Annotated in this window: 56 protein-coding genes, 1 tRNA gene and 2 pseudogenes (2 of these 59 cut by a window edge); 27 read left to right on the top strand and 32 right to left on the bottom strand. The window is 55.6% G+C overall.

Annotation, left to right across the window (positions count from 1 at the left end):
* The 8 genes from SERAS12_RS10185 to SERAS12_RS10150 all read right to left on the bottom strand — a co-directional run.
* A protein-coding gene (locus tag SERAS12_RS10185) for a LacI family DNA-binding transcriptional regulator (RefSeq protein WP_013812581.1) crosses the window boundary here: on the bottom strand, positions 1-297 show its 5' end (the start). Its footprint begins 705 nt before the window's first position; the window shows 297 of its 1,002 coding nt (coding positions 1-297); the start codon lies at positions 295-297; its stop codon lies beyond the left edge, outside the window.
* Between the two features lie 220 nt (positions 298-517).
* The gene (locus tag SERAS12_RS10180; protein ID WP_013812580.1) at positions 518-1,675 is read right to left on the bottom strand and encodes an alpha-hydroxy acid oxidase; all 1,158 of its coding nucleotides are present in this window, start codon (positions 1,673-1,675) and stop codon (positions 518-520) included.
* Positions 1,675-2,817 (bottom strand): histidinol-phosphate transaminase, encoded by a 1,143-nt coding sequence (gene hisC / locus SERAS12_RS10175; protein WP_013812579.1) that lies wholly within the window; start codon positions 2,815-2,817, stop codon positions 1,675-1,677. The genes SERAS12_RS10180 and hisC overlap by 1 nt, the downstream gene beginning before the upstream one ends.
* Before the next feature lie 88 nt (positions 2,818-2,905).
* Positions 2,906-3,688, bottom strand: a complete 783-nt coding sequence (locus SERAS12_RS10170) for an ABC transporter ATP-binding protein (RefSeq protein WP_013812578.1) — start codon at positions 3,686-3,688, stop codon at positions 2,906-2,908.
* On the bottom strand, positions 3,685-4,548 hold the full coding sequence (locus tag SERAS12_RS10165) for an ABC transporter permease (RefSeq protein ID WP_013812577.1): 864 nt from the start codon (positions 4,546-4,548) through the stop codon (positions 3,685-3,687). Before SERAS12_RS10165 ends, SERAS12_RS10170 begins: the two co-directional genes overlap by 4 nt.
* 11 nt (positions 4,549-4,559) lie before the next feature.
* Positions 4,560-5,546, bottom strand: coding sequence for an ABC transporter substrate-binding protein (locus SERAS12_RS10160; protein ID WP_013812576.1), 987 nt, complete (start codon positions 5,544-5,546; stop codon positions 4,560-4,562).
* 230 nt (positions 5,547-5,776) lie between these two features.
* Positions 5,777-6,340, bottom strand: coding sequence for a HutD family protein (locus SERAS12_RS10155; protein WP_013812575.1), 564 nt, complete (start codon positions 6,338-6,340; stop codon positions 5,777-5,779).
* On the bottom strand, positions 6,340-7,710 hold the full coding sequence (locus tag SERAS12_RS10150) for a formimidoylglutamate deiminase (RefSeq protein WP_013812574.1): 1,371 nt from the start codon (positions 7,708-7,710) through the stop codon (positions 6,340-6,342). The genes SERAS12_RS10155 and SERAS12_RS10150 overlap by 1 nt, the downstream gene beginning before the upstream one ends.
* Positions 7,711-7,925: 215 nt before the next feature.
* On the opposite strand from SERAS12_RS10150, the gene hutC reads away from it, so the two are divergent.
* From hutC to SERAS12_RS10130, 4 genes are all read left to right on the top strand, one after another.
* Positions 7,926-8,642, top strand: coding sequence for a histidine utilization repressor (gene hutC, locus SERAS12_RS10145; protein WP_371105559.1), 717 nt, complete (start codon positions 7,926-7,928; stop codon positions 8,640-8,642).
* A 160-nt stretch (positions 8,643-8,802) separates the two neighbouring features.
* Complete coding sequence (hutI, locus tag SERAS12_RS10140) at positions 8,803-10,026, top strand: imidazolonepropionase (protein WP_013812572.1); 1,224 nt, start codon at positions 8,803-8,805, stop codon at positions 10,024-10,026.
* A complete protein-coding gene (gene hutG, locus SERAS12_RS10135; protein ID WP_013812571.1) occupies positions 10,023-10,823 on the top strand; it encodes an N-formylglutamate deformylase in 801 nt (266 codons plus the stop codon). Before hutI ends, hutG begins: the two co-directional genes overlap by 4 nt.
* Positions 10,824-11,147: 324 nt before the next feature.
* Positions 11,148-12,683, top strand: coding sequence for a serine hydrolase (locus tag SERAS12_RS10130; protein WP_013812570.1), 1,536 nt, complete (start codon positions 11,148-11,150; stop codon positions 12,681-12,683).
* A 9-nt stretch (positions 12,684-12,692) separates the two neighbouring features.
* Here SERAS12_RS10130 and SERAS12_RS10125 read toward each other — a convergent pair whose 3' ends face one another.
* Positions 12,693-13,223, bottom strand: a complete 531-nt coding sequence (locus SERAS12_RS10125) for a chorismate mutase (protein WP_013812569.1) — start codon at positions 13,221-13,223, stop codon at positions 12,693-12,695.
* A 127-nt stretch (positions 13,224-13,350) separates the two neighbouring features.
* Positions 13,351-13,854: an anti-virulence regulator CigR family protein gene (locus tag SERAS12_RS10120; protein ID WP_013812568.1), complete on the bottom strand. Its 504-nt coding sequence runs from the start codon at positions 13,852-13,854 to the stop codon at positions 13,351-13,353.
* 469 nt (positions 13,855-14,323) lie between these two features.
* On the opposite strand from SERAS12_RS10120, the gene SERAS12_RS10115 reads away from it, so the two are divergent.
* Positions 14,324-14,503 (top strand): hypothetical protein, encoded by a 180-nt coding sequence (locus SERAS12_RS10115; RefSeq protein ID WP_006324851.1) that lies wholly within the window; start codon positions 14,324-14,326, stop codon positions 14,501-14,503.
* Positions 14,504-14,556: 53 nt separating this feature from the next.
* Here the strand turns inward: SERAS12_RS10115 and SERAS12_RS10110 are convergent, their stop codons facing one another.
* The 5 genes from SERAS12_RS10110 to SERAS12_RS10090 form a co-directional block, all read right to left on the bottom strand.
* Positions 14,557-15,438, bottom strand: coding sequence for a nucleoside-specific channel-forming protein Tsx (locus SERAS12_RS10110; protein ID WP_041416058.1), 882 nt, complete (start codon positions 15,436-15,438; stop codon positions 14,557-14,559).
* A gap of 389 nt (positions 15,439-15,827) precedes the next feature.
* Positions 15,828-16,100, bottom strand: coding sequence for a hypothetical protein (locus SERAS12_RS10105; protein ID WP_013812566.1), 273 nt, complete (start codon positions 16,098-16,100; stop codon positions 15,828-15,830).
* Between the two features lie 72 nt (positions 16,101-16,172).
* Positions 16,173-17,066, bottom strand: a complete 894-nt coding sequence (yddG, locus tag SERAS12_RS10100; protein ID WP_013812565.1) for an aromatic amino acid DMT transporter YddG — start codon at positions 17,064-17,066, stop codon at positions 16,173-16,175.
* A 91-nt stretch (positions 17,067-17,157) separates the two neighbouring features.
* Complete coding sequence (locus SERAS12_RS10095) at positions 17,158-18,528, bottom strand: APC family permease (RefSeq protein ID WP_013812564.1); 1,371 nt, start codon at positions 18,526-18,528, stop codon at positions 17,158-17,160.
* Positions 18,529-18,830: 302 nt separating this feature from the next.
* Positions 18,831-20,249, bottom strand: coding sequence for a glutamine synthetase family protein (locus SERAS12_RS10090; RefSeq protein ID WP_013812562.1), 1,419 nt, complete (start codon positions 20,247-20,249; stop codon positions 18,831-18,833).
* 240 nt (positions 20,250-20,489) lie between these two features.
* Between SERAS12_RS10090 and puuD the strand changes: the two genes are divergently transcribed.
* Genes puuD through SERAS12_RS10070 form a run of 4 tightly spaced genes read left to right on the top strand, consistent with a single transcriptional unit; the run spans position 20,490 to position 24,609 of the window.
* Positions 20,490-21,251 (top strand): gamma-glutamyl-gamma-aminobutyrate hydrolase, encoded by a 762-nt coding sequence (gene puuD, locus SERAS12_RS10085; protein ID WP_013812561.1) that lies wholly within the window; start codon positions 20,490-20,492, stop codon positions 21,249-21,251.
* Positions 21,248-21,805, top strand: coding sequence for an HTH-type transcriptional regulator PuuR (gene puuR / locus SERAS12_RS10080; protein ID WP_006320460.1), 558 nt, complete (start codon positions 21,248-21,250; stop codon positions 21,803-21,805). The genes puuD and puuR overlap by 4 nt, the downstream gene beginning before the upstream one ends.
* A gap of 15 nt (positions 21,806-21,820) precedes the next feature.
* The gene (gene puuC / locus SERAS12_RS10075; protein WP_013812560.1) at positions 21,821-23,317 is read left to right on the top strand and encodes an aldehyde dehydrogenase PuuC; all 1,497 of its coding nucleotides are present in this window, start codon (positions 21,821-21,823) and stop codon (positions 23,315-23,317) included.
* 11 nt (positions 23,318-23,328) lie between these two features.
* Entirely contained in the window at positions 23,329-24,609 is a 1,281-nt protein-coding gene (locus SERAS12_RS10070) for an FAD-binding oxidoreductase (RefSeq protein WP_013812559.1), read from the top strand.
* A 39-nt stretch (positions 24,610-24,648) separates the two neighbouring features.
* Here SERAS12_RS10070 and SERAS12_RS10065 read toward each other — a convergent pair whose 3' ends face one another.
* Entirely contained in the window at positions 24,649-25,404 is a 756-nt protein-coding gene (locus SERAS12_RS10065) for an SDR family NAD(P)-dependent oxidoreductase (protein WP_013812558.1), read from the bottom strand.
* A gap of 675 nt (positions 25,405-26,079) precedes the next feature.
* Between SERAS12_RS10065 and SERAS12_RS10060 the strand changes: the two genes are divergently transcribed.
* Positions 26,080-27,021 (top strand): hypothetical protein, encoded by a 942-nt coding sequence (locus SERAS12_RS10060; protein WP_013812557.1) that lies wholly within the window; start codon positions 26,080-26,082, stop codon positions 27,019-27,021.
* A gap of 391 nt (positions 27,022-27,412) precedes the next feature.
* On the opposite strand, the gene SERAS12_RS10055 is transcribed toward SERAS12_RS10060, so the two are convergent.
* Together SERAS12_RS10055 and cspA are read right to left on the bottom strand one after the other, a co-directional pair.
* Positions 27,413-27,491, bottom strand: a tRNA-OTHER gene (locus SERAS12_RS10055).
* 113 nt (positions 27,492-27,604) lie between these two features.
* Positions 27,605-27,817 carry an RNA chaperone/antiterminator CspA gene (gene cspA / locus SERAS12_RS10050; RefSeq protein WP_004943356.1) on the bottom strand — a complete coding sequence of 71 codons (213 nt, stop codon included), beginning with the start codon at positions 27,815-27,817 and terminating at the stop codon, positions 27,605-27,607.
* A gap of 399 nt (positions 27,818-28,216) precedes the next feature.
* Here cspA and SERAS12_RS10045 point away from each other — a divergent pair, with 399 nt between their 5' ends.
* Positions 28,217-28,837 (top strand): LysE family transporter, encoded by a 621-nt coding sequence (locus SERAS12_RS10045; protein WP_041416561.1) that lies wholly within the window; start codon positions 28,217-28,219, stop codon positions 28,835-28,837.
* A 47-nt stretch (positions 28,838-28,884) separates the two neighbouring features.
* Positions 28,885-29,214 carry a DHCW motif cupin fold protein gene (locus SERAS12_RS10040; protein ID WP_013812555.1) on the top strand — a complete coding sequence of 110 codons (330 nt, stop codon included), beginning with the start codon at positions 28,885-28,887 and terminating at the stop codon, positions 29,212-29,214.
* Positions 29,215-29,252: 38 nt separating this feature from the next.
* Here SERAS12_RS10040 and SERAS12_RS10035 read toward each other — a convergent pair whose 3' ends face one another.
* From SERAS12_RS10035 to SERAS12_RS10010, 6 genes are all read right to left on the bottom strand, one after another.
* Positions 29,253-29,897, bottom strand: a complete 645-nt coding sequence (locus SERAS12_RS10035) for a Qnr family pentapeptide repeat protein (RefSeq protein WP_013812554.1) — start codon at positions 29,895-29,897, stop codon at positions 29,253-29,255.
* Between the two features lie 127 nt (positions 29,898-30,024).
* Positions 30,025-30,768, bottom strand: a complete 744-nt coding sequence (locus SERAS12_RS10030) for a DUF3658 domain-containing protein (RefSeq protein WP_013812553.1) — start codon at positions 30,766-30,768, stop codon at positions 30,025-30,027.
* 147 nt (positions 30,769-30,915) lie between these two features.
* Complete coding sequence (locus tag SERAS12_RS10025; RefSeq protein WP_004943339.1) at positions 30,916-31,125, bottom strand: hypothetical protein; 210 nt, start codon at positions 31,123-31,125, stop codon at positions 30,916-30,918.
* 153 nt (positions 31,126-31,278) lie between these two features.
* On the bottom strand, positions 31,279-32,451 hold the full coding sequence (locus SERAS12_RS10020; RefSeq protein WP_013812552.1) for a Gfo/Idh/MocA family protein: 1,173 nt from the start codon (positions 32,449-32,451) through the stop codon (positions 31,279-31,281).
* A 14-nt stretch (positions 32,452-32,465) separates the two neighbouring features.
* Positions 32,466-33,389, bottom strand: coding sequence for a TIM barrel protein (locus SERAS12_RS10015; protein WP_013812551.1), 924 nt, complete (start codon positions 33,387-33,389; stop codon positions 32,466-32,468).
* Between the two features lie 203 nt (positions 33,390-33,592).
* Positions 33,593-34,630 carry a LacI family DNA-binding transcriptional regulator gene (locus SERAS12_RS10010; protein WP_013812550.1) on the bottom strand — a complete coding sequence of 346 codons (1,038 nt, stop codon included), beginning with the start codon at positions 34,628-34,630 and terminating at the stop codon, positions 33,593-33,595.
* 222 nt (positions 34,631-34,852) lie between these two features.
* On the opposite strand from SERAS12_RS10010, the gene SERAS12_RS10005 reads away from it, so the two are divergent.
* From SERAS12_RS10005 to SERAS12_RS09985, 5 genes are all read left to right on the top strand, one after another.
* A complete protein-coding gene (locus SERAS12_RS10005) occupies positions 34,853-36,055 on the top strand; it encodes a CynX/NimT family MFS transporter (RefSeq protein WP_013812549.1) in 1,203 nt (400 codons plus the stop codon).
* Positions 36,056-36,323: 268 nt separating this feature from the next.
* Positions 36,324-36,785, top strand: a complete 462-nt coding sequence (locus SERAS12_RS10000; RefSeq protein WP_013812548.1) for a GNAT family N-acetyltransferase — start codon at positions 36,324-36,326, stop codon at positions 36,783-36,785.
* A gap of 577 nt (positions 36,786-37,362) precedes the next feature.
* The gene (locus tag SERAS12_RS09995) at positions 37,363-38,475 is read left to right on the top strand and encodes an AI-2E family transporter (RefSeq protein WP_013812546.1); all 1,113 of its coding nucleotides are present in this window, start codon (positions 37,363-37,365) and stop codon (positions 38,473-38,475) included.
* 136 nt (positions 38,476-38,611) lie between these two features.
* Complete coding sequence (locus SERAS12_RS09990; RefSeq protein ID WP_013812545.1) at positions 38,612-38,824, top strand: hypothetical protein; 213 nt, start codon at positions 38,612-38,614, stop codon at positions 38,822-38,824.
* 148 nt (positions 38,825-38,972) lie between these two features.
* A complete protein-coding gene (locus SERAS12_RS09985; RefSeq protein ID WP_013812544.1) occupies positions 38,973-39,152 on the top strand; it encodes a hypothetical protein in 180 nt (59 codons plus the stop codon).
* A gap of 99 nt (positions 39,153-39,251) precedes the next feature.
* Here SERAS12_RS09985 and tolA read toward each other — a convergent pair whose 3' ends face one another.
* The 3 genes and pseudogenes from tolA to SERAS12_RS26600 all read right to left on the bottom strand — a co-directional run.
* Entirely contained in the window at positions 39,252-39,800 is a 549-nt protein-coding gene (gene tolA, locus SERAS12_RS09980) for a cell envelope integrity protein TolA (RefSeq protein WP_013812543.1), read from the bottom strand.
* 153 nt (positions 39,801-39,953) lie between these two features.
* Positions 39,954-40,445: a hypothetical protein gene (locus SERAS12_RS09975; RefSeq protein WP_013812542.1), complete on the bottom strand. Its 492-nt coding sequence runs from the start codon at positions 40,443-40,445 to the stop codon at positions 39,954-39,956.
* 282 nt (positions 40,446-40,727) lie between these two features.
* Positions 40,728-40,823, bottom strand: a pseudogene (locus tag SERAS12_RS26600) (hypothetical protein); the annotation flags it as partial.
* 244 nt (positions 40,824-41,067) lie between these two features.
* Here SERAS12_RS26600 and SERAS12_RS09970 point away from each other — a divergent pair.
* A pseudogene (locus SERAS12_RS09970) lies at positions 41,068-41,328 on the top strand (SOS response-associated peptidase family protein); the annotation flags it as partial.
* A 238-nt stretch (positions 41,329-41,566) separates the two neighbouring features.
* Here SERAS12_RS09970 and SERAS12_RS09965 read toward each other — a convergent pair.
* Positions 41,567-42,295, bottom strand: coding sequence for a hypothetical protein (locus tag SERAS12_RS09965; protein ID WP_013812540.1), 729 nt, complete (start codon positions 42,293-42,295; stop codon positions 41,567-41,569).
* Between the two features lie 205 nt (positions 42,296-42,500).
* On the opposite strand from SERAS12_RS09965, the gene SERAS12_RS09960 reads away from it, so the two are divergent.
* Positions 42,501-43,205 carry an autoinducer binding domain-containing protein gene (locus SERAS12_RS09960; RefSeq protein WP_013812539.1) on the top strand — a complete coding sequence of 235 codons (705 nt, stop codon included), beginning with the start codon at positions 42,501-42,503 and terminating at the stop codon, positions 43,203-43,205.
* 1,129 nt (positions 43,206-44,334) lie between these two features.
* On the opposite strand, the gene icd is transcribed toward SERAS12_RS09960, so the two are convergent.
* Entirely contained in the window at positions 44,335-45,588 is a 1,254-nt protein-coding gene (gene icd, locus SERAS12_RS09955) for an NADP-dependent isocitrate dehydrogenase (protein ID WP_004943319.1), read from the bottom strand.
* A 132-nt stretch (positions 45,589-45,720) separates the two neighbouring features.
* Here icd and rluE point away from each other — a divergent pair, with 132 nt between their 5' ends.
* The 5 genes from rluE to purB all read left to right on the top strand — a co-directional run bounded on the left by rluE (position 45,721) and on the right by purB (position 50,075).
* Complete coding sequence (gene rluE, locus SERAS12_RS09950; protein ID WP_013812537.1) at positions 45,721-46,347, top strand: 23S rRNA pseudouridine(2457) synthase RluE; 627 nt, start codon at positions 45,721-45,723, stop codon at positions 46,345-46,347.
* Positions 46,348-46,408: 61 nt separating this feature from the next.
* Positions 46,409-46,855 carry an NUDIX hydrolase gene (locus SERAS12_RS09945; protein ID WP_013812536.1) on the top strand — a complete coding sequence of 149 codons (447 nt, stop codon included), beginning with the start codon at positions 46,409-46,411 and terminating at the stop codon, positions 46,853-46,855.
* 94 nt (positions 46,856-46,949) lie between these two features.
* The gene (gene mnmA, locus SERAS12_RS09940) at positions 46,950-48,053 is read left to right on the top strand and encodes a tRNA 2-thiouridine(34) synthase MnmA (protein WP_013812535.1); all 1,104 of its coding nucleotides are present in this window, start codon (positions 46,950-46,952) and stop codon (positions 48,051-48,053) included.
* 2 nt (positions 48,054-48,055) lie between these two features.
* Complete coding sequence (hflD, locus tag SERAS12_RS09935; RefSeq protein WP_013812534.1) at positions 48,056-48,682, top strand: high frequency lysogenization protein HflD; 627 nt, start codon at positions 48,056-48,058, stop codon at positions 48,680-48,682.
* Positions 48,683-48,704: 22 nt separating this feature from the next.
* Complete coding sequence (purB, locus tag SERAS12_RS09930; protein WP_013812533.1) at positions 48,705-50,075, top strand: adenylosuccinate lyase; 1,371 nt, start codon at positions 48,705-48,707, stop codon at positions 50,073-50,075.
* Between the two features lie 58 nt (positions 50,076-50,133).
* Here purB and SERAS12_RS09925 read toward each other — a convergent pair whose 3' ends face one another.
* The 3 genes from SERAS12_RS09925 to SERAS12_RS09915 form a co-directional block, all read right to left on the bottom strand.
* The gene (locus tag SERAS12_RS09925) at positions 50,134-50,835 is read right to left on the bottom strand and encodes a GNAT family N-acetyltransferase (RefSeq protein ID WP_013812532.1); all 702 of its coding nucleotides are present in this window, start codon (positions 50,833-50,835) and stop codon (positions 50,134-50,136) included.
* A gap of 21 nt (positions 50,836-50,856) precedes the next feature.
* Positions 50,857-51,309, bottom strand: coding sequence for a GNAT family N-acetyltransferase (locus SERAS12_RS09920; RefSeq protein WP_013812531.1), 453 nt, complete (start codon positions 51,307-51,309; stop codon positions 50,857-50,859).
* A 145-nt stretch (positions 51,310-51,454) separates the two neighbouring features.
* Positions 51,455-52,963 (bottom strand): PLP-dependent aminotransferase family protein, encoded by a 1,509-nt coding sequence (locus SERAS12_RS09915; RefSeq protein WP_013812530.1) that lies wholly within the window; start codon positions 52,961-52,963, stop codon positions 51,455-51,457.
* Between the two features lie 515 nt (positions 52,964-53,478).
* Here SERAS12_RS09915 and phoP point away from each other — a divergent pair.
* From phoP to SERAS12_RS09900, 3 genes are all read left to right on the top strand, one after another.
* Positions 53,479-54,150 carry a two-component system response regulator PhoP gene (gene phoP, locus SERAS12_RS09910; protein WP_004943295.1) on the top strand — a complete coding sequence of 224 codons (672 nt, stop codon included), beginning with the start codon at positions 53,479-53,481 and terminating at the stop codon, positions 54,148-54,150.
* A 5-nt stretch (positions 54,151-54,155) separates the two neighbouring features.
* Positions 54,156-55,613 (top strand): two-component system sensor histidine kinase PhoQ, encoded by a 1,458-nt coding sequence (gene phoQ / locus SERAS12_RS09905; protein ID WP_041416559.1) that lies wholly within the window; start codon positions 54,156-54,158, stop codon positions 55,611-55,613.
* A gap of 84 nt (positions 55,614-55,697) precedes the next feature.
* Positions 55,698-55,763, top strand: partial view of a cupin domain-containing protein gene (locus SERAS12_RS09900; protein WP_013812528.1) — the start only. It continues 1,056 nt past the right edge of the window; the window shows 66 of its 1,122 coding nt (coding positions 1-66); the start codon lies at positions 55,698-55,700; its stop codon lies beyond the right edge, outside the window.

Genomic DNA, 55,763 nt, shown 5'->3' with positions numbered 1-55,763 from the left:
GTTGACGACAAAGCTGTTCCAGCCGTGTTCGCGCGCAGTCTTTTCGATCGACAGGATCATTTCCACCGAGAACGGCGTGGTGGCGGTGCCCAGCGCCAGCACGCCGAGCGTCTGCACCCGGTTGCTGTCGCCGCGAATGCGCCGCGCCGAGAGATCGGGCACGTAATCCAGTTGGTCAATCGCCAGCTTGACGCGCTGGTAGGTGTCTGGCCGCAGTTTGCCTGGCTCGTTGATGGCGCGGGAAACTGTCATCAGCGACACCCCGGCAAGTTTTGCAACGTCTTTCAGCGAGGCCATGCGCCCTTCTCTGTGTAGGATAGAAAACCAAATAATCCCACAACTTAACGCCGGACTCTACCCCTTGCACACTCAGCTTGCCAGATCATGTGCCCGCTACATCGCTTGCGCCAACTGGATGCGATGACCGGCTGCGGCATTTTGGCCTTTCCTGCGCAGCAACCGCCGTGCACCACGCGCGCCGGGAAAGCGATTTTCGCTAAAGCCACCTCGGGTGGCCTTATCCTCGGTCATTCACCGGCCGCAGCAAGTGCGGCCCCAACTCCTGCACGCTGCAACAACCCAGTTGCGCCAACGTGCGGTCGATTTCTTCGCTGAAAATCCGCAGCGCCTGGGTCGCGCCTGCCTGCCCGGCCAGCGCCACGCCATACAACAACGGGCGGCCGAGCAACACGGCATTGGCCCCCAGCGCCAGCGCTTTCACCACGTCGGTGCCGCGCCGAAAGCCGCTGTCGATCAGGATCGTCGCCGTCGGCCCACAGGCAGCACGCACCGCCGGCAACAGGCTGATGGGGGCAACGCTGCCGTCGAGCTGGCGACCGCCGTGGTTGGACAGCACGATGCCATCCGCCCCGGCATCGAGCGCCTGACGGGCATCCTGAGGGTGCAGAATGCCCTTCACCAGCAGCTTGCCCGGCCAGCATTGCCGTACCCAATCCAGCGTTTGCCAGTTCAGCGCGGCGTCCATCTCGCGGGCGAAATAAGCGGCCCCGCTCAGGCCCCGCTGCCGGTCCGCCGGCAAATAGGGTTGCAGATTGCCGAAACCGGGCATGCCCGCCGGGCGCAAGGTATGCCACAACCAACGAGGGTGCAGCGCCACGTCGCACAGGCTGGCGAGGGAGAGTTTCATTGGCCGCCGGTAACTGCGCCGATCGCGCTCGCGGTTGCCGAAATGCACCGCATCCACCGACAGCACCAGGGTGTTGCAGCCCGCGGCCAGAGCGCGTTGCAACAGCCCGGCGGTCACCTGCCGATCGCGCAGCACATACAGCTGGAACCAGTGCTGCCCCTGGCCGTCGGCGGCAATCTCTTCCAACGAGGCGGTCGAGACCGTGCTCTGAATATAGGGAATACCGAACGCCCGGGCACTGCGCGCCAGCATCAGATCCGCCTGATAGCGCAGCATGCCGTTGTAGCCGGTGGGCGCAATCAGCAGCGGCGCCGCCAGTTCCTGCTGCCAAAGCCGAATGTTGAGCGTGCGGCGGCTGGCGTCACGCAGTACCGGCGGCACAAACTGCCATTGGCCGAACGCCACCCGGTTACCGCGCAGCGTGTGTTCGTCTTCCGCGCCGCCCGCCAGGTAACGGTAAGCGAAACGCGGCAGATAACACCGTGCCGCACGCTGTAAATCCGCCACGTTGAGTATCGCCCCGCTCATCAGCGCGCCGCCTCCGCCAGCACCTGTCGCAACGCATGGAGGAAACGCCGGTTATCTGCCGCGCTACCGATCGAAACCCGGATGAAACGCTGATAACCGGCTTCGCGCCAGGGTTTGACGATGATGCCGTGCGCCAGTAACGCTTCGGCGATCTGCACACTCGGGTAGCCGCAATCAAAGAACAGGAAGTTGGCGCTGGAGGGCGCCACCTGCAACCCCAGCGCACGCAACGCCGCCGCCATCGCCGCACGCGCTTCACTGACCCAGGCGACGCTGTCGGCCACATGTTGCCGATCGCGCAATGCCGCCAACGCCGCATTTTGCGCCGCCAGGTTAATGTTGAACGGCGTACGCACCCGGTCCAGCAGCGCCACCAACTCGGCATCGCAGGCCAGGCCGTAACCAACGCGCAGCCCGGCCAGCCCATAAGCTTTGGAGCAGGTGCGCAGCACAATCCACGGGCGGTCCTGTAACGGCAACAGCGCCAGGCTGTCCGGGTAATCCGCCTGGTTGGCGCAGTATTCGTAATACGCCTCGTCGATCACCAGTAGGCAGTCTTGCGGCACTGCGGCGATCAATTGCAAAAAGTCATCACGCCCGAGCATACAGCCGACCGGGTTAGACGGGTTGCTGAATACCACCATCTTGGCCGGCCGTTGCAATGCCAGCCGCCAGGCGGCCAGATCGAACTCCAGCGCCTGATTGACCGCCACCAGCGTCACCTCCGCCCCCATCATTCGCGGGTAGATTTCATGCAACCCAAACGACGGCAGCAGGGTCACCACCCGATCGCCCGGATTAATAAACGCCAGACACAGCATTTCCAGAATGTTTTCAGACCCGTTGCCAATCACCACCTGCTGCGGCGCAATGCCGGTCAGCGCGGCGATTTCCGCCCGCAGCGCCTGGCTGTTTGGGTCTGGGTAAATGCCGCTATGCTGAGCCAAATCGCTCAGCGCCTGTTGCACCAAAGGGCTGGGGCCAAGCGGGTTTTCGTTGCTCGCCAGACGGGCAATTTCAGTGACGCCGTAACGATTGCGCACCGCCTCGCTGGATAATCCGGCGTTATAGGCGCCCAGCGAACTCGCCTGTTGGCGCGCCAGGCGGCGCACCGCCTGTGCTGCGGAAGAAATGGCTTGCATCCTCACCTCGCGGGTTGAGTATCGGTAAAGTCAAAAAGCGCATGACCCCCTTCCAGGTCGGCAGGAAGGTCTATGGCCTGGCGGAAGCTCAGTGCAGGCTTTGCAGCGTTTCGCTGCGGATCTCTTCGGTGATCTGCGCCTTGATGGCCATAAACTCCGGCGACGTTTTCAGGGTGTAATCGCGCGGATGCGGGAAGTTGACCGGCACTTCGGTTTTGATCCGCCCCGGCCGCGCGCTGAAAATCGCCACCTTGTTGGCCATGAAAATCGCCTCATCGATGTCGTGCGTGACAAACAGCACCGTCTTGCGCGACGCCTCCCAGATATTCAGCAACAGCTCTTGCATCATCACCCGCGTCTGGTTATCCAGCGCGCCGAAAGGTTCGTCCATCAGCAGGATTTTCGGATCGTTGGCCAGCGCGCGGGCGATGGCGGTACGCTGCTGCATGCCGCCGGAAAGCTGGCGCGGGAAATGCCGTTCAAAACCGCGCAACCCGACCTTGTTGATGAAATAGTCGCTGCGCTCTTTCTGCTGTGCCGCGCCTATACCGCGCTCCTGCAGGCCAAAACGGATGTTCTGCTCCACCGTGAGCCACGGGAACAGCGTATAGCTCTGGAATACCATGCCGCGATCGGCGCCCGGCCCCTCTACCCGCTGACCATCCAGCCACACTTCCCCCTGCGTCGGGCTGTCCAGCCCGGCAATGATGCGCAGCAGCGTCGATTTGCCGCAGCCGGAAGGCCCGAGAATGGTGATGAAATCATTCTCCTGCACCTGGTAATCGACCGGCAGCAGCGCCTGCGTCTGCTCGCCATGCGGCCCGGTAAAGATCCGCGATACCTTTCTGACGTTGAGCTTGTCGGCTTTCATCGCAGAGAACTCCAGATAAACAGGCGCTTGTTAGCCGCCTTGAACAGCAGATCGGACAGCAGACCGATACAGCCGATGACGATAATGCCGAAGATAATCTGCCCGGTGTTCAACAGCGCCTGGCTGTCGACAATCATGTGGCCGATGCCGCTGGAAGAGCCAATCAGTTCGGCGACAATCACGTAGGTCCAGGCCCAGCCGAGCACCAGACGCAGCAGTTCGGCAATCTCCGGGGCCGCGCCGGGGATCAGTACCCTTCGCACCACGCTGCGGTTGGAAGCGCCCAGGGTATAGGCCGCCTCCACCAGATCGCGCCGAGCGGCGCCGACGGTCACCGCCACCATCAGCACAATCTGGAAGAACGACCCGATAAAGATCACCAGGATTTTCTGCATTTCGCCGATGCCGGCCCACAGGATCAACAGCGGCACAAACGCCGATGCCGGCAAATAGCGGCAAAACGAGACGAAGGGTTCGAGAAACGCCTCCACCAGCTTGTACGAACCCATAATGATGCCGAGCGGCACCGCAATGGCCGCCGCCAGCAGGAAACCGCTCAGCACCCGGAATACCGTCATGCCGATATCCAGCGAGAAATCGTACTCGGTGAACAACAATACGCCTTCGCGCAGCATGGTGAACGGATCGGCCAGAAACGTCGGCGACACCAGGCCGGTGAAGGTCGCCAGCCCCCACAGCGCCACAAACAGCACGAAGAAAGCCAGGCCGAGAAAACCGCGCAGCCTGCCGGTGACCGGCCGCAGCGGCACCATCATCGGGTTATGCCAGTGCGGTTTGGCGGGCGGCAGCGCCGCAGGCTCCCGTTCCAGTTCAGCCACCGAACTGAGGGGTGAATTCATTTCGGACTCCTTCATGGCTGGTTTACGTAGCTGGCGTCATACAGCGTGCCGATGTCCGGCAGTTTGCGGATTACCCGCATTTCCAGCAGCAGCGCCGCGGCCTCTTTGCTGAAATCGGCGATTTCGCCATTGAAGAACTTGCGGTTCTGCTCGCGATCCTGCCAACGCAGGTAGCCGGCTGACTGGGCAAACTGCTTGCCGCTGGACTTCACCGCCGCGCCCATGATTTCGTAAGATTTATCCGGTTGCGCCTTGATCATCTCCAGCGCGTCGAAATAACTCTCCACCAGCGCTTTCGCCGCCTGCGGGTTTTTCTTCAACCAGTCCGGCGTGCAGCCCAGCGTATCCATCACCATCGGGTAATCCAGCGTGGTGGCCAGGATTTTGCCCTGCTTGGGGTTGTCGCGGACCGTCGACAGGTAAGGCTCGTAGGTCATCGCCGCGTCGTTCTGCCCGGCATTGAAAGCCTGCGCCGCCGCCTGCGGTGACAAGGTGGCCAGCTTGACGTCTTTCAGCGTCATGTGGTTTTTGTCGAGGATCCACGCCAGCGCAAAATAGGAAGCGGTGCCGGGCGCATCGACGCCCACCGTCTTGCCCTTCAACTGCGCCACGCTGTCGATACCGTTGCGCACCGCCAGCCCGTCGGCCCCGTAGGATTTGTCCAACTGCACGATTTGCGTGATCGGCACGCCGTTGGCGTTCCAGGCGACGTAGGTTTCCACCGTGGTGGCGGCGCACTGCACCGCACCGGAAGCGATCGCCAGATGGCGGTCTTTTTGCGGGATCATTTTCAGATCGACATCCAGGCCATGCTTTTTGAAAATCCCGGCCTTGTCCGCCAGCGTTAACGGGGCGAAGCCGGTCCAGCCGGAGATGCCAATCGCCACCGGCGTATCGGCCGCCTGCGCCGCCGTTGCCGTCAAACCGCAAAATCCTGTCGCTGCTGCCAGGATCGAAAGTGTTCCCATTGCCGTTTTCACGGAAAAACCCTTGCTCATGCTGTGCTCCTGTCTTGCCGATAAAACGCCCCACCGCGGGCGCCAGAAAGGCTCTGTATAGTCTTGTCTATACAAGCGAAGTGACAGGAGCAAAGACTGTGCCAAATGCGCAAGCAGCGCGGGAGGCGGAGAAACGGGTTTCAGGAAGACGATGCCGGGTGCGGGTGAATCATGATGGCGCAAGCGGCGCACCTAATTGGAGCAAGGGCGCCGCCTGCCGGATGAGCGGATTAAACCGGGTGAATATCGGCCCACAGGGCCAGGCTCTCTTTCGCCAGCGGCGTCAACTGCCCGTCGTGACGTTCGGCCGACCACCAGCCGCCCTGACGCGCCGACAGCGTGACGCCGCCCACCAATGACCAGGTTCCATGCAACACATACAGCACACCGGCGTGGCCTGCCGGCAATGCCACGCCGGCGGTAATGCGCTGCACATTGGCCGCCCAGCGCCCGCGTCGGGTCATGATGTTGAAATCCTGGCTGGCGCCGCCCAGCAGCGTGGCGTTCAACGCCACGTCGCCGGAAAAGGCGAACGGCTCGCCAATCTGCGACAGTCGGTGATCGATGTGCCCGGCGCTGAACAAATGCACGCCGTCGCCCTCCAGCAGGGTAATCGAGCGGTCGATGCCGTCAAATGCCGAAAATGGGCCGTCCTGCGCGATGGTGGCGATGCTGGCGCGCCAGTCAAAGTCTTGCGCCCCCGCCGGCCAGCAGACGATCTCACGGGTTTCGCCGCCGCCGTTGCGCCAGGGCGTCACCGGCAGGGAATCAAAATCAAAACGGGTCAGGCTCATCACGCCTCCTGCTGGAAAGTTTTCAGTACTTGCAGGAATTCCGCACTGCTTTGCTGTTGCAACGCGTGACGCCCCTGTTCGATCACCTGACGGCCACCGACGAAAACGTCACGGATTTGCTCTTTGCCACCGGCGAACAGCCAGCGGTTGAGGATCGAGGCATCGGATGCTGCGGCCAGATAAGGATCGTCGCCATCCAGTACCAGCCAATCGGCGCGGTAGCCGCTCTGCAAACGGCCGATTGGCGCGCCGCAGGCCTGCGCACCGCCCTGCAATGCCTGCTGGTACAACACGTCCGCCACCGCCGGTTGTTGTGGCGTGGTCAAGCGGTTACGGCGCTGATCGCGCAGTCGCTGGCCGTATTCGAACCAGCGCAGTTCTTCCACTACGTTGAGCGACACGTGGCTGTCGGAACCTATGCCCCAACGCCCCTGACGGTGCAGATAGGCGTCACCGGGGAAAATGCCATCGCCCAGGTTGGCCTCGGTGGTCAGGCACAGGCCGGCCACCGCCTGGCTGCGCGCCAATTGCTCCAGCTCTGCGCGATCGAGATGGGTGGCGTGCACCAGGCACCAACGCGAGTCCACCGGCATGTGCTCATAGAGCCAGGCCACAGGGCGTTGACCGCTCCAGGCCAGGCAATCATTGACCTCTTTTTGCTGTTCGGCGATATGAATATGCACCGGCAAGGCGCTGTCCGACACCGCCAGGATTTGCTGCATCTGGCTCAGTTCCACCGCACGCAAGGAATGGAAGCACAGACCTTGATTTTGCAGCGGTTGGTCCGCCACCTGGCGGGCAATCACCTGCTGCTGTCGCAGGTAGCTGTCCGCATCCTGAATAAAACGTTTCTGCCCCGGCTGGGCGGGCTGAGCGCCAAAACCGGCGTAGCTGTACAGCACCGGCAGCAAGGTCATGCCGATCCCGGCCTGCTGCGCCGCCTGGCTGAGCCGACCGGTCATTTCGCCGCGATCGGCGTAAGGATTGCCGTCGGCGCCATGATGCAGATAGTGGAACTCGGCAACCTGGGTATATCCCCCCTTCAGCATTTCGATATACAGTTGTCGGGCGATAACTTCCACCTGCTCCGGGGTCAGTCGCTGTACCAGGCGATACATCAGATCGCGCCAGGTCCAGAAACTGTCCTGCGGGTTGCCCGCGACCTCTGCCAGCCCGGCCATCGCACGCTGAAAGGCGTGGGAATGCAGGTTCGGCATGCCCGGCACCACATCGCCGTGCAAGCGAATGCAACCTTCGGGATCTGAATCGGCAATCACCTGAGCCAGGTGACCGTGCGCATCGACGTCCAGACGGACGTTATGCGCCCACCCCTCAGGGAGCAGAGCGCGTGAGGCAAAATAAGCAGGCATGGCAGTATTCCACTGTTAATGTAACGGCTAATAACGCGCGAGGATCACGCATCCGAAAATGCACAGGCCCATCGCATTGCTATGGCGAACCGGCCCTTAGTTGTATATACATATACATACGCCGACATCAACAGTAAACTGGTGTTATTATTTTTTTATTTGACGAGGTTAACGTCGTGGTGGATCAACAGACCCTGTTACAACTGGCTGCTGCAATGAGCGATACCCCCGCCCCGATCTACCAACGGGTCAAGCAGGCGATCGTAAACCAAATCCGTGCGGGCCACTGGCTGCCGCACCAGCGCGTGCCCTCTGAAAGTGAACTGGTGGCGGAACTGGGCGTCAGCCGCATGACCATCAACCGCGCGCTGCGCGAGCTGACCAGCGAAGGTTTTCTGATCCGCATGCAAGGCGTCGGCACCTTCGTCGCCGAGGCCAAAGCGCATACCGCGCTGCTGGAAGTGCATAACATCGCCGACGAAATCGCCGCCCGCGGCCATCGCCACAGCAGCAAGATCCTGCAGCTGAAAGCGCGCCCGGCCAGCGAAGAAGAAGCGCTCGCGCTGGGTATTCAACCCGGCCAGCAGCTGTTCTATTCGCAGATCGTGCATTACGAAAACGACCTGCCGGTGCAGGTGGAAGACCGCTGCGTCAATCCGGTAGTGGCGCCCGATTACATGAAGCAGGATTTCGACCGCGTGACGCCGTATACCTACCTGACGCAAGCCGCTCCGCTGACCGCCGGCGAGCACATCGTGGAAGCGGTAGTACCCACCAGCCATGAGCGCGATCTGCTGCAACTGGAAGATCACGAACCGGGTCTGTTGATTCACCGCCGCACCTGGTCCGGCAAAAACGTCGTCACCTCGGCGCGCCTGCTGTATCCCGGCAGCCGCTATCAGCTGTTCGGCCGTTTCACCAGCGACGTTTAATTCCTCTGCGGGTGCAGCCTTTGCGCCCGCCCTCCCTCCGCGATCACATCCCGATAACAAATTTTTACCCCGCCTCTTGTGACAAACCGGTGAATGCGCTAGGTTGTTTTTAATTGTATATACAACCATGTGGGAGCCAAGGCTCCGGCGGAGGAAAGCAATGACGTCTGAGATTCACTGCGACAGCCTGTGGCACGGGGCCGACATCGTCACCATGCGCGACGGCAAGTATCACACCCTCAGCGATGGCGCGATCGCCGTGCGTGCAGGCAAAATCGTCTGGGTGGGCGAATATGCCGCGCTGCCTGCGGGGCTGATCGCCGATGAAAGGGTGAAATTCGACGGCGGCATCATCACGCCGGGCTTTGTCGACTGCCATACCCATCTGGTGTTCGGCGGCAACCGCAGCGGCGAATTCGAACAGCGCCTGAACGGCGTGAGTTATGCCGAGATCGCAGCCCAGGGCGGCGGCATCATTTCCACGGTCAAAGCCACCCGCGACGCCGACGAAGAGGCGCTGCTCGAGCAAGCTCTGTTCCGTTTACGGCCGCTATTGGCGGAAGGTGTAACCTGCGTGGAGATCAAGTCCGGTTACGGGCTGACGCCGGAAAGCGAACTGAAAATGCTGCGCGTGGCGCGCCGGCTTGGCGAAATGCTGCCGGTAGAGGTGAAAACCACCTGCCTGGCGGCCCACGCGCTGCCGCCGGAATACGCCAATCGCGCCGACGATTATATCGATCTGGTGTGCAACACCATTATTCCTCAGGCCGCCGCCACCGGGCTGGCGGATGCGGTCGACGCCTTCTGCGAGCATCTGGCGTTCTCACCGGCGCAGGTTGAGCGGGTGTTCGCCGCCGCCGAAGCCGCCAGCCTGCCGGTGAAGCTGCACGCCGAACAACTTTCCGCCCTCGGCGGCAGCGAGTTGGCGGCGCATCACCATGCGCTCTCCGCCGATCACCTGGAATATGCCACCGAGCAAGATGCCCGGGCGATGGGCGATGCCGGCACCGTTGCGGTGCTGCTGCCCGGCGCTTATTACCTGCTGCGCGAAACCCAGTGCCCGCCGGTGGATCTGTTCCGCAAGCACCGGGTGGCAATGGCGATCGCCAGCGACGCCAACCCGGGCACCTCCCCGGCGCTGTCGCTGCGCCTGATGATCAACATGGCCTGCACGCTGTTCCGCCTTACGCCGGAAGAAGCGCTGGCGGGCGTCACGGTGCACGCGGCCAAAGCGCTGGGCCTGCAGGACAGCCACGGCACGCTGGAAACCGGCAAGGTGGCGGATTTTGTGCACTGGCCGCTTTCCCGGCCGGCTGAGCTGGCTTACTGGTTGGGCGGACAACTGCCCTGTACGGTGATTTTCCGAGGAGAAGTACGTCAATGACCATTCGCGATCCCTATAATTTCCAGACCGGCAGCCTGCCGCTGCTGATCAGCATTCCCCATGCCGGCACCCGCTTGACGCCGGCGGTCGAAGCCGGTTTGACCGAAGAGGCGCGGCCACTGCCCGATACCGACTGGCATATCCCGCAGCTGTATGAGTTTGCCCGCACTATGGGTGCCAGCGTGCTGGTCGGCAACTACTCGCGTTTTGTCATCGATCTGAACCGCCCGGCGGACGATAAGCCGCTGTACGCCACCGCCACCACCGGTCTGTACCCTGACGTGCTGTTTGACGGTCGCCCGAGCTTTTTGCCGGGTAAAGCGCCGTCGGACGAAGAGCGTGCCGGCTATTTACAGCAAATCTGGCAGCCCTACCACCAGCAATTGCAGGATGAACTGACGCGACTGAAAGCCAAACACGGCTACGCATTGCTGTTCGATGCGCACTCCATCGCCTCGGTGATCCCACGATTGTTCGACGGCAAGTTGCCGGATCTCAACTTGGGCACCAACGGCGGCGAAAGCTGCGCCCAGGCGCTGAGCGATCGCCTGGTGGCCTGCTGCGAACAACAACAGCAGTTCACGCATGTGCTTAACGGCCGCTTTAAAGGCGGGTACATCACCCGTGCTTATGGTCAGCCGCAGCAACAGCAGCATGCGATTCAACTGGAGCTGGCGCAGGTGAACTACATGTCCGAACAGTATCCCTTTGCCTTCGAGCCGCAGCGTGCGGCCACTTTGCAGCGCCTGCTGAAGCAAATGATCGACAGTCTGCTGTCCTGCGGGCAACCGCGTTAACCCACCGTCTATGCCAAGCCGGGGCCGCTTGTCTTGCCCCGGCGTCACTTCCCCTCCTGATTTTGCGGCATAAATCATGCCTCCTTTCCTTCCTTGGTTTCAATTTGCGCACTGCATCGCAGTTTGAGTGAAAACCCTTGTACCTGGTCGGACAACGCACAAAACAGCGGCATAGGGATCGCGCGGTACGCCACACTCTGCCGAAAAGCCCGGCGATGGCCTGGGTATAAACTCCCGTAAACCCCTCTCCCAGCGCCCCAGGCGGCTATGGGATCCGGGTGCACGGCGCAAGGCCCAAATTGATGACCTACTCTGGAGGCTACCATGTCTGAAACCCCGTTAAACTGGCGTGCCGCACAGGCCGTTGCCGATCGGCTGTTGGCGAATTGGCGCACCGATGGCGAACCCGGCGGGGCAATGACCCTGTTCGACGCCGGGCAGATACGGGCGACCGCCAGCGCCGGCCTGGCCGATCTGGCGCAAAACACCCCCTTTACCGCCGACAGCGTGGTGCGCTACGCCTCAGTCACCAAACATATTTTCGCCGCGCTGGCGCTGAACGCCACCGGCAACGCCCTCAATCTGCGCGATCGCCTCGGCGATTTACTGCCTGAACTGCATGCTCCGCTGGCGGACGTGACCGTCGGCCAGGCGCTGGACATGACCAGCGGACTGCCCGACGTGCGTGAAACGCTGGGGCTGCTCGGCATCTCGGTGCATACCCGCAGCGATGCGCAGCCGGTGATGCAGTTCCTTCAGGGCCTGCGTGAACTCAATTATCCGGCCGGCAGCGAAGTCGCCTACACCAATACCGGATACCGGCTGGTTGAGGCGGCGCTGAAAGCCAAAGGCTACGATTTCGATCAACTGGTGCAACAGCATATTGCCCAACCGCTGCAGGTTCAGCTGCGGGCGCCCGAAAGCTGGTTTGACGTGGTGCCTGGGCTGGCACCCGGTTACTGGCGTTCCCCGCAAGGTTGGCAACTGGCCAGCGCCGGCCTGCATCTGTCCGCTTCCGGCAGCCTGACCGGCAGCGCCAATGCCCTCACTTGCTGGCTACAAACGCTGCTGGCGGATGAAGGCCCGGGCCACGGCGTGTTGGCGCAGCTCAGTGCCCCACGGCGGATCAATCAGGGCCAGCTCAGCGCTTACGGTCTGGGGCTGGCGCAAACCCCGCTCGGTACCTATAGGTTGCTGGGCCACGGCGGCTCACACGCCGGTTACAAAAGCTATTTCCTGCTGGCACCCGATCGGCAGGCTGGGGTAGCGCTGGTGGCCAACCGCGAGGATTGCGACAGCTTTGGCATGGCGCTACAGGTGATGGCCGCCCTGCTCGGTGAGGCGTTACCCCAGCGCAGCACCGCCATTCCCGATGGCATTTACGCTACGGTGGCCGAACCTTACTGGCTGGAGGTAGAGGACGGTAATGTGACCTATTTGGGGACCGGCGAGCCGCTTTATCAGGCCGACGACGGCTACGCGGTGTCGCTTTCTGCCCATATGCCAATGCGGCTGAAATGGACCGGTGAAGCGGTTGAAGGCGAAGTGGGCCACGTGGCGCGCAGCTTTCTGCCGGTAACGCCCAACGGCGACTGCCTGAAACATGTTCAGGGTTTCTGGTATCACCCGCAGTACCGCACCGCCTTCGAGATTTGCGGCAATCAAATACACATCGGCGTGGGTCCGGCGACGCAGACCGGCACCGTCAGCTCACTCGGCAACGGCCGTATGCTGGTGGAAAGCCACGACGGCCCGTGGCTAAAACGCTTTTGTTTATACTTTCGCGGCTACAGCGTGGATTTGATCGCCAACCGCAGCCGGGTGCTGACCTTTCAGCGCAGCAGCGCCGGCCGAGATTAGCGACGCCGCTCAGCCCGCCTTGTCGGCCCTGGCCGCCAGCAAGGCGGTGAACAACCGCTGCTTGTCGGCATCGCTGAGATTAGGCTGACGAATGGCGCTGACAAAAGCGCCGCGAGCCTGTTCCGTCAACGGCCCGGCCTTTAATTGCTGCGCCAGCCGTTGCAGAATGCGATTGCTCAGCTCGGCGAGTTGCGGCCGCACGCTATTCAGCGGGCGCGGTTGCCAATCGCTTTCCGGCGTCGCCAGCCAGTCTGCGCGATAGCGGTACTGAATCGCCTTGGCGGCGTCCATCTGCGCCACAATAAACGGTCGCACCGAGCGCGGCGCCAACCCTAACCTGCCCGCCTCCGCTTCTGTGCTCGCCAGCACCTTGGTTTCTTGCTCCAGATCCTCGATCGGCAAATGCTGCTGCGCTTTGTAACCGGCGACGTCTTTCATATAGGCCAGACGCTGGTTGACCAATTCGCCAAGCTGCGCCCCGTCGCCTGCCAGCGCTGAAAAACTGGCCAGACAGCAGACGAACAATAACGCTCTGAACATAACCCTTTCCTTTTTGTTTGCCCAAATATGGAAACAGAGTTCATCACAATCGCCGCCGCTCAGGCAACTCTCCCTCGGAAAGAAAAAAGCCCCGCCGAAGCGAGGCTTTGAGCCGAAGAGGCCGGTGTTAGTCAAACACGCCGTTAATCACCGAAGCCACAATGGCGGTGCTCAGCGCCACCAGCACCAGATCGTTACCGGCGATACGCCATTCGTAACCTGGATAGGACGGCAGATCGCGCAGCATTGAAGACGGCACCATTTTCTTGGCGATGCCTGGAGGCAGTGGTTTGCCGCGTGCCAGGTTTTTGGCGATGCCCGGCGGCAGAGAACGATAGCCGGTCAGACCGTAATTCAGCGCCAGCGAACGCACCCGGTCGTGAGAGATATTCACCGACACCAGATCGCGTTCGTCACCTTTGGCTTTGTAGCCGTTGTCTTTATTGCCCTTGCCATGATCACCGCTATTGCCATTGCCGTGACCATTACCGTTGCCCTGACTATTACCGTGACCGCCGCCATTACCATTGCCGTGACCATTGCCGCCCTTATCGGCGAACGCCGGCGCAGAGGACAGGCCCAACGATACGATCAACGCCAGCGCCGTGAGAGTAGTACGACGTTTGTTCATGTTATGACTTCCTGCTTGGGGTATTACATTAACTATAGCGTTAATTCCCCCCATAAAGGATGAGGAAAAATCCGAGATAAGGAACCCTGACAAGGCAGGCGGGCTGGCAAGCGTAAGGAAATTGATGAAAGATTATTCCTGCGCAAAACTATTCGAAAAAACCGAATTTGGCGACAAGATTTTTCTTGCGGCAAAATAAGTCTTCCAGTACCTTGGAAAGGTACCAAAAAGAGTTAGTCTGCTCTTTTTCGTCGCACCTCAAATCTTATTTTATCGTCCAGAATGATAAACTGAATGCTTCCCGCCTCTCCGTGCGGGATTCTTTTTCCTGCTAAATTTGACGCCTGTCGCACCAACCCGGTGCTTTATGTTGAGATTTGGTAGCCAATACTTTAAATTCAGCGTCTGAGAAACCTTAACCTCCCGCGGTGGCCAGTTGGCAACGGGTGGGCGTTCAGGAGCAAAAGACATGCAAATGACCCTCATGGAATACATCACTCAGCACTTTAATGGCGATCTTCACCGCTACGCGCAATCCGAAGGCGTGAGCCGTGAACAAATCATCCATTGGATCGATAATGAATGCCATGTAATCAAAGGACGATTATTTATGCCGGTGAGACATTTACCCGGTGAACAAGCTCAGTGATGACAAAAAAAACCCCGCAACGCGGGGTTTTCTGTTTCTGATACCACGGAAAATCAGAAGTTATAACCGGCCACGAGGTAGTAACCCCAGCCTGTAGATTTAATTGGGCCCTGCGGCGTACCGATCTCCGCGCCGTCCTGCCACTGGCCGCCGTTATGGAAGTAACGGGCCACGAACGAGTAGTGCCAGTGATCGTAGTTCAGCGCCAGAATATGGCTGGATGCGATCGAGTTGCTGGTGCGCACCTGTTTGCCTGTACCGTCGGTCCAGTTGCTGTCTTTGCCCAGATCGGAACCGAAGTCAAAGTTGGTGAAACCGATGTAGCTCAAATTACCGCCCCACAGCTGGGTCAACGGCACAAAATACTTCACCTTGAAACGGTAACCGTCCCAGCTGTTCTCATTGGCAGCCTGGTAGTTTTCCCATTGGTATTTGGCATAGATGTTCATCGACAGGCTCATCGGCAGGCCGGTATCGATGTCCGTACCCAGGCCCATGTACCAGGTATTCTGACGGCCATCGGCGTTGTGGCCCAGATCATAGATGTAGTTGTTGGCGAAGTACCATTCTTTGAACGGGCCAAAGCCCAGATTGGTGCCGGTCAGCTTGTCGATGGAGAAGCGCGGTTCGATCTCCATAAACATCGGTGAGCCCTTGTCCCAAATCCCGCGATCCGGCGTGTTGCCGACACCGAAGAATTTAGGCACGTCGACGTAGCCATAGAAATCGAACCAATCTTTTTTGGCAAAGGCTTCATACTCAAGATACACATCGTTGTTCAACTGAGGTCCGAAACGGGTGTGGTAGCTCCCCACCACGTTAACGCTCTGGTGCCACCAATCCGAAACGAATTCGCTGTCTTTGCTATCAGCCATTGATGATGCACTGTAAGACGCGGCGAGCAATACACCTGCTGCTAGAGCTATTTTTTTCATTTTTATTACCACATGCTTAAAGGGCCATTTCCTGCCCGTTAGAAAAGATGACAATGAGTCTGACGACACCTGGCGTTGCCCCGCTGACAAACTTCTCGGGCGACGCGCGCATTATAGAAATCACTGAGTGTAATAATCTGTGATCCAGTTATGCATTTCGCGAATAGGTAATCGATTGCGTTCACATTTGTCAAATTATGTTTCATGCAAATTCACGTTCGATGTGATTTTTGTCATGATCGGTGATTTATAAAGCAGTTTTTGTGCCAATTATGCACGACACCCAAAATGAGTGCGGATGGCATTTTCAGGCCAAAAAAAGCCGGCTCAAAAATGGCCGGCTGAAGAAAAGAGATGAGTGGAAAATGGGTCTGATGGCCGTGGAAAACTCAACGCACGCCCGGCACCGCTTTGGCAATATTTTCCTGGCGGAAAACCACTTCCTGCCCCGGAGCCACCTCCCACTCTTTAGGGGGAATGTCCACCTTCGGCGCAGCGGCAACCACGGAACCGAAAATCAACTTGCCTTCCCGGCGCAGAATGCCGACATCAAGCTGGTATTCATGACGCAAATTAGCGGTGGTCAGACGCACAGTATCACCGCGCATATAGTTTTCATCGTCAATCACTGGCTGCTGAATGAATTGGATATCGTCTCTCATTTTTATGTTCCTTCAGGCACAATCGATAGTTAAATTCTAGCCCACTATCCCAGGGTCGACTGAAAATTTCCGTTACTTTCCTCGGGTTGCCTGCCAGCAGATCAGCGAGCCGAGCGTGACCATCACTACGCCCTGCCAGAAACTGACCGTTAGCGAAGTATCGAGCACCAGCGCGGCGAATACCGCCGACAGCACCGGCGTAAAATAGGATACCGTCGCCAGCAGCGTCATGTTGCCGTGCAAAATACCGACGTTCCACGCCGCGTAACCGACCCCCATCGCCGCGCCGGCACACAGCAGCGTCAGGGTCACCGGCCAGGTGAACTGCATGCCGCTTTCGTCGCTGAAGGCATATTTCAGCCACAGCGCCACGGCGGTCAGCGCAATAAACAGCACCACGCCGTTGCTGCCCTGCGCAATTTTTTTGGTCAGATTGCAATACAGCGCCCAAATCACTGCGCCGCTGAAAGCCAGCGAATAACTCAGCGGGTTACTGCGCACATTCTCCAGCATCTGCGCCGGCGACCACCCGCCCTCGCCGCTCATGATCCAGCCAATACCGAACAGCGACAACAGTAAGCCAGGCAACAGCCACCATTTGGCTTTTTGCCCGTTGAACACCAGCGCCATCAGCACGGTAAAACAGGGCCAGAGATAGTTGATCATCCCCACTTCTATCGCCTGCAGCCGGGTATTGGCATAACCCAGAGACAGCGACAGGCAGATCTCATAGCTGACAAACAGCAGGCTGCCGAGGATCAGATAAAGACGGGGAAAATGGCGCAAATTCGGCAAACGCAGCACCAGCAGCAAAAACACTGCGCTGACGCTGTAGATCATCGCCGCACCGCCAATCGGCCCCAGCCCTTCGCTGACGCTGCGGATCAGACCAACAACGCTGCTCCACAGCAGGATCGCCAATAAACCGAACAGCGTGGCTTTATGCTGGGTGGGTAAAGAAAACATGAAGACGATCCAATGGGTTATTTTTTATCGGGATTTTCACTCTACTGCCGGGCGGCAGAAAAAGAAAGGCGGGAAAACCCGCCTGATGTCGTTATTGCTGCGGCTGCCGCTCAAACTGCGGCGGTGGTTGGCGAAAACGCCGGGTGAGGTACACCAGATAAGCAAAGCCCAGCGCCGCCCAGATCAGCCCCATGGTCAGCGAACTTTTTTCCAGGTTCAACCACAGCACCGCCACCGTCAACGCGCCAATCAGAGGCAGGATCAGGTAGTTGAAACGGTCCTTCCAGCTTTTGTTGCGCCCCTCGCGAATAAAGAAATGGCTGATAACCGACAGATTAACGAAGGTAAAGGCCACCAACGCGCCGAAGTTGATCAGCGCCGTGGCGGTGACCAGATCAAAAGACAGCGCGGACAGCGCCACCAGCCCGACCATCAGTACGTTCAATGCCGGCGTGCGCCATTTCGGGTGGATATAGCCGAAGAACTTTTCCGGGAACACGTTATCGCGCCCCATCACATACAGCAGCCGTGAAACGCTGGCATGCGAAGCCAGGCCGGAAGCCAGCGTGTTGATGAAGGTGGTGCACAAGAAGATGGCCTGGAACAGCTTGCCGCCCACGTACAGCGCGATTTCCGGCAACGCCGCATCCGGCTGATGAAAACGCTGAATGGAAGGGAAAAACAGCTGGATAAAGAACGACACGCTGATAAAGATCACCCCGCCGTACAGCGCGGTCAGGAAAATTGCGCGCGGGATCACCTTGGCGGCATTGGGCGTTTCTTCACACAGGGTGGTGACCGCATCAAAACCGAGGAACGAGAAGCACAGGATGGTAGCACCGGTGATAATCGGCAACAGATGCGCGTTCTCACTGATGAACGGCTGCAAACTCCATACCCTTCCTACCCCTTCGCCGTTACGCAGGCCGTGCACCACCAGGTAGATGAACACCAGAATAATCGCCACCTGGGCCAGTACGAACAACGTATTGAAATTGGCCACCAGATTGACGCTTTTCAGGTTAATGGCCGTCATGATGATCACAAATCCCACCACCCAAATCCAGGGAGGGACTTCGGGGAACAGCGCGGTCAGGTAAATCTTCGCCAACAGCGTGTTGATCATCGGCAGGAACAGGTAATCCAGCAGCGAGGACCAGCCGACCAGAAAACCGACGTGCGGGTTGATCGCTTTCTGCGCGTAGGTGTAAGCAGAGCCGGCGGTCGGAAACTGGCGTACCAGCTTACCGTAGCTGATGGCGGTAAACAGTACCCCGACCAGCGCAAACAGGTAGGAAGAAGGCACATGGCCGTCGGTGACGCCGGACACGATGCCGAAGGTATCGAACACCGTCATCGGCGTCAGATACGCCAGGCCCATCATCACCACCTGCCACAGTTTAAGGCTCTTGCGCAGCTGCGGCTTGGCCGCCGGATTACAGTCAGTGGCATTAATCGTCATAGCGCTTCCCCTCGTTGTCCTCTGCTGGTAACCGTTTAACGTCATTCAGAGAGGCCGCGGGGAAACTGCTGCTCGGGCGGCGGGAAAAGCGATAGCGGAGGCCTGCGGATGGCCCGTATTCACTGCGGCACGGACACGCGTCCGCGCTGACTGACGGAAGGGTAATGGCTGTCATGATTATTTCCTCGCCGGCGTCCTGTACGCCCAGATGGAAGAAATGCTGTACCGCTGCGCGCAGCTTCGCAGGCCACAGGATAGCCGGCGGAATGCGCCAGACGCGCGCGGTAAGTTCGGGAGCGGGGTCAGGCGTTTTTCAGCATCCACTCGATTTCGGTTTCGGTGATCAGGCGCTCGAACTGCACCATCTCATCCGTTTTACAGGCCAGGTAAACATGGCTGAACCTTTCGCCGAGCAGCGCATTCAGCACCGGTTGATGCTCGAATTCGTACAGCGCATCGCTCTGGCGGATCGGGAACGCCAGTCCTTCCTGCTCCAATCCGTTGCCGGTCACCGGCTCTTGCAGCGGCAACGGCGTTTCCAGCCCGTAAACAATACCCGCCAGAATGGTCGCCATCACCAGATAAGGGTTGGCATCGGCACCAGCCACGCGGTACTCCACGCGGTGATTGTCGCGATCGCCGCAGGGGATGCGCAGCGCCACGGTACGGTTGTTGTGGCCCCAGGAAGCCTGGGTCGGCACGTACATGCCCGGCTGAAAGCGGCGATAGGCATTAACGTTGGGTGCCAGCAGCGCAATAGAAGAAGGCATCAGGGCGATCATCCCCGCCAGCGCCTGCTTCAGCAGTGCGGAATCTTCGCCGTCGTCATCGGCTAATACGTTGTTGCCCTGTTTGTCGAGCATGCTGATATGCACGTGCATGCCGCTGCCGGCGTGTTCTTCATAGGGCTTGGCCATAAAGGTGGCGTGCATGTTGTGATTTTCCGCCACCATGCGGATCAGGCGCTTCAGCGCCAACGCGTGGTCACAGGCTTGCAGAACGTTATCGGTATGATGCAGGTTTACCTCAAACTGGCCGGGTGAGGCTTCCGCCACCGCGCCGTCCGCCGGGATGCCTTGCAAACGCGCCAGCTCGTCGATGTCGCTCAACACGTCGGCGAAGTGATTAAGGTTGTCGACGGAATACACCTGACTCTGGGTATTGCGCTCCTGAGTGCCCGGCGCACACGGCGGCTGAAGATAGCCCTCTGAGTCGCGTTGGCGATCGATGAGATAGAACTCCAACTCTACCGCTACTACGGGGGAAAGCCCGCGTTGACGCAAACGCTGCCACACTCGGTTCAGCACATTACGCGGTTCAACGTCAAAGGGAGTACCCTCTTCATCCAGCATGGTGAGCAGTACCTGGCCGATATATTGCGGATCCGCCGCCGAAGGCGTCAGCGTGCCCGGCACCGGGACACAGATATGATCCGGCTCACCCAGTTCCTGCCCCAGCCCGGCTTCTTCTACTACGTTACCGAGAATATCCATCGCAAACACCGACGCCGGAAAGTAACAGCCTTTCTCCAGCTTGCTCAGGCCACTGACAGGTATGCGTTTGCCGCGAAAACTGCCGTTGAGATCGGTCAGCAGAACATCAACGTGCTGAGTCAATGGATAACGTTCCAGGTACTTCTTCACTTCACGCTGGAACGCGCTACTTCGCCTTTCTTCGTTGTGCTGAACAAAGTTTTCCACTTCTACTATGTTGGTCTGCATGATTCACCCGCCATTCTATGTTTTTGTCAGTGGTTCTCACACTTATTGCTGTCGATGTTTTTTGACCATCGCGTTCAATATAATGCCCACCAATGAAACATAGTTGCAACAAAATTGTTTTGCAAGTGTTAATTTGAGTTTGAATATTGCCCATTCGACTGCTAGATTTATAAAATATTGAACGAAAATGGCACTAAAGAAGTTTATCGTTCATAATTTCGAACAACCCAAGGGGATAGCATGGGCAATATATTTAACAGACCAATGGTCGGCGTAGTGATGTGCAGGTATAGGTTAAACGAGCATCTCACCCAGACCTTGCAAGAAAAGTACCTGAATGCAGTAATCACCGCCGGAGGGTTGCCGATCGCCCTGCCGCACGCGTTGGCGGAGCCCACACTGCTGGAAGAATTGCTGCCGCACCTCGATGGCATTTTGCTGCCCGGCAGCCCCAGTAACGTGCAGCCGCACCTTTATGGTGAAAACGGCGATGAGCCTGACGCCGATCCTGGGCGAGATGAATTGAGCCTGGCGCTGATCCGCCATGCGCTCGACAGGCACATTCCCCTTTTCGCCATTTGCCGCGGCATGCAGGAAATGGTGGTTGCCACCCAAGGCACGCTGCATCGTCGTTTGTTTGAACTGCCCGAACTGCTCGAACACCGTGAAGATCACGATCTGCCGCTGGATCAACAATACGCCCCCGCCCACGAAGTCATCGTTCAGGATGGCGGGCTGCTGTCGCAACTGATACCGGATTGCAACAGATTCTGGGTCAACTCACTGCACGGGCAAGGGTCAAAAACCCTCGGCCCCAACGTCCGCATCGAGGCCCATGCCGCCGATGGGCTGGTGGAGGCGATCAGCCTGCGTGACCAGCCCTTCGCGCTGGGCGTGCAATGGCACCCGGAATGGAACAGTGAGGAGTACGCCCTGTCGCGCCTGTTGTTTGAAGGCTTCATTACCGCTTGCCGGCACTACCAAAAGGAAAAACGCCTATGAGCGATGTCAGCTTGGCACCGGGGAAACGTCTGTCGCAGATCCGTCAGCAACTAGGGTTGTCACAGCGCCGCGCCGCCGAACTGTCTGGATTAACCCACAGCGCCATCAGCACTATCGAACAGGACAAAGTCAGCCCGGCCATCAGCACGCTGCAAAAACTGCTGACGGTGTATGGATTGTCGCTATCGGCATTTTTCGCCGAGCCGGAAAAACCGGATGAAACGCGGATTGTCATCGATCATGAAGACCTGATCGAGATTGGCAGCCAGGGGGTGTCGATGAAGCTGATCCACAACGGCGACCCCAACCGTACGCTGGCGATGATGATCGAAACCTACGAGCCGGGCACCACTACCGGCGAACGCATCAAACATCAGGGGGAAGAGATCGGCACCCTGCTGGAAGGCGAAGTGCTGCTGCAGGTCAACGGGCAGAACTATCACCTGTTGGCCGGCCAGAGCTACGCCATCAACACCGGCATTCCCCACAGTTTCAGCAACACGTCGGCGCGGATTTGCCGGATTATCAGCGCCCATACCCCGACGACATTCTGATCAACGGAGCAAGGCATGGACTTCCATCACCTGCAGTATTGGCAACACCGGGCGCAAGCCCTGAATATTGAGAACCGACTCTTTATTAATGGCCGTTATCAAGAGGCCGCTGAAGGCGAAACCTTTACCCTGGAGGATCCTGCCGCGCAGCGCGAATTGACGCAGGTGGCGCGGGGGAGCAGCGCCGATATCGATCTGGCTGTCAGCGCGGCGCGCGAGGTGTTTGAGCGCGGCGACTGGTCACGGGCCGCACCGGCGCAACGCAAGGCGACCTTGCTGCAACTGGCGGCATTGATGGAGCAGCACCAAGAGGAACTGGCATTGCTGGAAACGCTGGATACCGGCAAGCCGATCCTCCACAGCCTGCGCGACGACGTGCCTGGCGCTATCCGCTGTCTGCGCTGGTACGCCGAAGCTGTCGACAAGGTCTACGGCGAAATCGCCCCCACCGGCGGCGATGCACTGGCGCTGATCGAACGCGAGCCGATCGGCGTGGTTGGCGCTATCGTACCCTGGAACTTCCCGCTGCTGCTGGCCTGCTGGAAACTCGGCCCGGCGCTGGCCACCGGCAACAGCGTGATCCTCAAACCTTCGGAAAAATCCCCGCTGAGCGCGATCTATCTGGGCAAGCTGGCGCAACAGGCCGGGTTACCGGACGGCGTGCTGAACATCATCCCCGGTTACGGCCACGATGCGGGCAAGGCGCTGGCGCTGCATAACGACGTCGACGCCCTTACCTTCACCGGTTCCACCCAGGTCGCCAAACAACTGATGATCTACGCCGGGCAATCCAATATGAAACGGGTATGGCTGGAAGCCGGCGGCAAAAGCGCCAATATCATTTTTGCCGACTGCCCGGATCTGGATAAAGCGGCACAGGCCGCGGCGGCGGGTATCTTCTACAATCAGGGGCAAGTGTGTATCGCCGGCACCCGGCTGCTGGTGGAAGAGAGCATTCAACAGGAATTCTTGCAAGCCCTGCGCAAGCATGCGGCAGCCTTTATACCGGGCGATCCGCTCGATCCGACCACGGTGATGGGCACGCTGATCGATCAGGCTCACTGTGAAAAAGTGGCCGATTATATCGAGCAAGGGTTGAGCCAAGGCGCAGCGCTGTTTCTTGATGGCCGCGAGCACCCGCGTAGCGGCCATGCCGGTTATCTCGGCCCAACCATTCTCATCCAGGTGGATAACGCCATGAGCGTGGCGCGCGATGAGATTTTCGGCCCGGTACTGGCGGTGACGTCCTTTAACGGCGAACAGCAGGCATTGCAATTAGCCAACGACAGCGAATACGGCCTGGGAGCCGCCGTCTGGACGCGCGACCTGTCCCGCGCCCACCGCATGGCTCGACAGTTAAAAGCCGGTTCGGTTTTCGTCAATAACTACAACGACGGAGACATGACCGTGCCGTTCGGCGGCTACAAGCAAAGCGGCAATGGCCGCGACAAATCGCTGCACGCGCTGGATAAATTCACCGAACTGAAAACCACCTGGATTTCGCTGGAATAAGGGCCCCTATCATGACTGAACACGTAAAAAGCTATTATGCGGCTTCGGCCAACAGCCATCAGCCCTACCCGCAACTGAATGAATCTATTGAATGCGATGTTTGTATCGTCGGCGGTGGCTACACCGGTCTGTCTTCTGCGCTGTTCCTGGTAGAGGCGGGCTACAACGTGGTGGTGCTGGAATCCGCCCGTATCGGCTTCGGCGCCAGCGGCCGTAACGGCGGCCAGTTGGTGAATTCCTATAGCCGCGACATTGACGTCATCGAAGAACGCTATGGCGCAGAAAGCGCCCGGATGCTCGGCAGCATGATATTCGAAGGCGCAGAGATCATTCGCAGCCGTATCAAGCGATACGCCATCGAATGCGACTATCGCCCCGGCGGCATCTTCGCCGCGCTGAACAACCGGCAATATCATGCGCTGATCGAGCAGAAACAACATTGGGAGCGCTACGGCAATACCCAACTGGAGTTGCTGGACGCAGAGCGGATCCGTGAAGAAGTGAACAGCGAACGTTACGTCGGCGCGCTGCTGGATCACAGCGGCGGCCATATTCATCCGCTGAATCTGGCGCTCGGTGAAGCCGAGGCGATTCGCCTGCAGGGCGGGCGCATCTTCGAGCAGTCGGCGGTGACCCATATTCGCCACGGCGAGCCGGCGCTGGTCAACACCGCCGGTGGCCAGGTGAAGGCTCGCTATGTGATTGTGGCCGGTAATGCTTATCTGGGCGACAAGCTGGAACCCCGGTTGGCGAAACGCAGCATGCCGTGCGGCACGCAGGTGGTAGCCACCGAACCGCTGGCGCCGGAAGTGGCGCAGTCGCTGATCCCGCAGAATTACTGCGTGGAAGACTGCAACTACCTGCTGGATTATTACCGCATTACCGGCGATAACCGCCTGCTGTACGGCGGCGGCGTGGTGTATGGCGCACGCGATCCGGACGATATCGATAATCTGATCCGGCCAAAACTGTTGAAAACCTTCCCGCAGCTGAAAGGCGTTCGCATCGACTACCGCTGGACCGGCAACTTCCTTCTCACGCTGTCGCGCATGCCGCAATTCGGCCGGCTGGAGAATAATGTGTATTACATGCAGGGCTACAGCGGTCACGGCGTGACCTGTACCCATCTGGCGGGCAAGCTGATTGCCGAGCTGATGCGCGGCGATGCGGAGCGTTTCGATGCCTTTGCCAAGCTGCCGCACCTGCCGTTCTTCGGTGGCCGCAACCTGCAAATTCCGTTCACCGCAATTGGCGCCGCTTACTATACGCTGCGAGATCGGATGGGGGTGTGATGCAAGGGGCCCAGCATGCTGGGCCCTTTATGCCAAGGATCAAACGATCTTCGGTTGACCGTCTGATGCGGTCGCGCCGCCGTCAACCGGGATGTTGGCGCCGTTGATAAAGCTGGCGTCGTCGCTGGCCAGAAACGCCATCACCGCCGCCACTTCTTCCGGCTCTGCCGCACGCCCCAACGCAATGCGCTCGTTGAACTTGTCGCGGATCTCCTGCGGCCAGCCATTGGTCATATTGGTTTTCACCAGGCTCGGGCACACCGAGTTAACGCGTACACCGTCACCGCCGTGATCCAGCGCCATGGCGCGCGTCAGGTTGACCACCGCCCCTTTCGCCGCACAGTAATATGCCGCGCCCCAGTCGCCCCCCAGGCCGGATACCGAGGCGGTGTTAACGATACAACCCTTGGTTTTCAGCAGATAAGGCATGGCGAATTTGGAACAGAATACTACGCCGTCGATATCCACCCCAGCGATGCGTCGCCAGTCGGCCACGCTGGTTTCCAGCACTGTACCCGCCACGTGTACGCCGGCATTGTTCAGCAACACGTCGATGCGGCCCAGTTTTGCCGCCACCTCGTTCATCATTTTTTCAACCGCAACCGGGTCGGAAACGTCGATGTGTACCGCCAGCGCCCTGCCTTTCGGCAGTGAGGCGGCAACGGTATCTACCGCGTCCTTAGCCCAGTCCGCCAGCACCACCACAGCTCCCTCGGCGGAAAATCGGCGTGCCGCCGCTTCCCCCATCCCATTGCCTGCGCCGGTGATCACTACCACTTTATTGTCGAAACGCATGAAACCTCCTCCATGTGAATATATTTCTATAAATCATACAAATCCTGCTGAGATCCGAGGATAAAACTCATGGAGGGCAAGAGCCAGTCAAAACGTGCGGTTTATTAACCCAAAAGAGGTATTAATAGCAATTTCAATGCACTGGAATAATCATTCTCGGAATTAAGCCAATTAATTGATGGATATAATAAAATTTACCACAGCAACTATTTCAAAGAGAGATTACCTGACACACCGCAGACAGCAGGGAAAATCCTCAATCTATCCCCATGAAGTCATCGCATCTAAAATAAAAATAAAAAAATGCCGTCAGCCTCCCTTTTAGTTAGAGTGATTGTTTTAAATAGAGAATATTTTTTCATCCAAAATTATTAATTAATAAAAATCAAGAAAGATATAATATGCAATTAAAATCAATGACTTTTGAATTAATTAAAAAGATCTCGGCATTTCAATAACAAGCCATAAAATATCGCCACAGTAATGGCAATTGACAAATAGAGTGCTAATCAATGAATAATTCATCATTCCAAACGCAACACAAAAAAAAGAATCGTCCACAAGCATTAAAAAAATACTCATCTATACTTCTTTTGTCGAAGAAATTAGTAGACACGGCCTTATTTTAATCGAAATAACCATGTTCTTTTCAAAATCTAAATGCAGGAGTTACCTATGTCTACCTTGATCCAAATTAATGTCACAAACAACAGTCAATCTCTTCAAAACTTTTTCTTCTTCCAACAGCCGTCTATTTATGTAGGGGGGCCAGTAGTCTATTCCAACAGCCTACTGTCTACGCCCATCCTGCCATCGTCTCAAGGCGGCAGTGTTTATACATTTTTGCTGAATTTACAGTACTACGCCGGCGTGCAACAGCAGGTCACTCCGCCTCAGGTTGGCCAACCTTCAGGTTACACTTCGGCTATTCAACCCATCGGGTTGACACCTGCCGCGGGCGGAGCAGCCACCAACAACAGCTCCGCCATGATCGTCAACCCAGCCTTGGGCTTGGCTCCGCCGGTCCCGGCAGTGGGGGTACAGCCGGGAGCGTTCCGCATCGTATCTCCTACCTATAATCCCGGACTGACCCAGTACAATGGCGGCTCCGCCGTGCAACTGATTAACGGCACCGTGATATTATCTAACTTTGTAACGGTCAATCCCAGCAGCAACCTGGACTGTCAGCCAATCCTCAAATTTTACGTACAGACAGGCCAATATACTTCAGGAACGGTCATGAACTTTACCAGTTCATCCGCGAATGCAGCGTTATGTGATGCCACCGGCGGTTTCACCACCTTTAACGTGACTTATAACATTGACGGCACCTGGACTATCACTCCAAGCGTTAGTCGAACCGTTTTGCAAACTTATGTTAATGATAGTGCAGCCATTAGCGCCACGGCGCATAATGCTGAAATAAAAAATGAAGCGGGCACTAAGGTTATTAGTCAGGGATATGCCCATAATTTTCATTCTCCCGTGACCGTCAGTGAACTAACAGACCACACCGACATTCACCTTCACGGAGAATATCAGGTTGGCCAACCTGGCGGGCACTTTACTGGGCGGATGTGCATTGCCAAAACGGATAGCAGCGCAACATTCAAATAACCAGCCAAGATTATTACACGCGAATAAAATATCCTATTGAAAATATATCGAATGTATTATGCATTTTAATACCTTCCGGCGGTGGTCAATTAACTTTGATCACTGCTTTATCAATGCTTTCGCTGCTTTTTATTTTGCGTTAAAATTAAACGGAAATATTTTTAGAGCCTGTTTTATTCGGGTGTGTTTAAAAAATGGATACTATTAGGCAGGGTATTATAAAGATGGTTGCCGGTTACTTTCCCGACCGTCATGTTATGGCGTAAGCGTCCATCGAACACTCCAACGTTACGCAGCCTAAGCACAACCTTTTCACAACAGAAAAAAAGACTGAGACGCCGCTTTATTATTTATGCGCCAATCTGTTTTGCTGTTGCCAATAATAAATTATTGGAACGTCATCGAGGAATCGAACCCCAGTCCGCCAGTAAATAAATTCACCGCCGCTCTTCCTGCTGAGCTAATGACGTATTCATTAATACTCCGGGCGAACCCGGAGTTTATTCGAGCAACGCTTTTATTTCTCATCCGCTCCGGCTTAAGCCATCATCGCTATCGCAAGAAATAAAACATTACCTTAAAATCATAAAACCACTACGTTGCCTGCTGAAGGGCCTTTTGCACCACTTTCGATGGTGAACTCAACGCGCTGGCCTTCATCAAGAGTTTTGAAATCATTGCTCTGAATGGCAGAGAAGTGCACGAACACGTCTTTGCTGCCGTCTGCCGGAGAGATGAAACCAAAACCTTTACCTGCATCAAACCATTTTACCAAACCAGTCATTTTAGTAGACATAGATATTTCCTTTATATTTTGAGACGCCATAAGGCGATAGAGGTCTGTTTTTGTTGGAAACTTATTGGGCACTAGAGAAGGTAATTCGCGGGAGAAGAGGTATCTATGGGATATCACTAATACTGAGAACTGCTTTACTAAAACTGCTTTCATAAGGTCTGTACTACAAACCGATGACGCTATTTACACACAGCTAGATTATTTAAGCAAGGAATATTTATAATTATATTTATACACCCTATGAATTTATTACGTTCAACACGATGAAAGCTCGCCGCTGAGAAAGGCAGCATAAAGACGGAAGAAAAATTTTCCGCTCCGCACGGATATCAGGATGGATTGTGGCCGCGATTCATTATAAAACTGCTGACATGTTCCTTTCTGATCGGCTGTAGCATGATGATCGATATGTCCGCGGTAATCGCCGTTTTCACCCTGTATGTGGTCGGCGTAGTGGTGCCTGGCCCCAACTTTGTCGCCGTAGCGCATAAAGCCGTATCTGCGCGCCGGGCGGAAGCTTTCGCTCTGGTAGCCGGTATCGTGCTGGTCAATCTGTTCTGGGCCAGCGGCGCGATTCTCGGCATCGGCCTGGTTTTTGCCCTGTTCCCCTGGCTGGCGATGGCAGTCAAAATCGCCGGTGCCGGTTATCTTATTTGGTTTGGTTGCCGTCTGTTCGCCAAAGCAAAACCTGTCTCAGGTTTGATAAGCGCCAGCGCCCGTGAAAAAAGCGGATCACGCGTCGCTTTTGTACAGGGGATCGCGACCAATATTGCCAATCCTAAATCTGTCGCCTTCTACGCGGCGGTATTCTCGTCAGCGGCACCGGCGCATGTCTCAGCGGCGACCTTCGCCGCCATGCTGGCGGAAGTGGCGGTGATTGCCGGTTGTTGGTATGGACTGGTCGTTCTGGTGCTGTCGCACGCCCCTATTGCCAGCGCCTATCGCCGCAGCAAAGCCTCTATCGACAGAATTTGCGGCACGTTGATCGTCGGGCTGGGAATACGGCAGTTACTGCGTTGACGATGGGTGATGTACCCAATTTATCAGGCTGTTTACCAGGAAAATCCATGAAAATAACCGACCTCCCCTTCGGTATCACTGACTGGCAAGACATCGCCGCAACGGAGCACCCAGGCATTACCGGCATGGCCTATTGGCGAACTCGCCGGTTTGGCGACCTGCGCGTCAGAATGGTTGAGTACACGGCCGACTACCTCGCGGACCACTGGTGTACCAAAGGCCATATTCTTCTGTGCCTGAGCGGTGAATTGCATACCGAGTTGGCCGATGGCCGACGCTTTGTTCTGCTGCCGGGCATGAGTTATCAGGTGGCGGACGACGCCGAACCGCACCGCTCGTCAACGCAAGGCGGTGCGCGGCTGTTTATCGTCGATTAATGCCTGCGCCAGATTGCCGGCGTTGCCTGCCTTAGGCCCTAACCGATAATCGCGATGCCCAGGCGTTCCATGATCTGGAACGCCTGATAACTGTCCAGTTTTACCCCCTGCAAATCGACGCCGCGCACGTCCAACTCACCCAATTCAGAATTGGTCAGATCGCAATGGGTAAAGTTGGCGGCACGCCAGTCGAATGAAGAAAATTCGCCGCCGGAAAGATCGGAACCGCTAAAGGTCGCACCGAGGATCTGCGCCCCATTCCAGCGGTTTTCCCACAGCTCGCACTTCTCCAATACCACTTTCGAAAAATTGGCGTAGCTGAGGTTGGTTTTAGTGATGTAAGCGCTGCAGAACCCGATACGCGTGGTGATCATGTTCATAAAACTGGCACCGCGAAAATCGGCGCCCTGTGCACGACACTCGCGAATTTCAATGCCCAGCGCATGGGCATTTCTGAAATCAGCCATCGATAAATCGCAGTTTTTGAAGCTGGCGTCTTTCAGCAGCGCGCGGCTGAAATTGCCGCCTTGCTGGCTCTCGCGATCGTAAAACTGACAGCCGATGAACTCGGTGCCGGTCAGATCCGCCCCCGAGAAATCACAGTTACGGAAAGTGCCGTTTTCAATCTTCTCGCCGGTAAACCGGTTACGGCCAATTTTTTCACCATCCAAAGCCAACGTCATTGCAACCAACCTGTTTATTTATACAGTTAATGACGTATTATAAGCCGATCCGCACGGCCGGGAAAACCGCTTTGGCCTATTTTCTCCGCAGGAAGGCACAAAAAATCCGCGTGCAGCATGAGGGAACTTATGCCAGTTTGACCTTGATCCGGTTCATGTTCATGCCGGCGGTCTGAGCTTGTAATGCCCCCTGTGCAATCAAGGCGTACAGACGGAAATTCAAAAAGGTGTCCCCCACCGGATAAGGCGAATTCACCATCGCCTCGCCCACCACCCGCGAACCCTGGGTGTAATCGTCAGGGCAGGCGTCAAGCAGTTGACGGTCATGAAAATCCTGCGCCTGACCGCGAACCGCGTTTTCCGCAAAAATCCGCACCGGGGCATTCTCCACCAACAAGCGATGCCAGTCGGCGGTGAGCGCGGTTTTGTCTGCCGACGTCAGTTCACGTCGCCGGATCCACAAGGGCTCCAGCATTTCCGTCGCACACCAGTGGGTGCTCGGCCGCCCGGTGTGTTCGGTTACGTTGACGACAAAGATCGGGCGTTCGCCAAGCAGCGGCAGCAGTGCACGCAGCATCAGCTGTTCATCGGCGTTATCGCCGACCCACAGGGTCACTTGCCCGGTAACGGCGGCAAGTTGCGCTTTTAACGTCGTCATCCCCGCCTGGCTCTCTTCGGAAGTATCCCACTCAGGCGCGTGAACGGATTGGTATAAATCGCGCAACCAGCGGGTTCTGGCCTGCAACGCGCCATCGTCGTCGAGCGCATACAGCGGCCCGAATGACAGCCGGTCGGGAAAATCCAGTACGTCTTCTCCCGGGTAAGCCAACCGTACACAGCTGCCCGACAGTGCGATATGCACATCCTTCATCAACGTTCTCCTCACGCTCTTTCCTAAGATAATCCTGAGGTCGATTTTACAACTTTTCCCGTTTCGCTCTATGACAAACAATCCGAATATGCCGGACAAAATGCAAAAAACCGCCCAGAGGGGCGGTTGATTATGGGCGGCAGGCGCTTACTTCAAGGCTTCCTGTATGGCATCCGCCATGGGGCCAATGTGCTTTTCGGCGGCTTTCAGTTGAAAATCCACGCCGTTGCCGTCGTTGGTATCGGACAAGGTGGCCTTGATCAGCTCCAGCGCCGCCTGTACGGCCACTAGCCTTTTATGCTGCTCGTCCGTGACGGGTTTGGAGCTCATCGTCGCCGGGTAGTATTGCTCTAACATCGTTCTCTCCTTGTGATTGGGCCAACCCCTACCCTATCAGCCTTTCCCCCCTTTCTCTAATGAGGCAGATCACTGTATCGTCCCTCTGGCGTCTGGGTGGCGAAAAAGCGAACTAAAATAATGCCGCCGAGGCCCCACCTCGCTTACGGGGCTTTAGCGAAACTCAACCCAACTGGCGCCGGCATCGGCGGAACGCACGCAGTTTTCGACCCAACGCACGCCCATCGCCCCGGCATGCACGTCGGGGTACCAGAAATCTGCCAGGAAAGCCTCGTCCCGCCGGTCGGTGGCGTCCATCGCCAGCGCAAAACGTCGGTACAGATTTGACCAGGCTTCAAACAGCCCCTCGGGATGACCGCCGCCAATCCTGTCGTCCGCCAACGCAGCGTGATTCAGGTAAGGCATGCCCCGCTCCAGAATGCGCACCGGCTCGCCCTGTACTTCAAATCGCATTTGGTTAGGCTGTTCGTCCCACCATTCCAGGCTGGCCTTCTCGCCGACGATGCGCACCTTCTGGCCGTGCATCGAGCCGCTGTTGACCGCCGAACACCACATTGAACCGACCGCGCCGTTGTCGTACTCCATCAACACGTAGGCATTGTCTTCCAGCGGCGCACGGGTTTTGACAAAGCTCTGGCGGCTGCACATCAGACGTTTGATCTTCAATTGCGGCACCATGGTTTCCGCCAGGAACAGCGGATGGGTAGCCAAATCGCCCAATACATAGCTGGGGCCGACAAAACGCGGATCCACCCGCCAACGCGTGCTGGGGTTATCTTGCTCTACCGGCGCGGCGTGGAACCCGTGAGAGAACTGCATGTTGATAATGCGAATGTCGCCCAGCAGGCCGTCGGCAATCATCTGCCGGGCCTGCAAAATCAACTGGTGGCCGGAATAGCCGTAGGTGACGCCGATAATTTTATGCTGCCTTTGGCTCAATTCGACCAGTATTTGCGCCTCCTCGGCGGTAAAGCACAGCGGTTTTTCGCACACCACGTGCAAACCCGCTTCCAGCGCCGCTTGGCAAATAGCAAAGTGGGTGTTGTTTGGCGTGGCGATGGAAACAGCCTCGATACCCTCTGCCCTGGCGGCTTCTTCCCGAAACAGCGTGGCGTAATCCGGGTAACAGCGGTCCGCTGCCACTCCCAGGCTTTGCCCAAAACTGCACCCGCGCGACACGTCGATATCGAACGCGCCGGCCAACAGAGTGAAAGTGCCGTCGCGCAGCGCCGCAGAACGGTGGATATAACCGATTTGGCTGGTGCCGCCACCGCCGACCATGCCCCAACGCAGGGATCGTTCCAGAGGTTTAATGCCGTTGATCATCACGTTTCTCCCGATTAAAAACCGACTGTTCGCAAATAATTGAGGCTTTCCGTCACATCCTGCAGGCTGCCCTGCACCTGACGCGGATCCCGTTCCTGCTCAATGGTGATCCAGCCCTGATAGCCGCGCGCCGTCAATAATTCGCGCACGGCTGGATAATCAATTGCACCCTGCCCCAGTGGACACATCACCCCTTGTGCGCAAGCGGTAAAGAAATCCAGCCCGCGTTTCAGCACGTCATTGAACACCTGCGGGTTAACATCCTTGAAATGCAGGTAATCAATCCGGGAGAAATAGCGTTCGAGCCAGATAACCGGATCCATGCCGGAGTAATACAGGTGCCCGGTGTCCAGGCATAATCCGGCGGTTTGGTGCGGAACCTGGCTGACCAACAGTTCGATTTCATCGGCGAACTCGATACAGCCGCCGGCATGTGGATGGATCACCGGCCTGACGCCATATTCCTGCCAGGCAATCTCGCTGACCGTTTTGATGTGGCCGATCATCCGGTTCCAGTCGTCTGGCGCCAGCCGCGGTGCCTGCGATGACTGCCCGGCGAACCTGGCCCGCTGTGGATTGCCGAAGTCGATTATCACCAGATACGGCGGCGAGAAATGGCCTTCGCAAATGGGATGTGCCTTAGGTGCCTGCGACAAATTGCGACAAATGTTATGGGCCAGCGTCAGGATGTGCGCGAAGTTCTGCTCGCTGACCAGATCGTCAAAAATGGTGCCGGCCACCAGCGACAATTGGTGGTGGTGCAACTCTGCGGTCAGGGCCGCGGCCTCGATTGGCAGGTAGCCCCACGGCCCCAGCTCAATGCTGTGATAGCCTGCTGCGTTCGCCTCCTGCAGCACTTGGGCGTAAGGAGGAAGATAAGGATTTTTGGGATCATCCACACCCCAACTGCAGGGGGCATTGGCGATAGGCAAGGTCATTTTTCATTCCGTTTCGAGGTGGGTGTGACGCCAGTATCAAACAAATATTTCGAAACCATCAATGATGAAACTTTCATTTTTTGATGAGGATCGCGTTAAATTTGATATCTTAAATGATAGTTTTTTATCAAATACAGGCAGACCCTACTCTGCAAGACATCGACGGCAACTCAGGGGGAAACGGCCCGCAGCGGGGCCGGCGATCAGATATTTTCTTTGGTGATCAGATCAAAGCGGTTAATGATCTGCATAAAACCAGGGTGTTCGCCGCTGGCGGCGGCGACAAAGGTGTTGATGACCGACGCGGCGAATTCATGAATGCGATGCGTCAACATCAGATCCAGCGTGCCGTCGATCAACGCCATCTCCGCGTTTTCCACCGGGCCATGACAGACCAGCATCACGTCGTGCTGCCTGCCGCTCTCCCGCAACGCGGCGATAATCCCTTCCACGCCGCCGCAGGGCGCGTACAACGCCACCAATTCGGGGTGCTGCGCCAATATGCTCAAGGTTACCTGTCTGGCGCTTTCGGCCCGTTCATAGCTGCGTAGCGGCTCCAGCACCCGGTGGCCACTCAGGTGTTCGCGCAGGTAAGAGCGAAAACTGATTTCGCAGGTTTCCTGGCACAGGAAGCGATTATCGCCGATGATAACTCCGATTTCCCCCTGTTTTCGACATATACGCTCTACCGCCCAGGCCGCGGTGCGACCGGCCTGCTGGTTATCCAGGCCAACATAACCGGCCCTGCTGTGCACCGACAGATCCGACAGCAGCGTAAACACCTTAACGCCCAGGCGACTGGCTTCTTCGACCGCATAACGGATCATCGGGTTATCCAGCGCCACCACCCCCATCACATCCACGCTCTGGCTCAGTTGCGTAATGGCAGCGGCGGTATCGCCTACCGCGCTGATGTCATGAAAAATGAACTGCGGCGGATGGGCCGGATCGCAGTATGGCGCGGCCTGTTCCAGCAGGCTTTCCGCTAACTGCGCATAGAAAGAATGTTCGCGGCGCAGCAGGATAAAGCCCATTTTGAGCCGCACCGGCGACTGCCCGGCCGCCTCAAACAACCGGTGAGACTTTTCGAGGGCAAAACCCAGTTTTTTCGCCGCCGCAATAACTTTGCGCTCCGTTTCCGGCCGTACCGCAGCACGCTGGTTTATCACCCGATCAACCGTGGCGATACCGACATGCGCCTCTCTGGCAATAGCCGCCAGGGTCGTTTTCTTGCCTGCCATACTCTTCCTCATCATGAATTTGATAGAAACTATCATGGTGTCGATGACGGAGGAAACCCGGCCAGGGGTTTTGTGTGATCGGGCGCGTTAATAGCGAGTTGAGTCGTTGTGGGGAGCGGTAAAAAGCTCGAAATGAACGTTTTTGGGGCAGGTGAAGCAACAATTGAACTGCTGCTATTTTCGCCATAACGCATAGTCTGATTTTATCCCCCGGAGCGAATCATGATATCGACAAAATCCGACGCCATCGAGTATACGGCACCCAATGCCACCCAGTGGCCGGCGATCCTGAACATAGTGTTCGCCGGTATTGCGGCAGCCCTGCAGGTTGGCAAAGCAACGATTGCACTACCGGAGTTGCAACGCGAGTTCGGCCGCTCGCTGGAATCATTAAGCTGGATAATCTCGGCCTTCCCTTTCGTTGGCGTGTTCAGCGGCATTCTTGCCGGCATTTTGGTCCGTCGCTGGGGCGATCGCCGCTTGCTGTGCCTTGGACTGGTGATTATCAGTGCCGCCAGCTTTGTCGGCGCCGGCCTGCATAACTTCAACGGACTGATCGCCACGCGGTTTATTGAGGGCCTGGGTTTCGTCATCGTAGTGGTCGCCGCCCCAGCGATTCTCAATCGCGTGGTTCAGCCGCAAAAACGTAATCTGGTGTTTGGCATCTGGAGCACCTTTATGCCGGCGGGTATCGCCTTCTCGATGTTTTTCGGTCCGTTGCTCGGCGGCTGGCAACAAAGCTGGATGGCGAGCGCCGCTCTGACGCTGTTAGCCGCGTTGTTGTTGCCGCTGACGACCTACCGGGCGGCTACCGGCTCCGCGGCGGCTTCACACATCGACCTACGCCAGGCGTTGTCCCGCCTGTGGCGCGCACGACAGCCTGGGCTGCTGGCGCTGATATTTACCAGCTACAACCTGCTGTTCTTTGCGGTAATGGCTTTTTTGCCTCTATTTTTGATGCAGCACGTCGGGCTATCGCTCGCCAGCACGGGCAGCATCAGTGCCGCGATCGTAGCCGTCAATATGATTGGCAATCTCTCCGCCGGTTTACTGTTGTCGCGTGGGATTAGCGCCAAAACGCTGCTCACCGGGACCTTTATCGCCATGGGGCTGACCGGCAGCGGTATCTTCTTCTCGGCAACGCCGATGAATATGCTGATACCGCTGTGCTTTTTATTTTCCGCCATCAGCGGCATGCTTCCGTCCACCGTCCTCGCCGCCACGCCGATGTCGTCACCGGAACCGACCCTCACCCCACTGTGCCTGGGGTTGGTGATGCAAGGCAATTATCTGGGCCAGATGATCGCCCCCATAGCGATAAGCGGCATCGTCGCTAATGCCGGCTGGTCCGCCCCCACCGCGATGGTACTGGCCGCCGCCGCGTTGGGGGTGGCGTTGGCATCGCGACTATCAACCCGACAGTAACAGTAAAAGAGGCCGCTTTTGCGGCCTTGTATTTCCATAATGATTATTTCACTCGCCACATTCGGTATTGGCCCCAGAAGCCATTTTCCGCAAGGTATTCCTGGTCTGTTCCATCGGCGATGATATCGAGGGTTTTTCTCATCCCCATCGACAGAACATTGCAGTCATTGCTGACTTTCAGTTTTTGTGGGCCTTTCTCCAGAAAGGAACGCTGTAATCGCTGTGATACTGTGGTTATCAGGATGACCACAGTTATATGGGAGCGAAAATGGCCGTATCTATTGAAGAAACCGCGGTAACCGATACCGGTTTTGCTGCGCTGGTGACGGCGTTGGACGACTACCAGCAACCGCTTTACCCCGCCGATTCGTTCTATTCGGTGTCGGTTGAGGAAATGACGTCGTCAGAAACCTGCGCTTTTGTCGCAAAAAGCGCGGGCGACTATGCGGGTTGCGGCTGCCTGTATATTTCTGAGGGTAAAATTGCGGAGATCAAACGCATGTACGTTGATCCGCGTTTTCGCGGGCAAGGTATTGCGCACCGATTGATCGAGGTAATCGAGCAGAAAGCGCAATCGCTGGGATATGGCGAACTGTATTTGGAAACCGGCGTTAACCAACCCGAAGCGATTAGCCTGTACCGAAAAGCCGGCTACCGACAGACAACGCGCTTTGGCAATTACTCGCCCGATCCACTGAGCATTTATATGATGAAGCGCCTGATAGGTTAGGCGTGATGAAAGACATCCGATCTGAGCGGGGGATTCAGCGGCCGGCGTTTAAGCTTATGGATCTCCGCCGTACTTTCCTCGCCCGAACGCAACGTCTGAACAGCGTAATTTTATTTTTATCCGCCGTGTTCAGCATACCCTGGCAAGTCACTACAGTTATCTTGATGGATATGGCCAATGGTGCTCCAGCCCTGATAAGGACAACGCGCCCGTGGCCATCAGGTAAATCACCAAACCGCCAAAAGCGATCGCAACCATTATCTCAATGAATCTAAGTCGTTTATGCTCAGTCATTTGCCTACCTCTGCGTTTCAGGTGAAAATACGTTCTCCTAAAACGTAGATAACCCGCCTCTTCTCATCAAGGCGAACTCATAAAATGAAACACAATCAATAAGGTTTATTGATAATTTATACAAAAATCCGTGAGCAACCCGGCTTACAGGCTAGAGAACCTCCGTTCACCAACAATCCGCTAACTGTTAAGTCATTGTGATGCTATGGTTTGTTTTTCACTGCTCGTCAATGTCGGTGAGCGCCAAGATTCACCGATAAAATCTATCATCAGAGGGACTGATATGATGTCTAAAGGTATTTCAAAGGGATTCTTTATTCTGATCCTTTTCATCGTAACCGCCGCTTTTCTGGACGTATTGGGTCCCTACTATTCGTCGGTGCTCTGGGCCATCATATTGGCCGTGATTTTCCACCCATTGAAAAACAAGCTTAAGCAATACCTTGGCGACCGCAACGGCCTGGTCTCATTGTTAACATTGCTGGTGATCTGCCTGATTGTGTTCACCCCGTTGGCGATTATCGCTTCGTCGCTGGCACTTGAATTCAACGTTCTCTACGAAAAGCTGCAAAACAACAATACCCAACTGCCTACGATGCTGGCCGAAGTGATGCAGCATTTACCCAGCTGGGCACGGCATTTTCTGGCGGAGCATAACCTCGACAGCGCCGCGGAAATACAAAAGCAGCTTTCCGAAGTGGCGCTCAAGGGCGGGCAATTCCTGGCGGGCAGCGTATTCCTGATCGGCAAAGGCACGTTCAACTTTGCCGTCGGTTTTGGCATCATGCTCTACCTGCTGTTCTTCCTGCTGAAAGACGGCCCCTATCTGGTGAGACTGGCGCTTGAAGCGCTGCCGCTGTCCGAGCACGTTAAGCACCACCTGTTCGTGAAGTTCGCCGCCGTGTCCCGCGCTACGGTGAAAGGCACCGTGGTGGTGGCGATTGTGCAAGGTGCCCTCGGCGGTCTGGCATTTTACATCACCGGCATCGATGGCAGTTTGCTGTGGGGCGCGCTGATGGCCTTCCTGTCCATCATCCCCGCCGTCGGTTCCGCCATTATCTGGGTGCCGGCAGCCATCTATTTCTTCGCTACCGGCATGTTGTGGCAAGGTGCATTCCTGGTCGGGTTCTTCGTGGTGATTATCGGGCTGGTTGACAATATTCTGCGCCCGCTGCTGGTCGGCAAAGACACCAAGATGCCGGATTACCTCATCCTGATTTCCACGCTGGGCGGGATGGAGATTTACGGCATCAATGGCTTCGTTATCGGCCCGTTGATCGCCGCGTTGTTCATCGCCTGCTGGAATATCCTTTCCGGCCGCGACAGCGAGGAAACCACCGACGAGATTGATGAAGCCTTTATCGAAGAAGGCAAGAATCATCCTGATGCCGGTTAAGCGGCGTTGAAGCAGAGATTGTGTTAATTCCGGGGGCCTGCACAGGCCCCCAACGTTTGCCATCGCGTTACGCCGCCCCCCTTATGCTATCCTTGAGCTTGCTTTGTAACACTCACAGGGAAGACCGTGTTGAGCCATGCTTATCTTATATGCCACATTAGCAATAATCTTTACTCTGCTGTTTCTGCTGTCTTTTATCTATTGCGCCTACCAAATGTCGAAAGACGGTGACGTCAAATTCAAGGCATCCTTCGCGGTGCTCATCTTGTCGTTGCTGGCCTTTTACTGCGCCTATGGCTATGTCAGTACCTACCTGAAACAGCAGGAAGTGGACATAAAGCTTTATTAGCCGGGGGTCAGTATCAGGGTAGAAACGCCGTTTAGGGGATAGGGTTAACATCATCGCGCAGCAGCCCCGGAAAGCGGCTGAGAGCGGCTTGATTGTTAATGCAAAAGGGGGGATATTTTTCATCCTTATCTCTCGAAAAGGATGTCCCATGAGCGCCGCCTGGATCAAAGCGTGGTTTACCTTCGCCACCGTTTACACCTGCATTGCCCTCAGCAAAGAAATAAGTGAACAATTCTTCGCCTGTGCCCAGTGGCCCAAATTTGTCGGCGCCATCATCATGGTCGCCATTGCTTGGGCTGCACGCGCCAAACTGAAAGAAATGAAATAAGGTCCTTGATCATAAAGAATGGGAGCCCAGAGGCTCCCGCTTTTATTCAAATTGACCCGACCTAATAGCGTTGACACGTTTCCCCTCTCATTCAGGTGCTCAGGGGCGGAATTCCAATATAGGATTTTTCAAGGCATCATAAACGGCTGGTGAAGGCGCTTTGGGAAAACGGGCCTTTGTGGCCGCCTTTATTGCGGCACGACAAAGATCAGGGTCACCTTCTTCGGCTCGCACATTTATAAGCATGCCATCCGGCGCCAGCATAATTCTTAAAGCGCATCGTTTACCGGCATATGAGCCGACGTCTAGAAAATGGCTTTGAATAGCGGATTGTATCTGCATAGCATACTGGCTGGCCTCCGCCCCAGGTTGAGGCGCTGTTTTACCTTCGAAGGCGGCAAACATCGCATCGACACCCTCATCAGACGGCACAGGTTTATTCACGGAACTCGTCTTCGCACACCCCGTCACCAACAACGCGGCGATAACAAGCGATAATGCCGGCGCGCAAATCCCAAACCCCAAATGAACTCTCTTCATGATTCCCTTCTTTAATAGAATATCCACAAGAAAGAATAATAAACCAACACAGGCAAGTTTCAGCAGGTTTAGATCACTGTAGTGCAAACCCACATTAGGAAAGCGCATGCCCGCAGGCGTTCGAGGCAAAAGAAAAACCCCGACGGATATCAGGGCTTGAATGACTGCCGGTGACTGTCACTTCAAACCGGGGCGCATTCAGTTTACTCAGGGTAGAATCAAAACTATTGAGTCGCCATGATGTTTGAGTTTGGCTGTAAATTAACTTCCCCACCGTTTATTCGTTGGGTCCTTCTCCTTATTCTCTTCCAGAGAAAAAGTGCCATTCTGCTGAGCAATGGCCTCGCCGGTATCAACAATCGCATTCTGGATAAACACACCGTCACCGCCTTTATCGTTCTTTATAAAAGTCAACTGGTGAAATGCCGTTTTACTCCCCCAGTCGGCGGACGGCAATGAAACGAATCTTATGGTATAAGTCTGTTCTTGAAATCCACCCTGCAGCACATAGAGTCCATAATGGTCTTCCCCCTGCGAAATGATTTTATAGACGCCGTTATCGTAGTAATAAATCTCAGCATCAGGGAAAGGTTTTTTCTCATACATCTTGCGATAATGTAGCACCTGCTTGTACGTTGGGTTGCCAAAGCGTGTTTCAAGCTTCCCATTCACCGTCTTGGTGGTCGCAGCATCCGTATTCGCTGCACTTACCGAAATTAACGCAACCAGCGTCGCTGTCAACAGCGCTTTCATATCATTCGTCCATATTCAATTACCCCATCGGCATTCAAAGATAGCCAAAATTAATGCCAAGCACAATGAAACAACGGACGAAAATAATATTAAACTCAATATCACACAATGCGTTACCTTTAATTTCACCTTGTTACCATCAAAGTTGAATAGCTCCCAGCGCATGAACTCACAGGAGGACAGACAAATACCAATCAAGATAAAAATAAGCACGCTAATATTTAATTAGAACAAGGGTAATAAACGCAATAACAATCATTCGTGGCAACATCGATAAAAACATTCGAAGTCATAGCTCACAGTCGTGGCGGCGATTGCGCCTTCCATGCACTTAACAATCAGGTCGGCCGCTTCGAAGCAATCCATGTGGCGCAACAGTAGATGGCTATTAATAAAAAATTGAATTTAATTATTTCGATTTAAACAGTAAGTTCGCATCATTTGACACTGTTTATAACCACTTGATTTCAAGAAATGCTTATCGGGTTTTGATAATGCTTTTTTGCTCCTATACACAGTTATGGGGTGTAGGGATGAGGGGCGAATCCTCTCATGCTGACCAGAAACCCTTCGAGAAACATCCCCTATACTTACCCTAAATCCGCACCGAAAAGGGGTGGTTATGTGTGGACGATTTGCCCAGGTACAGACCTGCACCGACTATCTCGACGTGCTCGCCTCCGACCTTGAATTTGCCAGCACGCTGGACAATGTTCCGATCGGTCGCTACAACGTGGCGCCAGGTACCCGAGTTCTGATGCTTAACCAGCGAGACAATAAGTTGCACCTCGATCCTCTCGAGTGGGGCTACGGCCCTGAATGGTGGAAAGAAATGGAACGCCAGCCGGTTATCAATACACGAATTGGAACCGCAGCCACTACAATGCGCCGTAAATCCACGCTAGGATAACAGGGACTTACGGCGAGATATTCCGACGGGCGGTATTGTTATTTACAGCTAATCATCAGGGAGAGTCTATCGTTTATTTCTCAACAACCTGATCTTTTGGTTCATAGCTAAAGACCGCATCTGTCGATTGTTGCACACTGACGCCTTTAGGGAGCTCAATTTTAACGATAGGTAAAAATTTACCTGTTGCATTTTTGTAGCTACGCTGATCCTACTGCGCATACACTAGCCCCCCTCCATTCAGGTAAAAAAGTGCTTCAATGGGTATGCCCTTCGGATTATTTTCATCCCAAGGTTTAACCATAATTTCGTTATAATTTAATCCATTTCCAAGATACGGCATCGCGAGCAATGTCTGATAAAACGCATCAGCCGGTTTTTTTGCCGTAGGTCTGACATCAAATGCACATACCCCCCAGGCTGACCTTCTGGCAATCGCTTTATTTAACTGATGAGCGGTAAATACGCCAAAGTCCTGACATGACTGCCCTTTCTCAGGAGAAGGAGGTGAACCACAGTAGTTTCCCTGCCTCCCCCACGTATTTGCATCGAGGGCATAAGAGCATAATACCGAAACCTGTTCGTTCTCTGCCGGTGTCATTTTACCCGGAAAAAGAATAAACCCATTGGCACTGGCAATTGTAGTGTTGAATTTAGCATCCTTACGCAAGTAAGAGAATGACACGCCATTGTTTTTTATTGATGATGGATTGAGCCTCCAGAAATCAACTCCGGGTCTCGTCCCTCTCATTAACACGCCGGAGCAAAGAAATGCTGGGGATTGCTCATCTCCACAGTCTTTGGCTATGTTATTGTATTGTGCAGTCAGTATATCAGCGATATCGTCTTTTACCTCCGAACTGATTTCTGATTTTGCAGCAAATACATTTACCGAAAAAAACACCATTCCAATAAGTGAAATAACGGTAGTTCGTTTCATAAGTCCTCTCTTAAAATTAAATTCGCATTGAATTTCACCATCATATGTAATTACGATGAGTGTGATTTTGTCTGAACTTCAATATGAATTTTTTCACCGAAATTATCATGTCGCAACTGTCAAAAGAGATAGTTGTCAGTCTCTGGCTGTACACTAGTCTTATAAACAATAAAAACTCACCGATTAAATAAATGGAATGATAACCATGGCTTCAGTTGACTTATATGATTTTTACTCAGACTTTACCGTGGATAGTTTTGATGATATCCATAGGCTTCTTCACTCGATGAAATCAGCTATAGAGGTTGAATGGTATTATCTTATTTATTCAGACACTAAAAATGAAATAAAAAACCCGATTATTATTACAAATTATGATGAGTCTTTTTTAAAAGAACAAAGTGAAAAACAGTGCATAAGTCAGAATCCCGTCGTGGAATATTGCTTGCACAACATTATCCCCCTAGTGTGGAGTGGGAACACGATGGAGACAAAATCAACTTTTTTTCATGATCTTAAAAGATATGGAATTCACCATGGTGTATCTTTCCCCCTGCATGGTATCAACAATGAATTTGGGAGCCTGATGCTGTCATTTCATTGCCATGAGAGTGAATGCATTAATAAAATGAATAAATATATCGATAGATCGGTTGCGTTACGGGATGCAATCGTACATTACTTTCACATACTAAAATGCAAACGTAATACCATTACGTTAAGCAACAGAGAAAAAGAAATTTGCTCCTGGTATCTGATGGGTAAAACAACTTGGGAAATCTCAAAAATAATCAACTGTTCAGAATCAAATGTTAATTTCCACTTTAAAAAAGTGCGTCAAAAATTCAACACAAACTCAAGAAGCGCCGCAATTATTAAAGCCATACAGACTGGTCAACTCACATTATAAATGCTGTATTTCTGATGGTTCCGACACTAGAAAGCAAATGAAAAACCTCAAAGTGAAGTGTGCGTTTCCGGTTCATTCATATTGACAGGTAGAGGGGGTCTGCATTGTCCTGAGGTGAGAACATCACCTCTGTTCAGGTGGCCAAATTCATTAAATTACTACAAGAAGAATGTTTAAGCCCTTATGGAATCATGGATATGCGCTAGTGATGGCTGATGTAGTACTCGTTCAGGTCGATGCGTGAACTGATGTAATCAGCTGGAGGAGTTGGGAAACCCGTCGGCACTTTGTCTGAGAACAACGGGAGTTCGAATTTTCGCGGGTTTGGTGTTGGATAAAAGAAAATCATAACGTTTCCTTGTTGCTGTTTTTTATATAGTACAAGCGAAAGCTTTTTGTGGTGGAAAGCTCTGATAACCATCAAAAATACAGGACATTAATCGGTAAATAAAGATGGTTTTTGGAGAGTTGCCGGGGTCCATCCCGGCCATGCTTATGTGCGGTTTGATAGCTGTATCGCGTCGTTCTCTGTTACCTGGTTCAAACAACGAGCACTCGCAAACGTACCGTTACAGACGTTAAGATTGCCCGCTTGGGCAAGGTAAGTGGTACCAATCCAGAGATAGTTTGATGTTCCACTCAGGTCAGCCAATGCCCCTGTAGGAGATACTCCAGCTTGCATAACCCGGCCATCTTCGTACCCCATTACTTCGCCAGTCAACGCATTAAACAGCCCGGCGGATGACACAAAATCAGCGTAAGACAATTGAGTCGCGGCACGTAACTTCCTGAGGTTGGTAGAATTACATTCGTTGCAACGTACTTCCACGGATTGGAAATAATGGTCAATAGATACATGAGACATATGTCAAAACCCTGCACCTCCGACTAGCCAGTTGTCCATTAATTAAAGCACCCGGATGTTAGTATTGCTCTCGCCAAAAGTGGGAATGATTATGGACTTCCGCTCCTCGCTCAAAACTGCCACTCAGCCTTACTCAATATGAGTATAGGTTTAGGTAAGTATCAAAATGACCAAGTTTTGATAACGTTTTGATAACCGTTGCAGTTTGAATAATAAAAAACGGGAACCCTAAGGCTCCCGTTCTTATTCAAACGCCAAACACAATTACATGTGCTTAACGATAGCGTCGCCAAACTCTGAACATTTCAGCAGTTTAGCGCCTTCCATCAGGCGTTCGAAGTCATAGGTCACGGTCTTGGCAGCGATGGCGCCTTCCATGCCTTTAACGATCAGGTCAGCCGCTTCGAACCAGCCCATGTGACGCAGCATCATTTCTGCGGACAGGATGATGGAACCTGGGTTCACTTTGTCCTGGCCGGCATACTTAGGTGCGGTGCCGTGGGTCGCTTCGAACAGCGCGCAATCGGAACCGATGTTGGCGCCTGGTGCGATACCGATACCGCCAACCTGTGCGGCCAGGGCGTCGGAGATGTAGTCACCGTTCAGGTTCATACAGGCGATCACGTCGTATTCCGCCGGGCGCAGCAGGATTTGCTGCAGGAAGGCGTCGGCGATCACGTCTTTAACCACGATCTCTTTACCGGTGTTCGGGTTCTTGATTTTCAGCCACGGGCCGCCGTCGATCAGTTCGCCGCCAAACTCTTCGCGCGCCAGTTCGTAGCCCCAATCCTTGAAGGCACCTTCGGTGAACTTCATGATGTTGCCTTTGTGAACCAGGGTCACAGAGTCACGGTCGTTGGTGATGGCATATTCGATCGCCGCACGCACCAGACGTTTGGTCCCTTCTTCGGAACATGGCTTGACGCCGATACCGCATTGTTCCGGGAAGCGGATTTTCTTCACGCCCATTTCGTCGCGCAGGAACTTGATCACTTTGTCTGCTTCGGCAGAACCGGCTTTCCATTCGATACCCGCATAGATGTCTTCGGCGTTTTCGCGGAAGATCACCATGTCGGTCAGCTCTGGCTGTTTAACCGGGCTAGGGGTGCCCTGGTAGTAACGCACCGGACGCAGACACACATACAGATCCAGTTGCTGGCGCAGAGCCACGTTCAGGGAGCGAATACCGCCACCGACCGGGGTAGTCAGCGGGCCTTTGATGGCAACGCGGTAGTCACGGATCAGATCCAGGGTTTCTTCCGGCAGCCACACGTCTTTCCCGTAAACGTGAGTGGATTTTTCACCGGTGTAGATTTCCATCCAGGAGATTTTACGTTCGCCGTGGTAGGCCTTTTTCACAGCCGCATCAACCACGTGAATCATAGCAGGGGTAACGTCAACGCCAATGCCGTCGCCTTCGATGAACGGGATGATCGGGTTATTCGGAACAACCAGTTTACCCTGGGCATCGACCGTAATCTGTTTACCTTCTGCCGGAACAACTACTTTGCTTTCCATCAACCTCTCCTTCAAGCGCAATTTTTGTTAATGCTTTGTAAGATGCGTGTAGATACTACTCGAATATTCAGTCCGCGCCAATCCGAAACGGATTCGGTTATAATGCGCCTATCATCCGTAATCTCAACTGTTATGAAAAAATTCCCTGTTAAAAATCACAACGTTAAACGATTCAGCAAGCCGAACGCCGCCAAACCCGCTGTAGCACAGGGTCCGCGCCGCGTGGTGTTATTCAATAAACCCTTCGATGTGCTCCCCCAATTTACCGATGAAACCGGGCGCGCCACGCTGAAAGAATACATTCCTTTTCCCGATGTATACGCCGCCGGGAGGCTGGATCGCGACAGCGAAGGGTTATTGGTACTGACCAATGACGGCAAGCTGCAAGCGCAGCTCACCCAGCCGGGCAAACGCACCGGCAAAGTGTATTACGCCCAGGTGGAAGGCGCGCCGCAGGAAGCCGATCTGGTGTCGCTGCGCAGCGGCGTTACGCTCAAAGATGGCCCCACTCTGCCGGCCGGCGTGGAGTTGGTCAGCGAGCCGGAATGGCTGTGGCCGCGCAACCCGCCGATCCGCGAACGCAAGGCGATCCCCACCGCCTGGCTGAAAATCACCCTGTTCGAGGGCCGAAATCGCCAGGTGCGTCGCATGACGGCGCATATCGGGTTCCCTACTCTGCGCCTGATTCGCTACAGTATGGGCGAGCTTTCCCTGGGTGCATTACAACCTGGCGAATGGAAAACCCTTGATTCGCTGTAGCCAGCAGCGAGAAAAACCAAGGGTATGCCGGCACATCAACCAGCCGCTGTAAGGGGCCGTTATGTTTAAACCGCACGTCACCGTTGCCTGCGTGGTTCACGCCGCCGGGAAATTTCTGATCGTCGAAGAGACCATCAACAACAAAGCGTTATGGAATCAGCCGGCCGGCCACCTGGAGGCCGATGAAACCCTGGTGCAAGCCGCCGAACGCGAACTGTGGGAAGAAACCGGCATCCGCGCCACGCCGCAGTCGTTCCTCAAGCTGCACCAGTGGATCGCCCCGGACAACACGCCGTTTTTGCGCTTTTGTTTTGTCATTGAGCTGGAGCACCCTCTGCCCACCGAGCCGCAAGACAGCGATATCGACCGCTGCCTGTGGCTTAGCGCCGAAGAGATTTTGCAGGCACCCAACCTGCGTTCCGGGCTGGTTGCGGAAAGTCTCCGTTGTTACCAGCAGCCGGAGCGCTACCCACTCTCCTTGGTCGGCAGCTATAATTGGCCGTTCTGAGATGAATAAGTGCCGTGCGCCGGCGCGGCCAACGTGGTAAAATCCTGCGCTTGTTTTTTATCGCACGGTTCGTGTTCAAGTTCGTGAGACTCCCATGTCAGATAACAGCCAGAAAAAAGTAATCGTCGGTATGTCCGGCGGCGTCGACTCTTCCGTTACTGCCTATCTGTTACAGCAACAGGGCTATCAGGTCGCTGGGCTGTTTATGAAGAACTGGGAAGAGGACGATGACGAAGAATATTGTTCCGCAGCGACCGATTTGGCCGATGCGCAGGCCGTGTGCGACAAACTCGGCATCGAGCTGCATACGGTGAACTTCGCGGCAGAGTACTGGGACAACGTTTTTGAGCTGTTCCTCGAAGAGTACAAAGCCGGTCGCACGCCGAACCCGGACATCCTGTGCAATAAAGAAATCAAGTTCAAAGCCTTCCTGGAATTCGCCGCAGAAGATCTGGGGGCGGACTTTATCGCCACCGGGCACTACGTGCGCCGCCAGGACGTGGACGGCAAAAGCCGCCTGCTGCGCGGCGTCGACGGCAACAAAGACCAGAGCTACTTCCTGTATACCCTGAGCCACGAGCAGGTCGCGCAAAGCCTGTTCCCGGTCGGTGAACTGGAAAAGCCGGAGGTGCGCCGCATCGCCGAGCAGCTGGAGCTGGTTACCGCCAAGAAAAAAGACTCTACCGGCATCTGCTTTATCGGCGAGCGCAAATTCCGTGATTTCCTCGGCCGCTACCTGCCGGCGCAGCCAGGCCCTATCGTCAACGTCGAGGGCCAGACCGTCGGTGAGCACCAGGGGCTGATGTATCACACCCTCGGCCAGCGCAAAGGGCTGGGCATTGGCGGCATGAAAGACAGCAGCGAAGATCCGTGGTACGTGGTAGACAAAGACGTCGCCAATAACGTGCTGGTGGTCGCTCAGGGGCATGATCATCCGCGCCTGATGTCTACCGGCCTGATCGCGCAGCAGCTGCATTGGGTCGATCGCCTGCCGCTGAGCGGGCCATTGCGCTGTACGGTGAAAACCCGTTATCGCCAGCAGGATATCCCGTGCACCGTTACGCCACTGGATGACCAGCGCATCGAAGTGCGTTTCGACGAGCCGGTCGCCGCCGTCACCCCAGGCCAGTCAGCCGTGTTTTATCAGGACGAAATCTGCCTCGGTGGCGGCATTATCGAACAGCGTTTACAGGAGTAACCGTGGCGAAAAATTATTATGACATTACGCTGGCGATGGCTGGAATCAGCCAGTCAGCGCGTCTGGTCCAGCAACTGGCGCACGAGGGGATATGCGATAAAGACGCCTTGCATGTCTCGTTGAGCAGCCTGCTGCAAATGGATCCGCCTTCCACGCTGGCGGTGTTCGGCGGCGAAGAGCGCAACCTGAAAACGGGCCTCGAGACGCTGATGGGCGTGCTCAATGCCAATAACAAGGGGCCGGGCGCCGAACTGACCCGCTACACCATCAGCCTGATGGTGCTGGAGCGCAAGCTCAACGCCAATAAGCAGGCGATGAACCAGCTTGGCGAACGCCTCGGCCAGCTGGAGCGCCAGTTGGCGCATTTTGATTTGGAATCAGACACTATTATCAGCGCGCTGGCCGGCATTTATGTCGACGTGGTCAGCCCGCTCGGGCCGCGCATCCAGGTGATAGGTTCGCCGGCTATCCTGCAGAATACGCAGGTGCAGGCCAAGGTTCGCGCCACGCTGCTGGCCGGCATTCGTGCCGCCGTGCTGTGGCAACAGGTTGGCGGCAGCCGCCTGCAATTAATGTTTTCTCGTAATCGTCTGTTTAAACAGGCGCAAAATATCGTTGCTCATTGTTAATCGATCCCAGGAGTTGCTACCGATGGAATTATCCTCACTGACCGCCGTTTCACCCGTTGATGGACGCTACGGTGATAAAGTCAGCGCACTGCGCACCATTTTCAGCGAATACGGTCTGCTGAAATTCCGCGTGCAGGTTGAAGTACGTTGGCTGCAAAAACTGGCCGCCTGCGCAGAAATCAAGGAAGTTCCCGCTTTTGACGCCGACGCAAACGCTTTCCTCGACAAGATCGTCGCAGAGTTCAGCGAAGAAGACGCGCAGCGCATCAAGACTATCGAACGCACCACCAACCACGACGTGAAAGCGGTTGAGTATTTCCTGAAGGAAAAAGTGGAAGCCGTCCCTGCCCTGCAGGCGGTCTCCGAGTTCATCCACTTTGCCTGCACCTCAGAAGATATCAACAACCTGTCCCACGCGCTGATGCTGCAAACCGCACGTCAGGACGTGGTGCTGCCGTACTGGCGCAAAATCATCGATTCGATCAAGGGCCTGGCGCTGGAATATCGCGACATTCCTTTGCTGTCCCGCACCCACGGCCAGCCGGCGACCCCGTCGACCGTAGGTAAAGAATTCGCCAACGTGGCCTACCGCATGGAACGCCAGTTCCGTCAGCTGGAACGCGTTGAGATCATGGGTAAAATCAACGGTGCAGTCGGCAACTACAACGCCCACATCGTCGCTTATCCGGAAGTGGACTGGCACCAGTTCAGCGAAACCTTCGTTACCTCGCTGGGCATCACCTGGAACCCGTACACCACTCAGATCGAACCGCACGACTACATCGCCGAGCTGTTCGACTGCGTAGCGCGCTTCAACACCATCCTGATCGACTTCGACCGTGATATCTGGGGTTACATCGCCCTGAATCACTTCAAGCAGAAGACCATCGCCGGTGAAATCGGTTCTTCCACCATGCCGCACAAGGTCAACCCGATCGACTTCGAAAACTCCGAAGGCAACCTGGGCCTGTCCAACGCGGTGTTGGGCCATCTGGCCAGCAAACTGCCGGTTTCCCGCTGGCAGCGCGACCTGACCGACTCCACCGTGCTGCGTAATCTGGGCGTGGGCCTGGGCTATGCGCTGATCGCCTATCAGGCGACCATGAAAGGCATCAGCAAGCTGGAAGTCAACCAGGCGCACCTGCTGGACGAGCTGGATCACAACTGGGAAGTGCTGGCCGAGCCGATCCAGACCGTGATGCGCCGTTACGGCATCGAAAAGCCGTACGAGAAGCTGAAAGAGCTGACCCGTGGCAAGCGCGTGGATGCCGCCGGCATGCAGGCGTTTATCGACGGTCTGGCGCTGCCGGAAGAAGAGAAAACCCGCCTGAAAGCCATGACCCCGGCTAACTACATTGGCCGTGCCGCCACCATGGTTGACGAGCTGAAATAATCGGTCTGGTTAGAAAGCACAAAGGCGGCCAAATGGCCGCCTTTCGTATTGTAGAGCCTCAACGCATAAACGCCTGCAACCGCTGTTTCTGCTGCCCCTGCGCGTTGAAGTTGCCCGGGCTTAACCACTGCTCGAAGGCGGCTTTAATGGCCGGCCAGCGATCCGATGTGATGGCGAACCAGTCGGTATCGCGGCTGCGGCCCTTGGTGATCACCGCATACCTGAACCGGCCCTCGTAATTAAAACCGAACCTTGCCGCCGCCTGTCTGGACGGCGCGTTGTGGCTGTCGCATTTCCATTCACAGCGGCGATACCCCAAATCATCGAACAGGTGGCGCAGCATCAGATAGACGGCCTCCGTTGCGCTGGAGCGTTGTTTCATCGCCGGTGACCAACTGACGTGGCCAATCTCCAGCACGCCGTTGCCTTCATCGATGCGCATATAAGCTACGGTGCCGACCGGTGCGTGGCTTGCGCTGTCGAACACCGTCAGGTTCACCAACGCGGGGTTGGCCTGAAGCTGGGTCAGGTGCAGCAACATCGCCGCCGGGCTGTCCGGCCGTTCGGCGGGTAAATAGGTCCAGTCACGGCCATCCGGGGCCAGTTGGAATGCGCGGAACAGGGCTGCGTGATCCCGCTGCGGATCAAGCGATTTCATGAAGCAAAAGCGCCCGTCGAGCGGCTCTCCGGCAGGCCGTTGCGGTGCCCGCCAATCGGTTAATGGCTCGCCCACCGGCTGCCCGAATTGATTGAACGCCATAAAGCCCCTCACAACCTGTAATTAACGGGTATAGATGATGAACGAACTTCTTTTGCCTATTTTGTCGTACAGCGAACGCGCCGGGGCATTATATTCCTGCGTCATCCAGTAAACCCGGTCACTGCCCCTTTCGTTGGCAAGCTGATAAGCCTGCTCAAATAGTTTCTCGGACACCTTCTTGCCGCGCGCCACAGGGGAAACATAGAGATCTTCAATATAACAATAACCGGCGGAGCTCCAGGTTGAAGGGTGGAAAATCAGGTTCATCAACCCCAGAAGATTGCCGTTTGCGTCTTCCGCCACCAGCCCATAAACCTGTTGATCCGAGCATAAGCGTTCAAACGTGTGTTCGGTGACCTGCGCGGCAATGTCCGCACGATAAAAATGAAGATATCCCTGCCACAGATCCAACCACTGCGATTTATCGCCGTTTTGTATTTTGCGTACCACAACGCCATTGTTTACCGGGTGCATAGTGCCTCTCTGGTTTTAAGATATTATTTCCACAGGAGAAATAACCTGATACCAACAGGGTACACCGGCCATTGCGGGCTGAATACAGACCAATTCATAACAGTGCGCAGACCAATTTTGACGACATAAACGCCTTTTAATCGGCCTACGGCAGCGCGCTGAAAATAGAGGATAATTTTTTGATGAATTTTACGATTTCATCCGGCGTGTAGGCCGAGAAGCCAAATACCAGCGCCCCTTCCCGAGGTTGGCCGGTGTAAAAATCCGCCAGCCCATAGACCTTCATTCCCTGCGCGGCGGCGGCCTGAATCAAACGCCGCTCGGTAGCCGCATCCGCCAACGGGCATACCAATTGCAACCCGCCCTGCGGCAGCGGCGGCCGGGTCCAGGCAGCAAGATACTGATGGACCGCCGCATGCAGAATATCGAGCCTGGCCTTATACAGCTTGCGCATATTCCTTAAGTGTTCGGCATAAAAATCGCCGTTTAAAAAGCGAAACAGGGTCATTTGCGGCAATGCAGAGGTATAACCATCCTGGAATTGTTTGGCAGCCACCATCGGTTTGATTAACTGTGGCGGAACGATGATAAAACCGATACGCAGCCCCGGGAACAGGGTTTTGCTGAAGGTGCCGATATACAGCGTGCGTTGGTATTTATCCAGCCCCTGCAGCGAAGCCCTGGTCAGCCCGTCATAATTGAATTCGGAATCGTAATCATCTTCAATAATCCAGGCCTTGTGCTGCTGCGCCCATTCCAGCAATTTTAATCTTCTGTCGATGCTGAGCGAATGCCCCAGCGGATAGTGATGAGATGGCGTGACATACACACCCCGCCCGCGATGGCGCGCGTCAATTAATGCGTCAATATCCATTCCGTCATGATCGACCGCGACAGGCTGAGCGATGATCCCCGCAGACTGCACCAGCTTTTTCGCCCCCTGATAACCCGGCTCTTCGACAAATACTCTGTCGCCAGGATTGAACAACACCTGGGTACACAGCGACAGCGCCTGTTGGGAACTGGTCAACACGATCACCTGCTCCACACTGGCCTTAACGCCCCTTTCGCGCCGCAGATACTCAATGATCTCGCCCCTCAGCTCCACCACGCCCTGGGGATCGGCATAGCCCAACAGGCGTTCGCCGTACTGCCGAACCGCCAGCCTTTCCAGTTGCAACCAGCTATCTATCGGGAACAGCCGCAGATCAGACAGTGACGGCGTGAGTGAACTGGCGCGGCTGGTATGCGGCGCATGGGCGGCCACCAGCAACGAGCGGCCATGCGCGCTCAGTTCCCGTTCCGCCAGCAATGCGCTTTCGGCATCATCCGCCGCCAACAGCTCGCGGCCAATCAGGGTGCTTCGCTGATAGCTGACAAAGCTGCCGCGCCCCACCGCGCGGGCAATGTAGCCTTCGGCTTCCAGTTGGGCATAGGTCACCTCGACGGTATCGCGAGAAACGCCCAGCCCGGCAGCCAGTACCCGGCTGGGAGGAAGTTTCGCCAGATATTGCAGTTCCCCCGCCGTCACCTGCTGTTTGATGGCCAGATGCAGCGCCGCTTTGCGCGTCATGCCCTGTTGCAAATGCCGGGCAAAGCTTGCCTGTAGGGCGGCCGGGGAAGTGGGTGGGCTGCTGTCACTGCTGTGTTTCATGGTGCTCCGGATCAAGAGAAGGCGGCTTTACTGCCTCACTTTACCTTATTTCAGTCCCTTCGCGGTCATGCCAGGACATTGACCTGAACTCGCCAGATTGCGAATACAGCGTTTTTAAACACCTTTTTTCTTCCCCCAACCCTTTCCCTCCCGCACAGCCCCTCCTTCAGCTCGGTATCTCATGCATTGACGTACGCAAAACGCCAGTTGACCCTGGACTTTAGGCCAATCCTTCAACACCCGACGGTTTAAGTTTGGTTTAACTTTGCTCCGCCATTGTTTATCCGGCGTTTATTAGCCGTTGCCGATAATGACGGCGAACATAAAATCGATAGCGCTTATTTCCCGCCAACGCTCTGCGTCTCTTGCGGTAACAGCGGGTTCTACCTACCATAACGTCAACATTCACGATCAATGGGTAAGGTAGCCGCACGCTATCCCTCACACGCTGAAGAGCGTGTTACCTTTATAGCGGGGTGACAGGATGTTCACCCGCATAGTCACAGGAGTCCGCCATGCGAGTATTGGTTGTTGAAGATAACGGTTTGCTGCGCCACCACCTTTCCGTACAGATGCGCGAGATGGGCCATCAGGTCGATGCTGCGGAAGATGCCAAGGAAGCCGACTATTTCCTGCAGGAACATGCGCCGGACATCGCAATTGTCGATCTCGGCCTGCCGGGTGAAGATGGCTTGAGCCTGATCCGCCGCTGGCGTGCTCACCAGATGAAGTTGCCCATTTTGGTGCTGACCGCGCGCGAAAGCTGGCAGGACAAAGTGGCGGTTCTGGAAGCCGGCGCCGACGACTATGTCACCAAACCGTTCCACCTGGAGGAAGTGATCGCCCGCATGCAGGCGTTGATGCGTCGCAACAGCGGCCTGGCATCCCAGGTGATCGTCTTGCCGCCGTTCCAGATCGATCTGTCGCGCCGCGAGTTGAGCGTTGGCGAACAACAAATCAAACTGACCGCATTTGAATACACCATCATCGAAACCTTGATCCGTAACGCCGGCAAAGTAGTCAGTAAAGACTCGCTGATGCTGCAGCTGTATCCGGATGCGGAACTGCGCGAGAGCCACACCATCGACGTATTGATGGGCCGCCTGCGCAAAAAATTGCAGGCTGAATACCCGCAGGAAGTGATCACCACGGTTCGTGGCCAAGGCTATCGTTTTGATGCGAAGTGAACATGATGTTCAACAAAGATAAAAAACCTTTTTCACTGCGCGCGCGCTTTTTGATGGCGACCGCCGGGGTGATCCTGGCGCTGTCGCTGTCTTACGGCCTGGTTGCGGTAGTCGGTTATATCGTCAGCTTCGACAAGACCGCCTTCCGCCTGCTGCGAGGTGAAAGCAACCTGTTCTTCAGCCTGGCTCAGTGGAAAGACAACAAGCTCACCATCGCCATTCCACCCGATATCGATCTCAACTTCCCTACCCTGGTGTTTATTTACGACGACAAGGGCAATCTGCTGTGGAGCCAGCGCAAACTGCCGGAGCTGGAAAAGCGCATCAACAAAGAGTGGCTGGAGAAATCCGACTTCTACGAAATCGATACCGATACCCGCATCAGTAGCGAAGTGCTGGGCAACAACCCCAAAGCCCAGGATCAGCTGAAAAACTATGACGACAACGACCAAAACGCGCTGACCCACTCAGTGGCGGTCAACACCTACGCGGCAACCTCGCGGCTGCCCGCGCTGACCATAGTGGTGGTCGACACCATTCCGCAGGAGCTGCAGCGTTCGGACGTGGTTTGGGAATGGTTCAGCTATGTGCTGCTGGCCAACCTGCTGCTGGTGGTGCCGCTGTTGTGGCTGGCAGCTTACTGGAGCCTGCGCCCGATCAAGGCGCTGGTGAATCAGGTGGGCGAGCTGGAGAACGGTGAACGCGAGCAGCTCGACGAAAATCCCCCCAGCGAGCTGCGCGGGCTGGTGCGCAATCTGAATATTTTGCTGCGCAATGAGCGCCAGCGTTACACCAAATACCGCACCACGCTGTCCGACCTGACCCACAGCCTGAAAACGCCGCTGGCGGTGCTGCAAACCACGCTGCGTTCGTTGCGCACCGGCAAGCAGACCACCATCGAAGAGGTCGAACCGATCATGCTGGACCAAATCAGCCGCATTTCGCAGCAGATTGGCTACTACCTGCATCGCGCCAGCATCAGTTCGGGGCAAACGGTACTGACCCGTGAGATCCACTCCGTGCCCGCGCTGTTGGACAGCCTCACCGTGGCGCTCAACAAGGTGTATCAGCGTAAAGGCGTGGTGATCACGCTGGATATTTCGCCGGAAGTGACCTTTATGGGCGAAAAGAACGACTTTATGGAAGTGATGGGCAACGTGTTGGAAAACGCCTGCAAATACTGCCTGGAGTTCGTTGAAATTACCTCACTCCACTCCGATAAAAACCTCACCATCGTGATCGACGACGACGGGCCGGGCATCCCGGAAAGCAAACGCGAGTTGATCTTCCAACGTGGTCAGCGCGTAGACACCCTGCGCCCCGGCCAGGGGTTAGGGTTATCCGTCGCGACGGAGATTATCGAGCAGTATGACGGCACCATTACCATCAGCGACAGCCCGCTTGGCGGCGCGCGCATGCAGGTCACCTTCGCCCGTCAGCACGATTCCCATCATCACGAATAAATTCTGTCGTTCCGGCCCCGATCCTCGGGGCCAAACTTCCGTTATAATCGCACTCAGGCTCACTCCTTTCTGCTGGAATAGAACATGGATTATCAATTAGATCTGGACTGGAACGACTTTTTGCAACGTTACTGGCAAAAGCGTCCGGTA

The sequence above is a fragment of the Serratia sp. AS12 genome (genome assembly GCF_000214195.1).
GTDB lineage: Bacteria > Pseudomonadota > Gammaproteobacteria > Enterobacterales > Enterobacteriaceae > Serratia > Serratia plymuthica.
Note: the sequence above shows the minus strand (reverse complement) of the source record. Positions and strands in the feature narration are given on the sequence as shown.

Excerpts from the sequence above, each read along its gene's own strand:
- SERAS12_RS09975 (WP_013812542.1), bottom strand. The coding sequence starts at position 40,445 with ATGAAAGCGCTGTTGACAGCGACGCTGGTTGCGTTAATTTCGGTAAGT.
- SERAS12_RS10155 (WP_013812575.1), bottom strand. The coding sequence starts at position 6,340 with ATGAGCCTGACCCGTTTTGATTTTGATTCCCTGCCGGTGACGCCCTGG.
- SERAS12_RS10125 (WP_013812569.1), bottom strand. The coding sequence starts at position 13,223 with ATGTTCAGAGCGTTATTGTTCGTCTGCTGTCTGGCCAGTTTTTCAGCG.
- SERAS12_RS10170 (WP_013812578.1), bottom strand. The coding sequence starts at position 3,688 with ATGAAAGCCGACAAGCTCAACGTCAGAAAGGTATCGCGGATCTTTACC.
- icd (WP_004943319.1), bottom strand. The coding sequence starts at position 45,588 with ATGGAAAGCAAAGTAGTTGTTCCGGCAGAAGGTAAACAGATTACGGTC.
- SERAS12_RS10095 (WP_013812564.1), bottom strand. The coding sequence starts at position 18,528 with ATGACGATTAATGCCACTGACTGTAATCCGGCGGCCAAGCCGCAGCTG.
- SERAS12_RS10045 (WP_041416561.1), top strand. The coding sequence starts at position 28,217 with ATGATCGATATGTCCGCGGTAATCGCCGTTTTCACCCTGTATGTGGTC.
- phoQ (WP_041416559.1), top strand. The coding sequence starts at position 54,156 with ATGTTCAACAAAGATAAAAAACCTTTTTCACTGCGCGCGCGCTTTTTG.
- hutG (WP_013812571.1), top strand. The coding sequence starts at position 10,023 with ATGACCATTCGCGATCCCTATAATTTCCAGACCGGCAGCCTGCCGCTG.
- rluE (WP_013812537.1), top strand. The coding sequence starts at position 45,721 with ATGAAAAAATTCCCTGTTAAAAATCACAACGTTAAACGATTCAGCAAG.
- SERAS12_RS10110 (WP_041416058.1), bottom strand. The coding sequence starts at position 15,438 with ATGAAAAAAATAGCTCTAGCAGCAGGTGTATTGCTCGCCGCGTCTTAC.
- SERAS12_RS09960 (WP_013812539.1), top strand. The coding sequence starts at position 42,501 with ATGGCTTCAGTTGACTTATATGATTTTTACTCAGACTTTACCGTGGAT.
- SERAS12_RS10070 (WP_013812559.1), top strand. The coding sequence starts at position 23,329 with ATGACTGAACACGTAAAAAGCTATTATGCGGCTTCGGCCAACAGCCAT.
- SERAS12_RS10115 (WP_006324851.1), top strand. The coding sequence starts at position 14,324 with ATGCAAATGACCCTCATGGAATACATCACTCAGCACTTTAATGGCGAT.
- tolA (WP_013812543.1), bottom strand. The coding sequence starts at position 39,800 with ATGCGCTTTCCTAATGTGGGTTTGCACTACAGTGATCTAAACCTGCTG.
- puuC (WP_013812560.1), top strand. The coding sequence starts at position 21,821 with ATGGACTTCCATCACCTGCAGTATTGGCAACACCGGGCGCAAGCCCTG.
- SERAS12_RS09990 (WP_013812545.1), top strand. The coding sequence starts at position 38,612 with ATGCTTATCTTATATGCCACATTAGCAATAATCTTTACTCTGCTGTTT.
- SERAS12_RS09965 (WP_013812540.1), bottom strand. The coding sequence starts at position 42,295 with ATGAAACGAACTACCGTTATTTCACTTATTGGAATGGTGTTTTTTTCG.
- yddG (WP_013812565.1), bottom strand. The coding sequence starts at position 17,066 with ATGTTTTCTTTACCCACCCAGCATAAAGCCACGCTGTTCGGTTTATTG.
- SERAS12_RS09985 (WP_013812544.1), top strand. The coding sequence starts at position 38,973 with ATGAGCGCCGCCTGGATCAAAGCGTGGTTTACCTTCGCCACCGTTTAC.
- SERAS12_RS10165 (WP_013812577.1), bottom strand. The coding sequence starts at position 4,548 with ATGAATTCACCCCTCAGTTCGGTGGCTGAACTGGAACGGGAGCCTGCG.
- SERAS12_RS10020 (WP_013812552.1), bottom strand. The coding sequence starts at position 32,451 with ATGATCAACGGCATTAAACCTCTGGAACGATCCCTGCGTTGGGGCATG.
- SERAS12_RS10120 (WP_013812568.1), bottom strand. The coding sequence starts at position 13,854 with ATGAACAAACGTCGTACTACTCTCACGGCGCTGGCGTTGATCGTATCG.
- hutI (WP_013812572.1), top strand. The coding sequence starts at position 8,803 with ATGACGTCTGAGATTCACTGCGACAGCCTGTGGCACGGGGCCGACATC.
- SERAS12_RS10005 (WP_013812549.1), top strand. The coding sequence starts at position 34,853 with ATGATATCGACAAAATCCGACGCCATCGAGTATACGGCACCCAATGCC.
- SERAS12_RS09915 (WP_013812530.1), bottom strand. The coding sequence starts at position 52,963 with ATGAAACACAGCAGTGACAGCAGCCCACCCACTTCCCCGGCCGCCCTA.
- SERAS12_RS10035 (WP_013812554.1), bottom strand. The coding sequence starts at position 29,897 with ATGACGTTGGCTTTGGATGGTGAAAAAATTGGCCGTAACCGGTTTACC.
- SERAS12_RS09995 (WP_013812546.1), top strand. The coding sequence starts at position 37,363 with ATGATGTCTAAAGGTATTTCAAAGGGATTCTTTATTCTGATCCTTTTC.
- SERAS12_RS10000 (WP_013812548.1), top strand. The coding sequence starts at position 36,324 with ATGGCCGTATCTATTGAAGAAACCGCGGTAACCGATACCGGTTTTGCT.
- SERAS12_RS09920 (WP_013812531.1), bottom strand. The coding sequence starts at position 51,309 with ATGCACCCGGTAAACAATGGCGTTGTGGTACGCAAAATACAAAACGGC.
- SERAS12_RS10030 (WP_013812553.1), bottom strand. The coding sequence starts at position 30,768 with ATGAAGGATGTGCATATCGCACTGTCGGGCAGCTGTGTACGGTTGGCT.
- SERAS12_RS09925 (WP_013812532.1), bottom strand. The coding sequence starts at position 50,835 with ATGGCGTTCAATCAATTCGGGCAGCCGGTGGGCGAGCCATTAACCGAT.
- mnmA (WP_013812535.1), top strand. The coding sequence starts at position 46,950 with ATGTCAGATAACAGCCAGAAAAAAGTAATCGTCGGTATGTCCGGCGGC.
- cspA (WP_004943356.1), bottom strand. The coding sequence starts at position 27,817 with ATGTCTACTAAAATGACTGGTTTGGTAAAATGGTTTGATGCAGGTAAA.
- SERAS12_RS10090 (WP_013812562.1), bottom strand. The coding sequence starts at position 20,249 with ATGCAGACCAACATAGTAGAAGTGGAAAACTTTGTTCAGCACAACGAA.
- SERAS12_RS10160 (WP_013812576.1), bottom strand. The coding sequence starts at position 5,546 with ATGAGCAAGGGTTTTTCCGTGAAAACGGCAATGGGAACACTTTCGATC.
- SERAS12_RS09945 (WP_013812536.1), top strand. The coding sequence starts at position 46,409 with ATGTTTAAACCGCACGTCACCGTTGCCTGCGTGGTTCACGCCGCCGGG.
- SERAS12_RS10060 (WP_013812557.1), top strand. The coding sequence starts at position 26,080 with ATGTCTACCTTGATCCAAATTAATGTCACAAACAACAGTCAATCTCTT.
- SERAS12_RS10180 (WP_013812580.1), bottom strand. The coding sequence starts at position 1,675 with ATGAGCGGGGCGATACTCAACGTGGCGGATTTACAGCGTGCGGCACGG.
- SERAS12_RS10015 (WP_013812551.1), bottom strand. The coding sequence starts at position 33,389 with ATGACCTTGCCTATCGCCAATGCCCCCTGCAGTTGGGGTGTGGATGAT.
- hutC (WP_371105559.1), top strand. The coding sequence starts at position 7,926 with ATGAGCGATACCCCCGCCCCGATCTACCAACGGGTCAAGCAGGCGATC.
- SERAS12_RS10130 (WP_013812570.1), top strand. The coding sequence starts at position 11,148 with ATGTCTGAAACCCCGTTAAACTGGCGTGCCGCACAGGCCGTTGCCGAT.
- puuR (WP_006320460.1), top strand. The coding sequence starts at position 21,248 with ATGAGCGATGTCAGCTTGGCACCGGGGAAACGTCTGTCGCAGATCCGT.
- SERAS12_RS10150 (WP_013812574.1), bottom strand. The coding sequence starts at position 7,710 with ATGCCTGCTTATTTTGCCTCACGCGCTCTGCTCCCTGAGGGGTGGGCG.
- SERAS12_RS10105 (WP_013812566.1), bottom strand. The coding sequence starts at position 16,100 with ATGAGAGACGATATCCAATTCATTCAGCAGCCAGTGATTGACGATGAA.
- purB (WP_013812533.1), top strand. The coding sequence starts at position 48,705 with ATGGAATTATCCTCACTGACCGCCGTTTCACCCGTTGATGGACGCTAC.
- SERAS12_RS10010 (WP_013812550.1), bottom strand. The coding sequence starts at position 34,630 with ATGGCAGGCAAGAAAACGACCCTGGCGGCTATTGCCAGAGAGGCGCAT.
- SERAS12_RS10065 (WP_013812558.1), bottom strand. The coding sequence starts at position 25,404 with ATGCGTTTCGACAATAAAGTGGTAGTGATCACCGGCGCAGGCAATGGG.
- SERAS12_RS10025 (WP_004943339.1), bottom strand. The coding sequence starts at position 31,125 with ATGTTAGAGCAATACTACCCGGCGACGATGAGCTCCAAACCCGTCACG.
- SERAS12_RS10040 (WP_013812555.1), top strand. The coding sequence starts at position 28,885 with ATGAAAATAACCGACCTCCCCTTCGGTATCACTGACTGGCAAGACATC.
- puuD (WP_013812561.1), top strand. The coding sequence starts at position 20,490 with ATGGGCAATATATTTAACAGACCAATGGTCGGCGTAGTGATGTGCAGG.
- hisC (WP_013812579.1), bottom strand. The coding sequence starts at position 2,817 with ATGCAAGCCATTTCTTCCGCAGCACAGGCGGTGCGCCGCCTGGCGCGC.
- phoP (WP_004943295.1), top strand. The coding sequence starts at position 53,479 with ATGCGAGTATTGGTTGTTGAAGATAACGGTTTGCTGCGCCACCACCTT.